At 66.3% G+C, this 55,453-nt stretch carries 55 protein-coding genes and 4 pseudogenes (2 of these 59 running past the window's edge); 30 read left to right on the forward strand and 29 right to left on the reverse strand.

Features of this window, described 5'->3' with window-relative positions; all coding sequences use genetic code 11:
• Positions 1–658, forward strand: partial view of a sulfite exporter TauE/SafE family protein gene (locus C486_RS13280; protein WP_008456973.1) — the 3' portion only. 191 nt of this gene lie to the left of the window's left edge; 658 of the gene's 849 nt are visible here — the last part of the coding sequence; its start codon lies off the left edge, out of view; the stop codon is at positions 656–658.
• Position 659: 1 nt separating this feature from the next.
• Complete coding sequence (locus tag C486_RS13285; RefSeq protein WP_008456975.1) at positions 660–3,104, forward strand: heavy metal translocating P-type ATPase; 2,445 nt, start codon at positions 660–662, stop codon at positions 3,102–3,104.
• Between the two features lie 21 nt (positions 3,105–3,125).
• On the opposite strand, the gene C486_RS13290 is transcribed toward C486_RS13285, so the two are convergent.
• Positions 3,126–3,359 carry a CDGSH iron-sulfur domain-containing protein gene (locus tag C486_RS13290; protein WP_008456977.1) on the reverse strand — a complete coding sequence of 78 codons (234 nt, stop codon included), beginning with the start codon at positions 3,357–3,359 and terminating at the stop codon, positions 3,126–3,128.
• A 197-nt stretch (positions 3,360–3,556) separates the two neighbouring features.
• Here C486_RS13290 and C486_RS13295 point away from each other — a divergent pair, with 197 nt between their 5' ends.
• Both C486_RS13295 and C486_RS13300 read left to right on the forward strand, forming a co-directional pair.
• Complete coding sequence (locus C486_RS13295) at positions 3,557–3,847, forward strand: DUF7521 family protein (RefSeq protein ID WP_008456979.1); 291 nt, start codon at positions 3,557–3,559, stop codon at positions 3,845–3,847.
• A 412-nt stretch (positions 3,848–4,259) separates the two neighbouring features.
• Positions 4,260–5,444, forward strand: a complete 1,185-nt coding sequence (locus C486_RS13300; protein ID WP_008456981.1) for an NAD(P)/FAD-dependent oxidoreductase — start codon at positions 4,260–4,262, stop codon at positions 5,442–5,444.
• Position 5,445: 1 nt separating this feature from the next.
• Here the strand turns inward: C486_RS13300 and C486_RS13305 are convergent, their stop codons facing one another.
• Both C486_RS13305 and C486_RS21745 read right to left on the reverse strand, forming a co-directional pair.
• Complete coding sequence (locus C486_RS13305; RefSeq protein ID WP_008456983.1) at positions 5,446–5,919, reverse strand: Hsp20/alpha crystallin family protein; 474 nt, start codon at positions 5,917–5,919, stop codon at positions 5,446–5,448.
• A 206-nt stretch (positions 5,920–6,125) separates the two neighbouring features.
• Positions 6,126–6,284: a DUF7559 family protein gene (locus C486_RS21745; RefSeq protein ID WP_006187223.1), complete on the reverse strand. Its 159-nt coding sequence runs from the start codon at positions 6,282–6,284 to the stop codon at positions 6,126–6,128.
• Positions 6,285–6,456: 172 nt separating this feature from the next.
• Between C486_RS21745 and C486_RS13310 the strand changes: the two genes are divergently transcribed.
• Both C486_RS13310 and C486_RS13315 read left to right on the forward strand, forming a co-directional pair.
• Entirely contained in the window at positions 6,457–8,184 is a 1,728-nt protein-coding gene (locus C486_RS13310; protein ID WP_008456985.1) for a radical SAM protein, read from the forward strand.
• A 100-nt stretch (positions 8,185–8,284) separates the two neighbouring features.
• A complete protein-coding gene (locus C486_RS13315; protein WP_008456986.1) occupies positions 8,285–8,698 on the forward strand; it encodes a TRAM domain-containing protein in 414 nt (137 codons plus the stop codon).
• Between the two features lie 253 nt (positions 8,699–8,951).
• Here C486_RS13315 and C486_RS13320 read toward each other — a convergent pair whose 3' ends face one another.
• From C486_RS13320 to C486_RS13330, 3 genes are all read right to left on the reverse strand, one after another.
• Positions 8,952–9,626 carry a YkgJ family cysteine cluster protein gene (locus C486_RS13320; RefSeq protein ID WP_008456987.1) on the reverse strand — a complete coding sequence of 225 codons (675 nt, stop codon included), beginning with the start codon at positions 9,624–9,626 and terminating at the stop codon, positions 8,952–8,954.
• 30 nt (positions 9,627–9,656) lie between these two features.
• Entirely contained in the window at positions 9,657–10,499 is an 843-nt protein-coding gene (locus C486_RS13325; protein WP_008456988.1) for an MBL fold metallo-hydrolase, read from the reverse strand.
• A 96-nt stretch (positions 10,500–10,595) separates the two neighbouring features.
• Positions 10,596–10,877: a MarR family transcriptional regulator gene (locus C486_RS13330; RefSeq protein WP_008456989.1), complete on the reverse strand. Its 282-nt coding sequence runs from the start codon at positions 10,875–10,877 to the stop codon at positions 10,596–10,598.
• Positions 10,878–11,100: 223 nt separating this feature from the next.
• Between C486_RS13330 and C486_RS13335 the strand changes: the two genes are divergently transcribed.
• Positions 11,101–11,808: a class I SAM-dependent methyltransferase gene (locus C486_RS13335; protein WP_008456990.1), complete on the forward strand. Its 708-nt coding sequence runs from the start codon at positions 11,101–11,103 to the stop codon at positions 11,806–11,808.
• Positions 11,809–11,861: 53 nt separating this feature from the next.
• Positions 11,862–12,761: a glycosyltransferase family 2 protein gene (locus C486_RS13340; protein ID WP_008456991.1), complete on the forward strand. Its 900-nt coding sequence runs from the start codon at positions 11,862–11,864 to the stop codon at positions 12,759–12,761.
• A gap of 195 nt (positions 12,762–12,956) precedes the next feature.
• Here C486_RS13340 and C486_RS13350 read toward each other — a convergent pair whose 3' ends face one another.
• Entirely contained in the window at positions 12,957–13,940 is a 984-nt protein-coding gene (locus C486_RS13350) for an LLM class flavin-dependent oxidoreductase (RefSeq protein ID WP_008456993.1), read from the reverse strand.
• 159 nt (positions 13,941–14,099) lie between these two features.
• Positions 14,100–15,707 (reverse strand): amidohydrolase, encoded by a 1,608-nt coding sequence (locus tag C486_RS13355; protein ID WP_008456994.1) that lies wholly within the window; start codon positions 15,705–15,707, stop codon positions 14,100–14,102.
• 172 nt (positions 15,708–15,879) lie between these two features.
• On the opposite strand from C486_RS13355, the gene C486_RS13360 reads away from it, so the two are divergent.
• Both C486_RS13360 and hmgA read left to right on the forward strand, forming a co-directional pair.
• Positions 15,880–16,269, forward strand: coding sequence for a hypothetical protein (locus tag C486_RS13360; protein ID WP_008456995.1), 390 nt, complete (start codon positions 15,880–15,882; stop codon positions 16,267–16,269).
• Between the two features lie 82 nt (positions 16,270–16,351).
• On the forward strand, positions 16,352–17,578 hold the full coding sequence (gene hmgA, locus C486_RS13365; protein ID WP_008456996.1) for a hydroxymethylglutaryl-CoA reductase (NADPH): 1,227 nt from the start codon (positions 16,352–16,354) through the stop codon (positions 17,576–17,578).
• Between the two features lie 123 nt (positions 17,579–17,701).
• On the opposite strand, the gene C486_RS13370 is transcribed toward hmgA, so the two are convergent.
• The gene (locus C486_RS13370) at positions 17,702–18,067 is read right to left on the reverse strand and encodes a hypothetical protein (protein WP_008456997.1); all 366 of its coding nucleotides are present in this window, start codon (positions 18,065–18,067) and stop codon (positions 17,702–17,704) included.
• A gap of 52 nt (positions 18,068–18,119) precedes the next feature.
• A complete protein-coding gene (locus tag C486_RS13375; RefSeq protein WP_008456998.1) occupies positions 18,120–18,644 on the reverse strand; it encodes a DUF5817 domain-containing protein in 525 nt (174 codons plus the stop codon).
• Positions 18,645–19,146: 502 nt separating this feature from the next.
• Between C486_RS13375 and C486_RS13385 the strand changes: the two genes are divergently transcribed.
• Positions 19,147–20,523, forward strand: a complete 1,377-nt coding sequence (locus C486_RS13385; RefSeq protein ID WP_008457000.1) for an NRAMP family divalent metal transporter — start codon at positions 19,147–19,149, stop codon at positions 20,521–20,523.
• 37 nt (positions 20,524–20,560) lie between these two features.
• On the opposite strand, the gene C486_RS21750 is transcribed toward C486_RS13385, so the two are convergent.
• The 3 genes from C486_RS21750 to icd form a co-directional block, all read right to left on the reverse strand.
• A complete protein-coding gene (locus tag C486_RS21750) occupies positions 20,561–20,719 on the reverse strand; it encodes a hypothetical protein (protein WP_008457001.1) in 159 nt (52 codons plus the stop codon).
• 134 nt (positions 20,720–20,853) lie between these two features.
• A complete protein-coding gene (locus tag C486_RS13390; RefSeq protein WP_008457002.1) occupies positions 20,854–21,291 on the reverse strand; it encodes a GNAT family N-acetyltransferase in 438 nt (145 codons plus the stop codon).
• A 239-nt stretch (positions 21,292–21,530) separates the two neighbouring features.
• Positions 21,531–22,793, reverse strand: coding sequence for an isocitrate dehydrogenase (NADP(+)) (icd, locus tag C486_RS13395; RefSeq protein ID WP_008457004.1), 1,263 nt, complete (start codon positions 22,791–22,793; stop codon positions 21,531–21,533).
• A 590-nt stretch (positions 22,794–23,383) separates the two neighbouring features.
• On the opposite strand from icd, the gene C486_RS22590 reads away from it, so the two are divergent.
• Together C486_RS22590 and map are read left to right on the forward strand one after the other, a co-directional pair.
• Positions 23,384–23,509 (forward strand): hypothetical protein, encoded by a 126-nt coding sequence (locus tag C486_RS22590; protein ID WP_275039791.1) that lies wholly within the window; start codon positions 23,384–23,386, stop codon positions 23,507–23,509.
• Positions 23,510–23,583: 74 nt separating this feature from the next.
• Positions 23,584–24,483, forward strand: coding sequence for a type II methionyl aminopeptidase (gene map, locus C486_RS13400; RefSeq protein ID WP_008457008.1), 900 nt, complete (start codon positions 23,584–23,586; stop codon positions 24,481–24,483).
• 337 nt (positions 24,484–24,820) lie between these two features.
• Here the strand turns inward: map and C486_RS13405 are convergent, their stop codons facing one another.
• Entirely contained in the window at positions 24,821–25,021 is a 201-nt protein-coding gene (locus C486_RS13405) for a DUF7835 family putative zinc beta-ribbon protein (RefSeq protein WP_008457010.1), read from the reverse strand.
• A gap of 254 nt (positions 25,022–25,275) precedes the next feature.
• Between C486_RS13405 and C486_RS13410 the strand changes: the two genes are divergently transcribed.
• Together C486_RS13410 and C486_RS22340 are read left to right on the forward strand one after the other, a co-directional pair.
• On the forward strand, positions 25,276–25,815 hold the full coding sequence (locus C486_RS13410; RefSeq protein WP_008457012.1) for an HIT family protein: 540 nt from the start codon (positions 25,276–25,278) through the stop codon (positions 25,813–25,815).
• A 141-nt stretch (positions 25,816–25,956) separates the two neighbouring features.
• A pseudogene (locus C486_RS22340) lies at positions 25,957–26,373 on the forward strand (cupin domain-containing protein); the annotation flags it as partial.
• A gap of 27 nt (positions 26,374–26,400) precedes the next feature.
• On the opposite strand, the gene C486_RS20270 reads toward C486_RS22340, so the two are convergent.
• The 5 genes from C486_RS20270 to pyk all read right to left on the reverse strand — a co-directional run bounded on the left by C486_RS20270 (position 26,401) and on the right by pyk (position 30,895).
• A complete protein-coding gene (locus tag C486_RS20270) occupies positions 26,401–26,637 on the reverse strand; it encodes a glutaredoxin family protein (RefSeq protein ID WP_083866033.1) in 237 nt (78 codons plus the stop codon).
• Between the two features lie 156 nt (positions 26,638–26,793).
• Positions 26,794–27,159, reverse strand: a complete 366-nt coding sequence (locus tag C486_RS13420; protein ID WP_008457015.1) for a winged helix-turn-helix domain-containing protein — start codon at positions 27,157–27,159, stop codon at positions 26,794–26,796.
• A 93-nt stretch (positions 27,160–27,252) separates the two neighbouring features.
• Positions 27,253–28,506 carry a tRNA (N(6)-L-threonylcarbamoyladenosine(37)-C(2))-methylthiotransferase gene (locus C486_RS13425; protein ID WP_008457017.1) on the reverse strand — a complete coding sequence of 418 codons (1,254 nt, stop codon included), beginning with the start codon at positions 28,504–28,506 and terminating at the stop codon, positions 27,253–27,255.
• Positions 28,507–28,706: 200 nt separating this feature from the next.
• Entirely contained in the window at positions 28,707–29,069 is a 363-nt protein-coding gene (locus C486_RS13430) for a DUF7312 domain-containing protein (protein ID WP_008457019.1), read from the reverse strand.
• A 68-nt stretch (positions 29,070–29,137) separates the two neighbouring features.
• Positions 29,138–30,895, reverse strand: a complete 1,758-nt coding sequence (gene pyk, locus C486_RS13435; RefSeq protein ID WP_008457021.1) for a pyruvate kinase — start codon at positions 30,893–30,895, stop codon at positions 29,138–29,140.
• Between the two features lie 132 nt (positions 30,896–31,027).
• Between pyk and C486_RS13440 the strand changes: the two genes are divergently transcribed.
• Positions 31,028–31,315 (forward strand): GYD domain-containing protein, encoded by a 288-nt coding sequence (locus tag C486_RS13440; protein WP_008457023.1) that lies wholly within the window; start codon positions 31,028–31,030, stop codon positions 31,313–31,315.
• Positions 31,316–31,387: 72 nt separating this feature from the next.
• Here the strand turns inward: C486_RS13440 and C486_RS13445 are convergent, their stop codons facing one another.
• The 3 genes and pseudogenes from C486_RS13445 to C486_RS22345 all read right to left on the reverse strand — a co-directional run.
• Positions 31,388–32,152 carry a potassium channel family protein gene (locus tag C486_RS13445; RefSeq protein WP_008457025.1) on the reverse strand — a complete coding sequence of 255 codons (765 nt, stop codon included), beginning with the start codon at positions 32,150–32,152 and terminating at the stop codon, positions 31,388–31,390.
• A gap of 119 nt (positions 32,153–32,271) precedes the next feature.
• Positions 32,272–34,377 (reverse strand): methionine--tRNA ligase, encoded by a 2,106-nt coding sequence (metG, locus tag C486_RS13450; protein ID WP_008457027.1) that lies wholly within the window; start codon positions 34,375–34,377, stop codon positions 32,272–32,274.
• A 124-nt stretch (positions 34,378–34,501) separates the two neighbouring features.
• A pseudogene (locus C486_RS22345) lies at positions 34,502–34,624 on the reverse strand (IS1595 family transposase); the annotation flags it as partial.
• 312 nt (positions 34,625–34,936) lie between these two features.
• On the opposite strand from C486_RS22345, the gene C486_RS13455 reads away from it, so the two are divergent.
• The 4 genes and pseudogenes from C486_RS13455 to C486_RS21055 all read left to right on the forward strand — a co-directional run.
• Positions 34,937–35,956, forward strand: a complete 1,020-nt coding sequence (locus C486_RS13455) for an eCIS core domain-containing protein (protein ID WP_008457028.1) — start codon at positions 34,937–34,939, stop codon at positions 35,954–35,956.
• A gap of 1,107 nt (positions 35,957–37,063) precedes the next feature.
• The gene (locus tag C486_RS13465; RefSeq protein WP_241432508.1) at positions 37,064–37,558 is read left to right on the forward strand and encodes a hypothetical protein; all 495 of its coding nucleotides are present in this window, start codon (positions 37,064–37,066) and stop codon (positions 37,556–37,558) included.
• A pseudogene (locus tag C486_RS13470) lies at positions 37,555–38,441 on the forward strand (hypothetical protein). Before C486_RS13465 ends, C486_RS13470 begins: the two are co-directional and overlap by 4 nt.
• 31 nt (positions 38,442–38,472) lie before the next feature.
• Positions 38,473–38,652, forward strand: a pseudogene (locus tag C486_RS21055) (eCIS core domain-containing protein); the annotation flags it as partial.
• A 62-nt stretch (positions 38,653–38,714) separates the two neighbouring features.
• On the opposite strand, the gene mfnA reads toward C486_RS21055, so the two are convergent.
• Positions 38,715–39,800 (reverse strand): tyrosine decarboxylase MfnA, encoded by a 1,086-nt coding sequence (gene mfnA / locus C486_RS13475; protein ID WP_008457034.1) that lies wholly within the window; start codon positions 39,798–39,800, stop codon positions 38,715–38,717.
• A 210-nt stretch (positions 39,801–40,010) separates the two neighbouring features.
• On the opposite strand from mfnA, the gene C486_RS13480 reads away from it, so the two are divergent.
• The 3 genes from C486_RS13480 to C486_RS13490 all read left to right on the forward strand — a co-directional run bounded on the left by C486_RS13480 (position 40,011) and on the right by C486_RS13490 (position 43,691).
• Positions 40,011–41,303, forward strand: coding sequence for a glycosyltransferase (locus C486_RS13480; protein WP_008457036.1), 1,293 nt, complete (start codon positions 40,011–40,013; stop codon positions 41,301–41,303).
• Positions 41,304–41,389: 86 nt separating this feature from the next.
• Positions 41,390–42,649: a Glu-tRNA(Gln) amidotransferase subunit GatD gene (gatD, locus tag C486_RS13485; protein WP_008457038.1), complete on the forward strand. Its 1,260-nt coding sequence runs from the start codon at positions 41,390–41,392 to the stop codon at positions 42,647–42,649.
• A 94-nt stretch (positions 42,650–42,743) separates the two neighbouring features.
• On the forward strand, positions 42,744–43,691 hold the full coding sequence (locus C486_RS13490; protein WP_008457040.1) for a GNAT family N-acetyltransferase: 948 nt from the start codon (positions 42,744–42,746) through the stop codon (positions 43,689–43,691).
• A 51-nt stretch (positions 43,692–43,742) separates the two neighbouring features.
• On the opposite strand, the gene C486_RS13495 is transcribed toward C486_RS13490, so the two are convergent.
• From C486_RS13495 to C486_RS13505, 3 genes are read right to left on the reverse strand one after another with little or no spacing between them, the layout of a single operon-like run.
• The gene (locus C486_RS13495; protein WP_008457041.1) at positions 43,743–44,024 is read right to left on the reverse strand and encodes a ubiquitin-like small modifier protein 1; all 282 of its coding nucleotides are present in this window, start codon (positions 44,022–44,024) and stop codon (positions 43,743–43,745) included.
• A gap of 31 nt (positions 44,025–44,055) precedes the next feature.
• The gene (locus C486_RS13500) at positions 44,056–45,306 is read right to left on the reverse strand and encodes a TrkA C-terminal domain-containing protein (RefSeq protein WP_008457043.1); all 1,251 of its coding nucleotides are present in this window, start codon (positions 45,304–45,306) and stop codon (positions 44,056–44,058) included.
• 49 nt (positions 45,307–45,355) lie between these two features.
• On the reverse strand, positions 45,356–46,630 hold the full coding sequence (locus C486_RS13505; RefSeq protein ID WP_008457045.1) for a hypothetical protein: 1,275 nt from the start codon (positions 46,628–46,630) through the stop codon (positions 45,356–45,358).
• A gap of 257 nt (positions 46,631–46,887) precedes the next feature.
• On the opposite strand from C486_RS13505, the gene C486_RS13510 reads away from it, so the two are divergent.
• Entirely contained in the window at positions 46,888–47,307 is a 420-nt protein-coding gene (locus C486_RS13510) for a universal stress protein (protein WP_008457046.1), read from the forward strand.
• Between the two features lie 84 nt (positions 47,308–47,391).
• Positions 47,392–48,576, forward strand: coding sequence for an NAD-binding protein (locus tag C486_RS13515; protein ID WP_049910564.1), 1,185 nt, complete (start codon positions 47,392–47,394; stop codon positions 48,574–48,576).
• 3 nt (positions 48,577–48,579) lie between these two features.
• Here the strand turns inward: C486_RS13515 and C486_RS13520 are convergent, their stop codons facing one another.
• The 3 genes from C486_RS13520 to deoC form a co-directional block, all read right to left on the reverse strand.
• Positions 48,580–50,007 (reverse strand): HPP family protein, encoded by a 1,428-nt coding sequence (locus C486_RS13520; RefSeq protein ID WP_008457048.1) that lies wholly within the window; start codon positions 50,005–50,007, stop codon positions 48,580–48,582.
• A 117-nt stretch (positions 50,008–50,124) separates the two neighbouring features.
• On the reverse strand, positions 50,125–50,364 hold the full coding sequence (locus C486_RS13525) for a hypothetical protein (RefSeq protein ID WP_008457049.1): 240 nt from the start codon (positions 50,362–50,364) through the stop codon (positions 50,125–50,127).
• Between the two features lie 131 nt (positions 50,365–50,495).
• Entirely contained in the window at positions 50,496–51,131 is a 636-nt protein-coding gene (deoC, locus tag C486_RS13530) for a deoxyribose-phosphate aldolase (protein ID WP_008457050.1), read from the reverse strand.
• Between the two features lie 229 nt (positions 51,132–51,360).
• Between deoC and C486_RS13535 the strand changes: the two genes are divergently transcribed.
• The 5 genes from C486_RS13535 to C486_RS13555 form a co-directional block, all read left to right on the forward strand.
• Positions 51,361–52,356, forward strand: a complete 996-nt coding sequence (locus C486_RS13535) for a ribose 1,5-bisphosphate isomerase (RefSeq protein ID WP_008457052.1) — start codon at positions 51,361–51,363, stop codon at positions 52,354–52,356.
• 117 nt (positions 52,357–52,473) lie between these two features.
• Complete coding sequence (locus tag C486_RS13540) at positions 52,474–53,295, forward strand: DUF63 family protein (RefSeq protein ID WP_008457054.1); 822 nt, start codon at positions 52,474–52,476, stop codon at positions 53,293–53,295.
• Between the two features lie 73 nt (positions 53,296–53,368).
• Positions 53,369–54,253 carry a carbohydrate kinase family protein gene (locus tag C486_RS13545; protein ID WP_008457056.1) on the forward strand — a complete coding sequence of 295 codons (885 nt, stop codon included), beginning with the start codon at positions 53,369–53,371 and terminating at the stop codon, positions 54,251–54,253.
• 140 nt (positions 54,254–54,393) lie between these two features.
• A complete protein-coding gene (locus C486_RS13550; protein WP_008457058.1) occupies positions 54,394–54,696 on the forward strand; it encodes a HalOD1 output domain-containing protein in 303 nt (100 codons plus the stop codon).
• A gap of 122 nt (positions 54,697–54,818) precedes the next feature.
• A protein-coding gene (locus C486_RS13555) for a nucleoside phosphorylase (protein WP_008457059.1) crosses the window boundary here: on the forward strand, positions 54,819–55,453 show its 5' portion. Its footprint extends 94 nt past the window's final position; the window shows 635 of its 729 coding nt (coding positions 1–635); its start codon is at positions 54,819–54,821; its stop codon lies beyond the right edge, outside the window.

A 55,453-nucleotide genomic window follows, 5' to 3' on the forward strand; every position in this document is an offset into this window, starting at 1 on the left:
GTCCGCGAGCGACGCGCGTCGCGACGACACGTTGACCGCTTTCGAGGTGCGCCAGCACGCGTTGTTCAACCTCGGTCGAACGGCGAGCTACGCGGCCATCGGCGGCCTGTTCGGACTTCTGGGGGCGGTGACGATCGCCTCGAGCGAGGCCGTCGCAGCCATCGGCAATTCCGTCAGGGGCGCAACCGGTATTCTCGTCGGCATCGCGATCGTCGGGAGCGGCCTGTACTACCTTCGGGGGAAAACGGCCGTTCCCGGTCACGATCTGCCCGTCCTCGGCGCGCTGTTCCGACGGCTGTCGGGACTGCTCTCGAGCCGGATCGATCGGCTCGCCACGTCGCCGGGGATCGTTGGACTCGGGGCGGTCCACGGACTGATGCCATGTCCGATCATCTATCCGGCCTACCTCTATGCGTTCGCACTGGGATCGCCGGCACGCGGGGCACTCTCGCTGGCCGCGCTCGGACTGGGAACGATCCCGACGCTGTTCCTCTATGGCACCCTGTTGACCACGATCGAGGCGGATACGCGCGTTCGGCTGCACCGCGGGCTGGGCGCGGCGTTCGTTCTCCTCGGCTACATCCCGCTCTCGCACGGGCTCATGCTGTACGGCATCCACCTCCCACATCCGCCACTCCCGTTTGCACAACCGTTCTAACATGGGGTACGAATCACGACCGTCGACGGACCCGTCCGCACCGGAAGCCGGCCCCTCGAGCGCGCGTTCGACGCGGCCGGCCAGTGACACTGCGACCTGTGACCTCTGTGGCCTTCCGACTCCCGCGGACCCGCATACCGAACCGGACGGCGACGGTACGTTCTGTTGTCAGGGGTGTCTCGAGGTCTCCCGAACGCTCGACCGGGTCGACGACGTGCCCGACGAGTCGGCCGTCAAATCGCGTCTGAACGAGTCGGAAGACGAGGACGGACTCGACGATCTCGACGGCGAAGACGCCTTCCTCGCCGTCGACGGGATGCACTGTTCGACCTGCGAGGCCTTCCTCGAGACGACCGCGGAGCAACAGGCGGGCGTTCTCGGGGCGACGGCCAGTTACGCGACGGATACGATCCGGCTCGTCTACGATCCCGATCGGGTTTCGGCCGACGAACTGCCAGCGCTCGTCTCCGGCCACGGTTACACCGCGTCCGATCGCGGGGCCGCGGGCGAGGAGACGGGCTCCGACGACGGCCTCGCCCCGCTCTTGTTGGGTGGGTTCTTCGGGATGATGGTCATGGTGTGGTACGTCCTCTTCCTCTATCCCACCTACTTCGGCTATGAACCAGTCGCCGACTTCGGCGGCTACGCCGGCTCCTTCCTGGCGTCGAACATCTGGGTGTTCACCTCGTTCATCCTCTTTTATACCGGCTATCCCATCCTTCGCGGGGCGTACGTCAGTCTCCGCGCGGGCCGACCGAACATGGACCTGCTGGTCGCGACGGCCGCGGTGGGGTCGTACACCTTTAGCACGGTCGCGATGCTGCTCGGGCGCCACCTCTACTTCGATGTCACCGTCACGATCGTCCTCGTCGTCACCGCGGGTACCCGTTACGAGCAGGCGGTCAAGCGCCGCGCGACCGGTCTCCTCTCCGAACTGACCGAACGACAGGTCGACGACGCTCGCCTCGAGAGCGGCGAGACGGTGCCGCTCGAGGCGGTCGAGCCCGGTGACCGGCTTCTCGTCCGACCGGGCGAGCGCGTGCCCTTGGACGGCGAAATCGCCTCGGGAACCGCCGCGATCGATGAGTCGCTGGTGACCGGCGAGTCCCTGCCCGTCGAGAAAGCGCCGGGCGATTTCGTCCGCGGCGGGACGGTGGTCACGGACGCGCCGATCGTCCTCACGGTCGGCGACGAGGCCGAGAGCACGCTCGATCGGCTCGTTTCCCTGCTCTGGTCGATCCAGAGCGCCCGACCGGGCGTCCAGCGGCTCGCCGACAAACTCGCGACGGTCTTCGTCCCGCTGGTAATCGTCCTCGCCGTCGGCGCGGCGGTCGTCTCGCTCGCAATCGGCTGGAGCCCGTCGGACGCGTTGTTGCTCGGCCTCACCGTTGTGATCGTCTCCTGTCCGTGCGCGCTCGGGCTCGCGACACCGCTCGCAATCGCCGCGGGCGTTCAAGCCGCCGCGCAGCGCGGCGTCGTCGTCGCCACGGAGACGATCTTCGAGGACGCCCCGGCCGTCGATGTCGTCGTCCTCGATAAGACGGGCACGCTCACGACCGGCACAATGACCGTCGAACGCGTCCACACTGCCGACGCGATCGCGCCGGAGGACTTGCTCCGACGCGCCGGGACGCTCGAGGCGCTTTCCGAACACCCGATCGCCGCCGCCGTCGCCGACGCCGCACCGGGGTCCGCGACCGACGACGCCACTACCGGGGACGCGGTCGGGGCATTCGAGCGGGCGGACCGCGGCGTCACCGGGCGCGTCGAGGGCGCGCACATCACGGTCGGCCATCCCGACTTCCTCCGCGAACGCGGGTTGGACATCCCCGACGCGCTCGAGTCACGCGTCGCCGACGCTCGCGAAGTCGGCCATGTTCCCGTCGCCGTCGGTTGGGATGGGCGGGTCCAGGGTGTGATCGCCGTCGGCGACTCGCAGCGCGCGGAACTGGACGACGCCCTCGATGCCGTCGCCGCGGGTCGCGAGGTCGTCGTCCTCACTGGCGACGAGGGGCCGGCGGCGGAGAGGCTCCGCGAATTGGACGGCGTCGACGAGGTCTTCGCCGGCGTCCCGCCGGAGGCGAAGGCCGAAACCGTCGATCGGCTCCGGGGACGCGGGACGGTCGCGATGGTCGGCGACGGGAGCAACGACGCGCCCGCGCTGGCTGCCGCCGACGTGGGGATCGCGATGGGCGGCGGGACGAAACTCGCGACCGACGCGGCCGACGCGGTGATCGTCGACGACGACCTCGAGGCCGTGGCCGAGACGTTCACCGTCGCGACGCGGACGCATCGACGGATCCGACAGAACCTCGGCTGGGCGTTCGCCTACAACGCGGTCGCGATTCCGCTTGCGGTCACCGGGCTGCTGAACCCGCTGTTTGCCGCCGTCGCGATGGCAGCGAGCAGCGCGCTCGTCGTCTGTAACTCGGCGCGATCGATCTAGACCGGACCGACGACGGAACGCTTACGCGTCGTCGTCGGCCGGGACGACCCGTTCGACCGCCCGGCGCTCCCCGTCCTCGTAGACGTAGGTCGTGCCGTCGTCCTCGTCGCGCGTCCGTCGATGGCTGCCGTCGCAGAACGGAAACGACGCCGAAAGCCCACACTGGCAGACCGCGATATCGCCCTTTTCGTCGTCGAGATCCGACGGATCGAGTTTCCGTGGTCCCGTCTCCTCGAGTTCGACGAGTCGTGTCATCGTCCGCTGTTCCGCCCGCCGACGCCAAAAGTGACCCGACGGTCTCGAGCACGGGGCCGTCGTGACTGCCTCCCTGGCGAGTGGCCGGTTTGGCCGTCCGCACTGCGACCCTGTCACGGGACCCGCTGCCGTGACCCATGCCTTTCGGGAACGACAAGGTTCTTAGTATCGGTCTCGGATATCGAAACGAGAACAGTATGTCCTCCGCCGCGGCAATGCCGATTGCGATCGCGCTCGCGGTCGTCAAGACGCTCGTCCTCCTCGTCGGCGGCGTTATCACCTTCTTCGCGTACAAAGCGTACCGACGAACCCGCCAGCCGGCGCTTGGCTATCTCTCGCTTGGCTTTGGCCTCGTCACGCTCGGGCTGGTCCTCGCCGGAATGCTGTACGAAATCCTCCGCGTCCCGCTGATGACCGGCATCTTGCTCGAGAGTCTACTCGTACTGGCCGGCTTCCTCGTTATCGCCCGCTCGCTTTACGTCACCTGAACTGCGTTCGATCCATCGAACGGACGGCTGCCGCCCCTCCCGGCCCACTTACTGTCAACTCGGAGCGAAGCGTTCGGTCCGAACAGCGAACCCATCAAATATTTTCAGAAATACTTCTATGTGTGATGCCGTGAAACAACCGCGGTACGGCAGGAGAGACGGCACTGAACCATGGAGCTCGACCTGCTGTCGTACCCCTCCCCTTTCCTCCCGTCCGCGACGACTCGTCCCATCGGGGTTCCGGCCCGTCCGACCCGATCGACAGCGGCGACGCACTCCCGTGCCGATCACCCAGAGGTAAGTGAGTCCCGACTCGAGTAGGGGGTATGCAAGCCGATTCCGACTGCGCACTGGCAGCTGACGGTCCCGGCTCGAGTCGCCCGTTCCGATCCACGTGCCCGAGTGATCCGTCATGAGCGGGGCCGACGATCCCGAACTGGCCGTCGGCACGGACGCGTTCGCGGACCGAGGCGCGGGTCTCGAGGTAGCCGTCGTCGGCGCGGGGGCCGTCGGCGCGACTGCGGCCTACGATCTCGCGAGCGAGGGGGCGGACGTGACCCTCTACGACCGCGGGTCCGTCGCGAGCGACGCGACCGGGCGAGCGGCGGGGATCTGCTACGACGCCTTCGCGGACGGGCTCGACGCCGACATCGCGAACGACGCGCTCGAACGGTTCCGCGCCTTCTCGGGCGACGATACCTTCCCGTTCGTCGAGTGTCCCTACGTCTGGCTCGCCCGCGAGGGCGACGCAGACAGGGCCGATGCGATCCGTGAGCAGGTGCGTCGCATGCAGGCCAACGATGTCGTCGCCTTCGAAATGGACGGTGACGCGCTCGGGGAGCGCTTTTCGGCCCTGCGAACGGACGACATCGCAGTCGCGGGGGTTGCCGGCGGGGCGGGCTACACTGACCCGGCCCGGTATACGGCCTGCCTCGCGGCCGCGGCCACCGGTGCCGGCGCGACCCTCGAGACCGACACGCCGGTCGAGGTGCGGGCCGATCCTCCCCGCGTCGTCCGTCCGGACGGCGCGGTCCACGAGGCCGACGCTGTCCTGGTGGCCGCCGGGGCCCGAACGAAAGACCTGCTCGCGGACGCGGGACTCCCCATCGCGATGAAACCCTACCGCGTGCAGGCGCTCATCGCCGACGGTGACCTCGCGGAGCCGATGTGTTACGACGCGACCGGCGACTTCTACCTGCGGCCCCACCCCGACGGCTTCCTCGCCGGTGACGGCACCGAGGAACGCGAGGCCGATCCCGACGCGTACGATCGCGATGCCGACCCGACGTTCGCGGCCGATCTCAGCGACCGGCTCACGCACCGCGTTCCGACCGTTGCAGACAGCGACCTCGAGCGGGCGTGGGCCGGGCTCTGTACGGCGACGCCGGATCGTGATCCGCTGGTCGGAGCGCTCAAGGACGGGCTCTACGTCGCGACCGGGTTCCAGGGCCACGGGTTCATGCGCGCGCCGGCGATCGGCGAGCGGATCGCGGACGAAATACTCGGTGGGTCGGGGATCGACGCCTTCGACCCGACCCGGTTCGACGGCGACGAGACGTTCGACGTCGTCGAGGGAATGACGCTCGATCGGGATTGAGTCAGTCGTCGATAGCGACCGGTTCCGTTTCGGTCTCCGAATCCCGTTTGCGGTCCGTTTCGGCCTCCGACTCGCCGCTCTCCGCGGTATCTCCGACCGACGGTCCCTTCGGCAGTTCGACGCTCACCGTTCCCGTTTCGCTGAGCCGCGCCGTGCCGGCATCCGGGTCGACGACGGCGTCGGGCGGGAGTTCCGCTTCACCGGTCAGCGACATTCCGCGACCGGGGAAGCGTCTCTCGTATCCCTCGTGGAACTGCCGGAACCGGTCGATGCGAATCTTGACAGTTCCGTCGAGGTAGCGGACCTGTACGTCGTCCGGTTCGGCTCCGGGTGCGTCGAAGACGACGCGATACGAGGTATCGTTCTCGAGGATGTCGACGGGAAGCGATCGGTGGTTCTGGACGCGGCCGTTCGCGCGACCGACCTGTCGGTAGAGCGTGTTTCTGACGGAGTTGCCGAGTTCGGTGAGGCTCACGGCGGCTCACCTCGGGCGGTATGGACGGCGCTGACGGCGGCCGCGGGGACCGAGAGAGAGGGCTGGGAGTTCATGGCAGACATGGCCGTGCGGACGGCTACGACAGCCGCGTTCATATCTCTTTCGTCAGGAACAAAAGAAAGGTCTGACGGGGGTATCCGGACTCGAGTCGCTCCCGTCGGGATAGGGTGCCGGACGGACACCGCTCAGAGTTCGACCCGCTCGAGACAGTCGGTCCCGCCACAGACCGGACACGACAGGTCCGAGACGTCGAAGTCGTCGGGGACATCGTAGGTGTAGTGGTTCTCGAAGATATCGAGAAAACAGTCCGAGGCGGTACAGACGATCTCTTCCGTCGGCGGCATATCGGCCCTTGCCGGGCCGAACTAATCAACATTGGCTTCACCCCCGGTGACTGCGGGCTTCGCGCCCGTTTCCGGAGGCTCGCGACTGCGCTGTGCCTGGCGCGATCGACCGTTCGAGGCGGACCGACGGCGTGTAGTCACCGTTTTATCACTCGAGGCGCTATCGGGAGCCATGACTGACCCCGAGACGCTGTCGGTGACGATCGTCGACGGCTACGTCGACGAGCCCGCACACTTCGGGGTGCCGCCGTACATCTCGACGTACCCCCGGTACGCGGCCGGCGCGCTCGTCGATGCGGGCGTTCCGCGCGATCAGATCACGTACCACACGATCGATAGGCTTCGCGACCAGCCCGACTACTGGCGGGACGTCGACGAGGCCGATCTCATGATCTACCTGGGCGGGATGACCGTTCCCGGGAAGTACGTCGGCGGCACGCCGGCTGAACCCGATGAGGTTCGCAAACTGGCCTGGACCGCCACCGGGACGAGCCTGATGGGCGGGCCGGTCAAGTTCGGCGTCGGCGAGGAAAACGCCGGCGCGACCGAGACCGAGCGCCAGGACCTGGACTTCGACTTCGTCGCCAAAGGCGATGTCGAGGCTGCCGTCTATGACCTCGTCGACAGCGGTCTCGAGGGATTCAACAACCGAATGCGCGACCTCGACGAAGTGTCGCGGTGGGCCCAGGAGGGTGCGTTCATCGTCGAGCAGCATCCGAACCATCCGACACATCTCATCTGCGAACTCGAGACCTCGCGGGGCTGTGCGTATCGCTGTTCGTTCTGTACGGAACCGCTGTACGGTAACCCCGAGTTCCGGCCGCCGCCGACGGTCGTCGGCGAGGTCGACGCCCTCTCGGACTACGGCGTCACACACTTCCGGATCGGCCGACAGGCCGATATCCTCGCCTACGGCGGCGACGGCGAGGCGCCCAACCCCGACGCCTTGCGCCAACTCTACAGCGGCATCCGCGAGGTCGCGCCCGACCTCGAGACGCTCCACCTGGACAACATGAACCCCATCACGATCGTGAACTGGCCCGAGCGGAGCCGGGAGGGGATTCGGATCATCGCCGAACACAACACGCCCGGCGACACGGCCGCGTTCGGCCTCGAGTCGGCCGATCCCGTCGTCCAGGAGGAGAACAACCTGAACGTCACCGCCGAGGAGTGTTTCGAGTCGGTCAGGATAGTCAACGAAGCGGCCGGGTGGCGGCCCGGCGAGGACCCCGCAGCCGCGCCCACTTTTGGCGACGGCGCGCCGCGCCGACTCCCCAAACTCCTTCCCGGGATCAACCTCCTGCACGGGCTCAAGGGCGAGCGCGAGGAGACCTACGAGCGCAACCGCGAGTTCCTCCAGCGGGTGTACGACGAGGGCTACATGCTCCGCCGGATCAACATCCGGCAGGTGATGGCCTTCGACGGGACCGACATGAGCGATACAGGAGCCGAGATCGCAAACGACCACAAACAGCTGTTCAAACGCTACAAAAAGCGGGTCCGCGAGGAGATCGACAACCCCATGCTCGAGCGGGTCGCCCCACCCGGGACCGTCCTGCCGGATGTCCACCTCGAATATCAGCAGGACGGCACGACCTTCGGCCGCCAGCTCGGGACCTATCCGCTGCTTGTCGGGGTGCCGGGCGAACGCGAACTGGGCCGGACGATCGATGTCGCGGTCGTCGACCACGGCTACCGGTCGGTTACCGGCGTCCCCTACCCGCTCGATCTCAACGCGGCCTCGATGAACGAACTCACCGCCATCCCCGGCATCGGCGACAGCACCGCCGGCGACATCGTCGTCAACCGTCCCTACGAGTCGATCGCCGATGCCGACCTCGGGACGGCGTTCGATCTCTCCCAGTTCGTTACGACCCGCTCGCTCGAGTCCGCGGACTGAGCCGCACAGTCCCGTCGAACCGCGTCGCCTGCCAACCGACGACACGGTGTCGGTAGTTCTATTATGGAGGCGGATCTGAGGTGAACTCGAGGGTCTGCCTGTGGAAATATCTGAAAAGCTGCTGTGTCTGTTCAGTACGGACGTTTCGGAAGAGGAGGATCGTTACGTCATCGAGGTACCACGTCAGGAGGTCGAAACCGGCGACATCGACCCGGGCGAGGTCTATCGCGTCGCGCTCATCTCGCGCGAAGACGAGGGGACAAGCGACGACGATGGCTCCGCGACGACTGCGCCACAGAGTGCACCGTCCGAGCCACAGCCGCCGGTCGACTCCGGCGAAACGCGCTACGTCGAGATCGAAGACATCGGCAAGCAGGGCGACGGGATCGCCCGCGTCGAGCGCGGCTACGTCATCATCGTTCCCGGGGCCGACGTCGGCGAGCGCGTCAAAATCGAAGTCAGCGAGGTCAAATCGAATTTCGCTGTCGGCGATATCATCGAAGACACGTTCTAGCGCGGCCTTTTTGCGTCCGGGTCGGCGACGCCGACCTCGCGCAACCTCTCGCCGAGAAGGGGTGGGTACGAGCACTGCTTCCGCTCGGCGATATCGGTTACTCCTACCCGTCCGAGCGTCGCTTCCGAACTGCTATAGTAGCAACTGAAAGTCATTGCACACCTGATCGCACGACAGCGTTACGATCAGTGTGTAAATCGTTTCAGTTGCTACTATAGTTGGACAGCGTGGTCGCTGTCGTCAGGGTCAGCACTCACTCAGGTTCCTCGAGCGGCGTCCCATCGACCCGCTTTGCTCCTTCGGAATCGTGGACGACGATCTCGCCAGGGCCAGGGTCGGCGGGCGCGTACTCGTCTCTGACGGCGATGGCCTCCTCGAGTTCCCGCACGGCTCGTTCCTTCAGCGCTCGAGCCAGTGCTTCGGCGTCGTCCCGGGAGATATCACGGCCGAGTCCCTCGCACTCGTGGGCGCGGACGACGCCCGCCTCGTCAACGGCCTCGCCCATCGGCTGGCTGGTGCCCGCGAGCGCGACGCTGAAGGGGTAGGTTTGACAGATCAGCGGGCGATCGTCGTGGGCGGTACAGGCTCCCGTCCCCGACTCGTCCTCTTCGTAGAAGGTACAGTCGCCGCAGCCGTCGGTCTGGAGCGCCCACTCGAAGGTCTCGCCCTCGAGCCCGTCCGCACCCGTCGAGAGCCCGTATGGCATGGGCCGCGCGACGTCACGCCAGTCGTAGTCGTCGTCCGTGTCGCGGTCCTCGAGCGCGCGTACTTCGTCGGGAAAGACGGTCGCCGTGTGCTCGTCCTCGGCGTCGGCCGTGCAGCAGGCTCCACAGCGAGTACACTCGAAGCCGATCGATTCGATCGCGTCCGCGAGGTCGGCAACGGACAATTGGCGGGCGGTTTCGAGTTCGGCGTCGAGCGATTGCACGCTCGGGAGGAGGGGGGCGATGCGGAAAAGTCAGTCGCCCTCGGGCGGGGTCGCCCGGTCGCCGTCCCACGCGAGCCGGCCTTCGACGGCGAGTTTCTCGAGGTGGGTGCGGACTGTCGCCCGCGCGAGGTCGCGCACGCCGGAGAGATCCTTTTCGTACGCGCCGTCGAGGATTTCGCCGATCGTCTCGGTCCCGTCGGTGACGGCCTCGAGCACCCGTCGTTCGCGGTCGGCCCGGTGGGAGAGCAGTCGTTCAAGGGTCGCTCGAGGGGCGTCGATTTCGGGACCGTGGCCCGGATAGAGTGCGGGCGGGTCCCTCGCCCAGAGTCGACGCAGCGTCGTCACGTACGCGCGCATGTCCCCCTCGGGTGCGCCGACGACGACGCTCCCCTCGCGGACGGCACAGTCACCACATAGGATCGGACCGGTGCGGCCGGCCGCGATGGCGACGTGATCCGGCGCGTGGCCTGGGGCGTCGAGGAGTCGCACGTGCTCGTCGCCGAGCGGGATCGTCGTCCCCGGCGCGAACGTCCGATCGGGGTCCCGACCCGTCGCGTCTCGAAACCGATCGACGCGGCCGTCACGCGCCCAGACGGTCGCGCCGGTTTCGGCCGCGTAGGCGTCGACGGCACCGACGTGATCGGGATGGGTGTGGGTGACGAGGACGTGATCGACGGATCGCTTCCGGACCGCGCGGTCGAGGGCATCGGTGCGGGCTGCCGGATCGACGAGGATGGCCGATTCGGGGTCGGAGTCGCGACGGCCGCGGTCGTCGTTCGGCGACGAGTCCACCGTCTCCCGAATCAGGTAGGCGTTGGTCTCGCCGGTCGGCGCGCGCGTCGCAACCGGGACGGGCCACCGAGTGACATCCATGTTCGTCCAGTGCGGTCGAGCGGAAAAAGGCGTATCGACGGACGACCGGTGGACGGTTCCACCTCCCCCACGTGGTAGCAACCCGCGCCGAGCGAATCAGTGGTTGAGGAAGTAGACCTGCTTGCGGGCGTCTCGGAAACTGTATCTAGAGCCGATGAGGTCGACATCCTCGAGTCGGTTGAGCGCGTAGCGAACGGTGCGGTCGGGAAGCAGCGATTCCTCGGCGAGTTGGCCCTGTGAGAGCGGCGACTCGGTCTCGAGGACTTTCGCGACGAGTTTGGCACTCGGTGGGAGATCACGGAGGCGGTCGCGGTATTCGTCCTCGGAAAGGGGTTCCTCGGCGGCAGCGCCACGGTTCTCGGCTGTACTCGTGCTCATACCTACGTCAGCGGAATCGCCATTGGTAAAGCTTCCCTATATGTGGATACGAACAATGCAGTTTGTATAAGGCATATGGATACGATATTAATATGCTTATATCCACGCGCGTTTTCGGTGTCGATCGCTCCGTGAATGCGACGACGGCGGGCGACAAACCGGCCACCCTCGTCGGCGGACTCCAGTATCGTTTTATCCCATCGCAACAGTAGATTCGCCCAGTGTGAAAGGACAGGAGTGGTACCAAGCCGACGACATCGCCGAGGAATACGACGACAAGCGGTTCTCCCAGGGCGGCCAACTGATCGACCGCCGGGAGAAGAAGGCCGTCCTCGAGGCGATCATGCCGGTGGAGGACCGGAAGGTCCTCGAAATCGCCTGTGGTACCGGGCGATTTACCGTCATGCTGGCCCATCAGGGGGCCGACGTCGTCGGACTCGATATCTCGGCAGCGATGTTACAGCAGGGACGCCGGAAGGCCAAAAACGCCGACCTCGCGGGGACGATCGAGTTCCTCCGCGGTGACGCCGGGCGGCTGCCGTTTCCGGACGACCACTTCGATACCGTGGTCGCGATGCGGTTCTTCCATCTCGCGGACGATCCCAAGGCGTTTTTGGAGGAAATGCGACGTGTCTCCCGCGATCAAATCGTCTTCGATACGTTCAATCGGTTTTCGACGCGCAGCGTCTACAACTGGGCGCTCCCGATGGGATCGCGGCTCTACTCGACGAGCGAGGTCGCGGTCCTCCTCGCGAAGACCGATCTCACCCTCGTCGATGTCGAGGACGACTTCCTCCTGCCGTACGGCCTGTACCGGTCGATCCCCAACGGTCTCGCATCGCCGCTTCGCGCACTCGATAAGGCGGTCGGCGAACTCCCGGTTACCGACCACTTCGCGTCGGTGTCGTACTGGAACGCGCGCGTTCGCTGATCGAACCGAGTGAAATCCCATCTATTTACTATCAGGGGCCCCTATCGGGCGGTATGGAGCTCTCGGTAGTCGTCTCGACGCTCAACGACCGGGAGCGATTGCTGTCGTGTCTCGATGCGCTCGCGGCGCGGACGCCGTCGTCGACGGAGGTCATCGTCGTCAACGGCCCCTCCTCGGACGGGACGACCGGCGTGGTCCGAGAGCGCGACGACGTCGATGTCCTCGTCGAAATCTCCGAACGGAACCCCAGCGTCTCCCGCAACGCCGGCTTCGAACTCGCGACGGGGGATGTCGTCGCCTTCCTCGACGGTGAGTTCGCCATCGACCACAGTTGGTATTCCGCCATCGACGAGTCGCTGGCCGACGAAACGGCCATCGTCACCGGCCCAGTCACCGGCGGCCCCGTCGAGGCCGATCTGCAGTCACCGCGGCGGGTCGCAGGGCGGTCCGTCACCCTCTTTCACGGCGACAACGTGGCGTTCGAGCGCTCCGTTCTCGAGTCCTTGGACGGGTTCGACGAGTATCTCGAGGACGGGAGCGAGCGCGATTGCGCCCACCGCGTGGCCGGCCTCGACCACGACGTGTCGTGGTCGGCGACGATGGCCGTCCGGTGTGAGATCGGGACCGACGGCGGCCGGGCCGGCCCCGACTGGGGGGCGACCTACCGGTCGCTATCCTACCGACTCGCGAAGAATTACGGGCCGCGACCGACCGTCCTCGCTCGAGCCGTCGGGAGCGCACTGCGTGACGGTGGCAGCGGCGTTCGTCGGCTGCTCTCCGGCGAGGCGACGCCGACGGGCTGGCTCTCGGACGGCACTGACGTCGTGACGAATATTACGCGGGGGCTCTGTGACGGCGTTCGTGCCCGGTATCGCGATCGCTCGAGTCGGCGCAACCCGAACGGGATCTCGAAGCGCCACGACCGAGCGGTCCGAATCTACGACCGACGCTGATCCTCTGCGGTTCGAGTTCGGAGCCGACCAGCCGCGTCGCTTGGCATCTCTCCGTTCAGGCTCCCTCCCAGGAGTTCGTCTCGGCACCGACGAACTCGATAGTCGTAGGCCTGCCCGTGGTCGGCGGCCGTCGTCGTGGCGACTCGACTGCGGTGCTGACGCGACCGCTGCTCGCCCGGACCGCCGACGCCACCGTTACAACCGGTCCGGCGCGAGCGCATCGATCGTCGTTTCCGCGACCGCGTTCGAGGCCGGTTCCGGAACCACGACGATCGGGTGATCGATGCCGGCCTCGGCGACGAGCGTCCGGAGCCGATCGCGGGCCTCGGCGGGCGTTCCGGCGACGCCGAGATCGGCGAGCATCTCGTCGGTGACGGCGCTTGCGGCCGCGTTCTTCTCGCCGTCGCGCCACGTCTCGGCGATCCGGTCCGCCTCGTCCGGGAACTCGGTCGCGACCGCTCTGCGATACCCCTCGCCGCTCCCGACGTAGTACGCGACGTGTCGTCGCAGCGTGTCGCGGGCCTCGGTCGGGTCCGCGCTGACCGCCGCGGGCACGTAGGGCGCGATCGTGATGTCGTTCGGATCGCGGTCGCGTTCCCGCGCGGCCGTCGCGACCTCCTCGAAAGCGTCCTCGAGCCGCGAAAACGGGATATTGTGCGGAATCCAGCCGTCACAGAGCCGGCCGACGACGCGGCGATTCGCCGGCCCGAGACCGGCGTGGTAGATCGGCACCGAGGCCTCGATCGACGGGAACGCCGACGCCGCGAGCAGTTCGCCGTCGTAGTCGACCGGCTCGCCGGTTCCCGCGGTGAACTCGCGCACCAGTTCGATCGTCTCGTGAGCGCGTCGCACCGGCCGGTCGAACGCCATCCCGTGGAGGTCCTCGACCGCCGCGGCCGTGCTCGTGCCGAGGCCGAGCGTGAACCGCCCGTCGGACGCGTCCTCGAGCGAGGCCGCCGTCATCGCGAGGACGGCCGGCGACCGGGAGTAGACGTTCAGGATCGCGGTCCCGATGTCGATCGCCTCGGTCCGACAAGCCATTTCGGTGGCCTGGACGACGCCGCTGGCACCCCAGAGTTCGCCGACCCAGACCGCGTCGTACCCCTTCGCTTCGGCGCGAACGGCGACATCCGCGAGATCCACGTCGCCGAAGGCCGTGACCATGAGTCCAACGTCCATGCGCCTCCCGTCGTGCTCCAGTGACAAAAACCGACGCCCCGGTCCGGTCATTGAACTCGGCCGACTGCCGGCTGCGCACGCCCCTTCGCCCCGTCACTCGCGTTCGGCGTCCGTCTCGAGGGCGGTCCGAATCGCCGGCGGTGATGGCTGCGCCCGCGCTCACGCCTCGCGACCGTCGAAGACGACCTCGCCATCGACAAGCGTCATCGCGACGTCGATCTCGTCGATCCGGTCCGAGCGCTCCCACGGCGACGCCTCGAGCACGACCAGATCGGCGTGCTTGCCGGTCTCGATCGTCCCGAGTCGGTCGTCGTCGAAGCCGGCGACGGCTGCACCCCGCGTGTACGCTCGCAGCGCCTCGGTGACTGAGAGCTGCTGTCGGTCCGTCGGCGCGTTCACTGCGTGGTGGACTCCCAACAGCGGGTCCAACGGCATGCAGTCCGAGCCGAACGCGAGGGGGACGCCCGCATCGAGCACCCGACGGAACCGGTTCGTCCGCTCGCGCCGTTCCGTGCCGAGACACCGGTCGTAGAGCCCGCCCTCGGCTGCCCAGCGGTGGAAGTTCGGCTGCATCGAGGCGACGATCCCCGTCTCGGCCATGCGCTCAAGGTGGTTGTCGGTCGCCAGCTCCGCGTGCTCGATCCGGTGGCGCGAGCCGCCGGGATCGGCGGTCGACTCGAGGATCGACAGCGTCTCCTCGATCGCTTCGTCGCCGATGGCGTGGACACAGACCTGATACCCCTCGCCGTCGGCACGGTCGACGAGGGCGGACAGCGCCTCGGGGTCGACGACCCACTGCCCGCGATCGCCGTCGGCTGCGGGCGCGTCGTCTCCGCGACCGGGGTCGTGGGTATCGTCCCGGTCTCCGTCTTCGTCCGCGTACGGCTCCCGAAGCCGCGCCGTTCGACTCCCGAAACTCCCGTCCGAGAAGGACTTGATCGCCCCGGCCCGGACCCGTTCGCCGCCGTCGTTCGTCCCGACGCCGACATCGATGAGTTCCTCGAGGTGGTCGCTCCAGTAGTCGATCCGAACGCGCAGGGGAAGGGCACCGTCGGCGGCCATCTCGCGGTAGGTCCGCGGGGCGACCGAGCCCCGAACCTTGTCGTGGACGCCGGTGACGCCGCGTTCGACCGCGTACTCCGTCGCGGCCGCGAGCACTGTCCGCATCTCCTCGCCGTCGGCCGTGAGCCGCGTTCTGACCGCCTCGGCGGCGTCCTCGACAGCGACACCGGTCGGCTCGTCGCCCTCGGTTCGGAGGTCGGCGTCGGGCAGGTCGTCGGCGAGGCGCTCGAGCGCGACCGCGTTCAGCGAGGCGGTGTGCAGATCGACCCGCATCGCGACGACCGGCCGATCCTCGCTGACGCGGTCGAGGTCCGCCCGCGTCAGCGGAGTCGACCGCGCGTCGGGCCACTCGCTTTCGTCGTAGCCGAATCCGAGGACCCACTCGCGGTCCGGGTCCCGCTCGGCCTGCTCGCGGAGCAGTCGAACACACTCGTCGGGGCTGTCGGCGTCCGAGAGGTCGGCGTGGACGAGGTGTTGTCCCAGTTGCTCCATGTGGGTGTGTGCGTCGATGAATCCCGGGAGGACGACCCGCCCACCGCAGTCGATCACGTCGGTTTCGACGCCAGCGAGGAACGTGAGCTCGGACGTGCTCCCGACCCGGACGATCTCGCCGTCACGGATCGCGACTGCGTCGGCGACGGTATCGGGCTCGGTGAGAGTGTGAATCTCCGCGTCGACCAGCAGGCGATCAGCGGCCGCAGTCATGCGAGAGTGCCCACGGGCGAGTGACAAAACAGTTCCGTCACCGGTTCCGTCGCACGGATCACGCACCGTCGGAGGCAGTAGGGATCGCCAAACATTCACTCGAGCGCGTACGGCGGGCTTACGGCCCTCGCTCGAGCGCAAGGTTGACTTGGCCGTCCGTTGACCGGGCCGTATGATCGATCGCGAAGGCCGCGTCATCTTCGGTTCGCTTCTCCTGGTCGTCCTGTCGCTCGCCGGGTCGATCGCCGTGGAGCGCCAGTTCGGAGTCGGGATCTGGGACCGACCATTCCTCGCGTTCCTCCTGTTCGCCGGCGTCACCGTGGCGGTGCCGCAGTTGTACCTTGCAGCCACTGACGACAACGAGGGTCGGTTCCGGAGCAGGGTCCGGTTCGCTGCGGTCGCGACGGCGACGCTCGCGATCGTGTTCGCCGCCGATGCGGACGGGGGCCGCCATCTGGTGATCGCCCTGCTCGGAACCGGCTCGATCGTCGCGCTCGTCTGTTACGAGGTGGTGGCGGACTATCGCACGCCGAGCGACGACTCCGTGACGGGAGTTCCGTAACCGCGGCGATGCCGTCGCCGTGACCGTGCGCTTTCCGTGGCAATCAGCAACTGTTAGGACCCACCACCCTCTTGGCCCATCCATGACCGACCCCGAGGACCTCGCCGAGCGGGTACGCGAGGGCGACCTTCGCATTCACGAACTCGAGGAGCACGCCGACTACGACACCGCAGCCCACGCGCGCCGGTTGCTCGTCGAACGCGAGACGGGAACCGAACTCGAGGCGATCGGCGACTACGCGTTCCCCGCCGAGGAGGCGGACCCGAACATCGAGAACATGATCGGCGCGGCGCAGGTGCCGATGGGTGTCGTTGGGCCGGTCCCCGTGTCCGGCGGCGCGGCCGACGGCGAGCACTACCTGCCGCTCGCGACGACCGAGGGCGCGCTGCTGGCGTCGGTCAACCGCGGCCTCGGCGTGATCCGGTCGGCCGGCGGTGCGGACGCGCGCGTGACGAAACACGGGATGACTCGAGCGCCGGTCTTTCGGGTGGCGGGCGTCACCGAGGCCGCCGAGACGGTCGAGTGGGTCGAAAACAATTTCGAGGCACTCCGGACGGCCGCCGAATCGACGACCAGCCACGGCGAACTGCTCGATATCGAGCCCTACGTGGTCGGCGACTCCGTCTACCTGCGCTTCGCCTACGACACCAAGGACGCGATGGGCATGAACATGGCCACGATCGCCACCGGCGAGGCCTGCGAACGCGTCGAGAGTGAGACACCCGCCTCCCTGGTCGCGCTCTCTGGGAACCTCTGTTCGGACAAGAAACCGGCCGCCATCAACGCCGTCGAGGGACGGGGTCGCTCCGTGACTGCCGATGCCCTGATCCCCGGCGACCTCGTCGAGGATCGCCTCCACACGACCGCCGACGCCATCGCCGAGGCCAACACGCGAAAGAACCTGATCGGCAGCGCCAAAGCGGGCAGCCTGGGATTCAACGCGCACGCCGCCAACGTCGTCGGCGCGGCCTTCCTCGCGACCGGCCAGGACGAGGCCCAGGTCGTCGAAGCGGCGAACACGATCACGACCATGGACGCCCGCGAGCGCGAGGACGGCACCACCGACCTCTACGCCAGCGTCTCGCTGGCCTCGCTCGAGGTCGGAACCGTCGGCGGCGGCACGAAACTCCCAACCCAGGCCGAGGCGCTCGAGGTTCTCGGCCTCCGGGGCGGCGGCGATCCGCCGGGCTCGAACGCCGACGCGCTCGCCGAGATCATCGCCGTCGGCGCGCTCGCCGGCGAACTCTCCCTGCTCGGCGCGCTCTCTTCGCGACACCTCGCGAGCGCACACGAGGATCTGGGCCGGTAACCGCGGCAATTCCGTGTCGGAGACGGCACATTGCGTTCGGGTGCTCTTAGTAGCCCCCATCCAGTCCGCCGCATCCGCACGACGTCTCGTCGGTGAGAACCAGTCCGACGGAACCGAAGCCGGTTAGCGCTCCGCTGTCGACTCTCCGGACCCGTTGTCGCGGCGTCGCCTCGTTCTGATCGCGATGTACCCGCCCGACAGGACCAGCAGTCCCAATCCGAGCGCGACGTGGGCCGCCGTCGATCCGAGCAAGACGAGGAGCCACCCGACGGCACCGCCCCCGTGTCCGAGCGTGAGATCGTACTGCCCGACGCTCGCGTGGATCGCCGCGAGAGCGGCGAACGTAGCCGCGAGAACCCACGTCGCCCCGACGACGGCGTCGATGCCGACGACCGTCTCGCTGACGACCCGGCCGTAGACGAGCACCCCGATCGCGACCACCAGTCCCGCGCCGACGACGGGTGCCTGGAGGTCGACGGTTTCTGCCATACCCGACGGACCCGCCGTGACCGGATAGCCGTGGCGATCCGCCGCCGGTGACCTACAACAGCCGGTATCGTCCGCGACTCTCGCTGACGACCCCGCGCCGCGTCAGCTTCTCGAGCACCTCCCTTGCGTCTTCGGCCGAGACGCCGCGTTCGCGGGCGTACTCGGCGACCTCGTCTCCCGTCGGCTCCTCGAGCGCTTCGAGGGCTCCCTCGACGATCTCCCGTTTGCTCCCGCTGCGACTCGGCCCACGCGGGTCGTGGTCGCCGGCTGCGTCGACCTCATCGACGTCCACGCCGGCTGCCGCGAGATACTCGTCGTCGTCGACGACGCCGTCGGCGACTTCCGCCTCGAGGGCGGCGAAGGAGTCCAGTTCGGCGAAGGCCTCCCCCTCGCCCTGGCGGGTGGCGAGCATCGAGGCGCGAACGTCGCGGGCGTGGGCGGCGTCGTCGGTCTCGACGAACTTCTTGCGCTTTTCGTAGGCTCGGCGCGAGCCACAGCGGGGACACTGGGTCGTCTCGGAGCGTCCCTCGATGATCCAGAGGTTCGAACACTCGCTACAGCCGACGACGGCGTACATGTCTCGCCGTGCGCGTTCGACCCTGTTTAATCGCTCGGAGTGGCGGCAAGTGACAACGTTTCTGTATGCGCCCTCCAGGGGGTGTCCCCTGAGCGACGACGCGGACGGCGATCGATACTGGACCGCGGTCGCGGCCCGCGCGATCGCCCGGCACGGCTCGGTACCGAACGGACTGGTGATCGCCGACGTGCTTCGGCGGCAGCCGACACCGGCCGATCTCATGTCCCTCGCCGATGCGGCGGCACTGCTCTCGTACAGTCCGCCGCCGGACGAGTCGCGGCACCGATCCTCCTCCAACCGCGGCCTCAGTCACACGCTCGAGACGATCACCGATCGGCACGGAACAATGTGTGCTATCGTCGTGTCGCCGCTATGGAACGGGCTTCACTCGAGGAAGCCCCTTATTCCGAGTCCGGTCGCGGGGCACTTAGCGGGTCCGTGAGCAGTCCTTACCACTCACAAATACCATGGGATTATACGTTCGACTTCGAAAGAGGGACCGATGGCAACCGAGTCACGGCCGTCGGACTCGTGGGGTATCGGACGGATCGGATCGTTTCTCGAGCGACTGGGGCCGACGTGGCTCGCCGGCGCGATCGCGGCGGGGCCGGCGACCATGGCCAGTCTGCTGGTCGCGGGCGCGAGCTTCGGCTACGCCTTACTGTGGGTGGTCGTCCTCTCGGCCGTCCTCGGTACCGTCGGGCAGTATCTCTCGATGCGGCTGGGGCTGCTCACCGAAGCGGGAATCGTCACGGTCGTCGAACGCCACCTCGGCTCGCGGTGGGCCTGGGTGCTCGTGATCGATGTCGTATTGGCTGCGGGGTTAGCACAGTTCGTGATTATGAAGACGCTCGCGAGCGTGACTGCGACAATCGTCGCTCGTGCGGGCGTCGGTATCGCTGCCTTGACCGACCCGCGACTCTGGGGCGTCGTCTGGGCGCTGGTGCTGGCCGCGGGGCTCGCGGGGGGCGGCTATCGCGTCGCGGAGGTCGGCGCGAAGGTCCTCGTCTCGGTCGTCGTCGTCGCGTTCGTCGCCTCAGCGTTCGTCGTCCCGATCGACCCGGCTGCGGCGGCGAGCGGGCTGCGACCCACGATTCCGGCCGGCGTCGACGGGGCGCTCGTCGCCGCGGGCATCCTCGGCGGCGCGGTCCACATCACGCTGTTGACGATGCAAAGCTACACGATGCGCGCCCGCGGCTGGACGCGCAGCGAGACCGACATCGCGACGTTCGACGTCATCAGTTCGATGCTCATCGCCTTCGGCGTCTTCAGCCTCGGCGTCTTCCTCGTCGCGGCGAGTGTCCTCCCGTCGGCCGGCGTCGATCCAGCGACGATCGACGGCATCGGAGCCGCACAGACGCTCGGTCCGATCGCGGGCGAGTACGCCACGTGGCTGTTTTTCGCCGGACTGTTGGGCGCGGCGGTTTCGACGCTCGGGGGCAACACGATCGTGCCACCGTACCTGCTCGCCGACAAGTTCGGCTGGAACCGGTCCGTCGGCGATCCTCGCTCCCGGGCCACGATCGTCGTCGTCGCGCTCGCCTCGGCGATCGGCCCGTTTCTCGGCGGGACGTTCTTCCAACTCCTCGTCCTTACGCTCGCGTTCGGACTCGTCGGGACGCCCTTCGCTATCGCGGTGCTCCTCGTCCTGTTGAACGACCCCACCGTCGTCCCCGAGACGAACTCGGTGCCGGCCAACGTCGGCGGCCTCGCGCTCTTCGCCGTCGCCACCGTCCTCGCCGTCGAGTTCGTCCTCGCGGAACTCGAGACGGTCACCGAGCCGCTTTCGGCGTTCGTCGTCGCCTTCGCGGCGGCGATGGCACTGGCGATCCTCGGCGTCGCCGGGCGCTACGGCCGCGATCGGATCGCCGCTCGCTGAACCGGGTCGCACGTCGGTCGCGTTCGCGACCCCGAGATCAGCCCAGAACGGCGGTAGTCACCGCGAAGAAGACGAGCACGCCGCCGGCAGTAACGGCGGCCGAGACCGTCAGCGGGAGGAGAACCCGCGCGGCCGTCCGCACCGTCTCCGTCGCCGATCCGACCGCGGTTGCGGGACCCTGACCGTCTCGTTCCATACCAGCCACGCCCACATCTTGGCCCTTGAAATTCAGTCAGACGGCTGACAGACGCCGCTGCGATTGCAGCCGCGTCCGTCTCCGTGTGGTACTCGAGCGGCCGGCCCGAACCCGTTTTTCGGACAATCGTGCCCTCAGTCGATCGCCTTCCGCATCTCGACGTGTGGGATCCCGGCTTCCGCGAACGCCTCGCCGTGGCGCTCGTACCCAAGGCTCCGATAGAAGCCGGCAGCCTGGGTCTGCGAGTGGAGTTTCAGCGCCGTGAATCCTGCATCGATGGCCCGCCGCTCGAGCGCGTCCATCAGCGCGCGGCCGACGCCGTCCTCCCGGTGGGACGCGAGGACAGCGACGCGTTCGACTTTTCCCACGCCCGCCTCGGACTCGCGCAGTCGTGCCGCGCCGATCGGTTCCGTCCCGTCGTACGCGACGAAGTGGACGGCGGTCTCGTCGTGATCGTCGTACTCCAGTTCTTCGTCGACGCCCTGCTCCTCGACGAACACCGTCCGTCGGACCGCAAAGGCGTCGTCGCGCTCGCGATCGGTCTCGGCGGCTCGAACCTCGAGATCGTCCATCGAACGGGCGTACGGCCGCTGATAACGAGTGCGTTACGACACGCGCCGCTCGAAGCGTGACTCGCCGTTTGCCGGACACGTCGGAAAGAGAATCGGGAGAGTAGAACGCTTTCGAGACCCCCCCTCGGGAGGTTCTCGAGTGCGTCAGAACGCGTCACGTTCTGACTGTCCGAACCGTCGGCGGACGCCGGCGGTTCGATGTGTGTGTGCGGCGTCGCCGCAAGCGGACGAGACCCTCTCTACGAGAGCTTCTCGATGTTCTTGACGACTTCGTCGGCGTACTCGCTGGTGGCGAGCTTCTCGGCGTCTTCGAGGTTCCGCTCGAGATCGTAGGTGACCTTGCCGGCGGAGATGGTCTCCTCGACGGCGTCGCGGACGAGGTCGGCGGCGTCGTCCCAGCCGATGTAGTCGAGCATCATGCGGCCCGAGAGGATCATCGCGGTCGGGTTGACCTTGTCCTGACCCTCGTACTTGGGCGCGGAGCCGTGGACGGGTTCGGCCAGCAGGAGGCCGTCGCCGAAGTTCGAACCGGGGGCGATGCCGAGGCCGCCGATCTGTGCGCCGGCGGCGTCGGACATGTAGTCCCCGTTGAGGTTCATCGTCGCGATGACGTCGTAGTTGTCAGTACGGGTCAGGAGCTGTTGGAGCATGTTGTCGGCGATGCGGTCGTTGACGACGACCGCGTCCTCGGGCGCTTCGCCGTCGCGCTCCTCCCAGAGGGTGTCCTCGGTGATGACTTCGTCGCCGTACTCCTCTTCGGCGACCTCGTAGCCCCAGTCGCGGAACTGGCCCTCGGTGAACTTCATGATGTTGCCCTTGTGGACCAGCGTGACCGAGTCCCGGTCGTGCTCCAAGGCGTAGTCGATGGCGCGGCGGACGAGTCGCTTCGTCCCGAACTCCGTGATCGGCTTGACGCCGATGCCGACGGGGCCGTCGTGGATGGTGCTGTCGAAGCCCATGTCCTCCTCGACGAACTCCTTGACTTCCGCGACTTCGTCGGTGCCTTCTTCCCACTCGATGCCGGCGTAGACGTCTTCCGTGTTCTCACGGAAGGTAACCATGTCCATCTGTTCCGGCTCGGAGACGGGCGACGGGACGCCGTCGAGGTAGTAGGTCGGGCGGACGTTCGCGTAGAGGTCGAGTTTCTTCCGCAGGGCGACGTTCAGCGAGCGGAAGCCGGCACCGACAGGTGTCGTCAGCGGACCCTTGATCGCGACGCGGTGGTCCTTGATCGCCTCGACGGTCTCGTCGGGCAGGTTCTCGTCATATTTCTCGCGAGCGGACTCGCCGGCGTAGAGACGCATCCAGTTGATGTCGCGACCGGTCGCCTCCGCGGCGGCCTCCAAGACCTTCTGTGCGGCGGGACCGACGTCGCTCCCGACACCGTCCCCGTAGATAATCGGAATGATCGGGTTGTCAGGAACCTCGAGTTCGTCCTCGGTTCCCTCTTTCAGCGTGATCCGTTCCCCGTCCTCGGGGACCTCGATCTTGTCGTAGCTCATTTCGTCTGTACGGTTCTTCGACGGCGGTAAAAGGTCTCCCATTTCCATCGCGGGCCGGCAAAAGTTGAACGATTCCCTGCCCTTCTTGAGTGGTTCACCGACCCGAAAACGCCCGTGTTGGCGGAAACGTCTTGCCGGGGTATGGCGGCCCTCGATACCCCCATCAAATGACGGGCATACGCACACGAAACCGGGACGGCCGTCCGCGCCTGTCGTTCGCACTCCCGCTCGACGACGCGGTTGGCGGACCGGTCTCCACGTGGCCGCCACCACGAACCGACGTCCGCCCGTCGGGTGCGTCGTTCGTACCCTCGGTCTCGCGGTGGTGTCACGGGACTCGAGTCGATACCGGCCACGTTCGACGTGGCTCGATGGCGTCTCTCACGCCACTCGGCTCCAGGCACGCGGTGGGGATAACCCGTCGCGACCGTTTCACGGACTTCGGCGGCATTACGGGTCGTTTCCTTCCCGAACGGTTGGATCAGGGAACCGTTCAGTCGCCGCGTGAGGGATGCCACCGTCGCCTGAGACCGATTGTTCGACGATCGTCGTGAGGAACATTTATTATTGACGTATCCGTGGACCGAACCATGCTTCGAGCGCCGCAGTACGCCTCGAGTCGGTGTCCGCGTTGTGACGTGACGCTGTCGAACGTGCAAGGGGTCGTCGCCTGCCCGGCGTGTAACTGGGTCGATGGGGAGCCGACGATCCGCTGAGACGGCTGCGAGTCGTCCCCAGCGTTCGTCGGAGAGACGGAACCTCTTTTTGTCGACCCATCCAACCCCGAGATATGGCCGAATCCGAGGTGGACCTCGAGTCCGAGCAGTACGAAAAGCACCGCGAAGCGGGGGCGATCCTCGCGCAGGTACGTGAAGAGACCGCCGAGCGCGTCGAGGTCGGTGCGAGCCACCTCGAGGTCGCCGAGTGGGCGGAAGACCGAATCCGGGAACTCGGCGGGCAGCCCGCGTTCCCCGTCAACATTTCCGTCGACGAGGAAGCAGCCCACGCGACGCCGTCGATCGACGACGAGACGACCTTCGGCGAGGAGATGATCAACCTCGATATCGGCGTCCACGTCGACGGCTGGCTGGCCGACACCGCCGTCACCGTCGACCTCTCGGGGAACCCCGAGCTCGCGGAGGCCTCCGAGCAGGCCCTCGAGGCCGCGCTCGACATCATCGAGCCCGGTATCGAGACCAGCGAGATCGGGGCCGAGATCGAGGACGTCATCGACGGCTACGGCTACAACCCCGTCGTCAACCTCACCGGCCACGGGCTGGGTCACTGGGAACAACACACCTCGCCGAACATCCCGAACCGCGCCGTCTCGCAGGGGACCACGCTGGAAGTCGGCGACGTCGTCGCGATCGAGCCGTTCGCGACCGACGGCGGCGGCAAGGTCACTGAGGGTGCGAGCGAGGAGATCTTCTCGCTCGAGCGCGAGGGCACGATCCGAAACCGGCAGGCCCGCCAGGCCCTCGAGCAGATCACCGACGAGTTCCGGACGCTGCCGTTCGCGACGCGATGGCTCGAGACGGACCGCCCCGAAATGGCGCTGCGCCGACTCAAGCGCAACGATATCGTCCACAGCTATCCGGTGCTCAAGGAGGACGACGGCTCCCTCGTCAGCCAGAAAGAGCACACGCTCATCATCACCGATGACGGCTGCGAAGTGACGACCGAGCGGTGACCGACTTCCTGAGGTAACGACAGCGACTCACACTCGCCGCGGCCGTCGGTAGGTTACAGGCCATCCGTGTCGGCATCGTCCGTCGGTGGCCACCGCTATCGTCGTCTTCGACCGTAACGAGGCCAGGAGAGAGTCAGAAATGACGCGACGCCCACCCGCGATCCCGTCGGTTATTGCCGTTTCGGAGCGCTGTAGAGAGCGGTCGTGAATGTGGTACTCCTATTCATGGGCTTCCACACTCAGTCACACCACGGGAGCCCGCAATCGACGAGCGACCGATCCGGCGGGCTCCGACCTGGAACAGGCCCGAATAGCGTCCTCGTCTGCCCACCACTCGTTACGCGTTGTTCATCCGCTGGCTCGAGCGGTTCCCACACCGCTGGCACTCGCTCACGCGGTACGGCTCGCGTGAGAACTGTGCGTTTTCTTGCTTGAGGCTTTCAGTTCTGATCTGGACGGACACCTCGTGGAGCGTTTCTAAGCCACACTCCTCGCAGTGTTCGGTCATCCCGTTGACGGAGTCATCAGTCGTTGCCATTACCGGATTACTTGCGGTAGCCCTATCTTAAACCCACGCTTCATTTTGAGCCGTGAGCCATCAAAACCGCATGAGGGCGGCGACTTCATTTCGAGATCGTCTGAGAGCGTTCGATACCGTTTAGATCCGGTTTTCGTGGCTTTATAGGGAAATTATGAGTCACTATTGCATGGATTTACCGACGAATTACTGGTTCGTTCCGGACCGAGTCGGCGGACTGAAACGCTTTAGGGGCACCTCGAGTGGTATCGAACATGGAACAGGTGTTCGCACCGTGGCGAATCGAGTGGGTCAGACGCGACGAACCAAACCCCGATATCGAGGAGTGTGTCTTCTGTGAACTCCCCGATCTGGGCGACGATCGGGAGAACTTGCTCGTCGCCCGAAGCGAACACGCGTTCGTCATGCTGAACAACTATCCGTACAACCCGGGACACCTGATGGTGATCCCGCACAGCCATACCGGCGAATACGCGGCTCTCGCGGAGGATGTCCTGCTCGATCATGCCTGCTTGAAACAGCGGACGTTCGACGCACTCGAGGCTGCCCTCGACCCGGACGGTTTCAACGCCGGCTTGAACCTCGGTCATGGGGCCGGTGGCTCGATCGACGACCACCTCCACACACACGTCGTGCCGCGGTGGGAGGGCGACACCAATTTCATGCCCGTGCTCAGCGACACGACGGTGATCGTCGAGGCGCTCGAGGCGACCTACGAACACGTCCACGATGCGTTCGCCGCACAGGAGGGGACGACGGTCCCCAGTGAGGGCGGTGCCGTCGTCGTCGAGTAACGGCACCGCCCGCGCGAGGGCGATCCCTGGCCCCGACAGTGGGGGACTCGCTCGAGCGCCGCTGGACGGATGGATCGGTCCCGTATCGCCACAGCCACACTGCGGGCCGGTCGACGGGATACTTGTGTTGATACTCACCATGTGTTGGATTGGCATGGATACGGGATAGTTCACACCGAGGCCGTCCCGATCACTGACCTCTCCGATGTCGACAGGGTGTCGCCGGCCCTCCGTTTCCGCGCGCTCGACGACTTCTTCGATACCGACGCGGTCACTCTCAACCGTTGGGACTTCGAGCCCGGCGAGGAGATCCACTACCACGCGCATGCCACACAGGAGCAGTCGTACTACGTCCTCGAGGGCGAGTTCTCGCTGAAACTCGGCCGCTCTGGGGAGGAAGCGTCCATCGCCGCCGGCTCGGGACGTTCTGGATCGCCAAGCCGGCAGTCGGCCACGGCCACCGCAACGTCGGCGACGGGGAGGGTCGTGCTCGCCGTCGGCGCGCCCGCGGTCGACGATCTCGGGCTCGATCCGCACGAACTCGAGGATGACGGCGACGACCGGCCACCGCGAGCCGGCGCGCCGTCAGGCGTAGTTCGAGTCGAGATAGTCGAGTATCCGCGTGGATTCGGCCATCGTCACGCCCCGATCGTCGTCGACGATGATCGGCACCTGTCGCTGACCGGATACTCGTTTGACCTCGTTTCGTTTCGAGTGCAGTCCCTCGACCCAGACGCTTTCGTAGTCGACGTCGAGTTCCTCGAGTCGATCCACGACGTGTTCACAGTACGGACAGCCCTCGAGACGGTAGAGCGTTACCATACCTCGCGGTACGGGTCGGGTCGTCAAAAGAATACGTTCCGATAATCCAGTACGCCTTCCTCGCGGACGACTGGCTCTCGACGCTTCCCGTCGCGGCCATCGAGGCCGCCGTCGCGGACCTGTAACGGGAGGCCTCGAGCCCGGGGAGCCCCGCGGTCAGGGCTCACAGTACAGCAGTCGCCCGTTGCACGTACACTCGATCCGGAGCGGCTCGTCGTAGGTCACCGAGACGTGATCCATGGCCCGGACGTAATGTCCGGGGGTTCCCGTCCGTGACCGCTCGTTGAGTTGTGAGAGCAGTCCAGCCTCGTGCAACTCCTCGACTTTCCTGTACGCCGTCGACTGGGGGAGATCGAGGGCCTCGGAGATGTCGCTCACCGTCGCCGGCTCTTCGGCGTATAGAAACACCGCTCGCGCGTCGTCGTCGCTGAGCAGGTCCATGATTCGGTGGGGGTCACACCCGAGTTCGCCGTCCCGGTCGATCCGCGGGCACCGACTCGGTTGATCGACTGTGTCGCCCATACGTCATAATTCGACCTCACCCTACTTTGCTATCGACCCCTGTTCCCGAGAACTGGGAGCCGCCGCGACCGGTCGAGTCACGAGACCGCGTCGCTATATCGGCTTTCCGAACGCGTACATCGTCTCGTGGGCCGTCACCTCGAGGTCGACGAAGTCGCCGGGCGCGATGCCGTAGTCGCTCGCGTTCTGGACGATGAGCTGTCGGTACGCGGAGTCGCGACACTTGACGGAGTCTGCGGTCCCCTCCTCGACGACGAGAACGTCCTCCCGGACCTCGCCGACCATGTCCGCGTAGGCATCTGCGACGAGGTCGCGTTTGACCGCGCTCATCTCCTTCGAGCGCTCCTTTTTCACCGTGCCGCCCAGCCCTTTCAGCTCGGCGGCGTCGGTTCCCGGTCGCTTCGAGAAACGAGTGACGTTGATCTTCTCCGGACGAGTCTCGCGGAGCAGTGCCATCGACTGCTCGTGGTCTCGCTCGGTCTCGGTCGGGAAGCCGACGATGAAGTCCGTCGACAGCGTCCAGTAGTCCAGGTAGTCGTCGAAGGTCTCGACGACCTCGACGTACTCCGCGACCTGATGCTGGCGGCGCATGTCGCCGAGCACGTCGTCGCTGCCCGACTGGACGGGCGCGTGCAGGAAGTCGTAGAGTTCGTCGTACTCGGCGAAGACGGCGGCCAACTCCTCGCGGATGCCGTGGACCCCCTTCGGGTTTGCCATCCCGACGCGGACCCGGAAGTCGCCATCGATCTCACAGATCTCCTCGAGCAGCCGGTGGAGTTTGCGGTTGCCCTCGTCCCAGCCGTAGACGCCGGTGTCCTGTCCGGTGATGCGGATCTCCTTCGCGCCGGCGTGGATCAGCGCGCGGGCCTTCTCGACGTTTTCCTCGATCGAGGGAGAGTCGATCTTGCCAGTGGCCTGCTTGGTGATACAGTACGAACAGTCTGACATACAGCCCCGCGCGATCGGGAGAATGCCGACGACGCCGTCGAGGATGGGTTCGGCGTCTGGCGTCGTCGTCGGACACTCGCCGTTGGTGACGGCTTCGGGAACCTCGTCCCAGTGGAGCACTTGGCCGTCGACGTCGGCTCGGTCGAACGCCTCACCTTGGGCGAGCGCCATACAGCCCGTGATGAAGAGATCGGCCGTCTCGTCGGCCAACTCCTCGGCCCGCCGAAGCATGTTGCGCTCGGTCTTCTCGACGACCGTGCAGGTGTTGAGGATGGCGACGTCGGCCTCCTCGGCCCCGTCGACCCGGTAGTGGCCCGCATCGCGGAGCCGGCGCTCGATCTCGCGGCTCTCCCCGCGATTCGACGTACAGCCGTAGGTTTCGATGTGATACCGGGCCATTCGCTTGAACCGTTCTCGGGGCTGGGAACGCAAAAACGCGACGGATCGGGGCCGTCGGCGAGCAGCCGGCGTGACAGCCCGCTCGTCCGCGTCGCCGTCGTCGGCCACTGCCTCGAGCGCCTCCGCGCCGACGGCGAGGACCCGGCGACCGGTCGGCGGCGGTCGCCCCGTCACAGCGTTCGTGATACCGATGGGTGTTGTCACATGGGGACTCCGAGCAGTCGCGCGAGGACGAGCACCGTAGCGATCGCCCCCAGCACCACGAACAGCGCGTTCTCGAGGTCCGGATCACCGGGCTCGATCGGCGTCGACCCGGCTTCGGGTGCGTGCTCGGCCGCGTCGGCCCCGCCGTCCGCCGTCCCCGGGCCGGAGAGGTCGATCGGGATGCGGTCGCGGCCGCCGTCCGACTCGTCGTCGACCGGCGGGCGGTCGGGCACACCCCACTCGTCGCTCGAGTCGCCGCCGGTAGACCCGTCTCCCGGTCCAGCGCTCGGCTCCGGCCCCGAGTGACCGTTCCGTCGGTCGTTTGTCGCGTCGCCGTTCCCGGGGGACTCGTCTGGCATACGCGGCCGTACTCGGCCCGGCGTCAAAAACCCGTGGTCCCATCGCGGCCCGCCATCCCGCGGACGGCTCAGAGCCGCTCGGTTCGGTCCCCGATCTCGCCGCCGTAGACGATGCCGCGCTCGGCGTCGATGGTGACGATCTCGCCGTCCTCGAGGTCCGCGATTTCCGCGTCGCTGATCATCGGCAACTCGAGTTCGCGCGCCACGAGCGCCGGGTAGCCGGTCATCCCTCGTTCGGCGTTGATGATGCCGCCGAGCCGGCTCGTGTCACCGGTGAACTCCGCGTCGAAATCGGCGGGGAGCGCGAGGATCGCGCCGTCGGGAACGCCCGAGAGGTCGCCGTCCGTCACGCGGACGACGGGGCCGGTCGACCGCCCCTCGACGACGACCTGGCCAGTCGTCAGGGTGTCCGCGGCGACGTGGACCTTCAGCATGTTCGTCGTGTTCGCCCCCTCGAGATCGGTCATCATGCCACAGAGGACGACGACGGTATCGCCGCTCTGGGCGACGCCGGCGTCCAGGGCCGCCTGCACGGCCTTCTCGACGACGGCGTCGGCACCCTGATCCGAGACGGGCGCGTACAGCGGCGTCACACCCCAGGTCAAGGCGAGCTGGCGGCGTACCGTCTGGCTGGGCGTCGAGGCGACGACCGGCACGCCCGGGCGGTACTTCGCCGTTTTCAGCGCCGTGTATCCGGACTCCGTCGCGGCGACGACCGCATCCGCGTCGATGTCCCGCGCCAGGAACCGCGCGGAGCGCGCCAGGGCGTCCGTCCGCGCGTCGCCCGACGCCGGCACCCGCTGCTCGAGCAACTCGGCGTACTCGTTCGAGCCTTCGACCTCGCGGACGATGCTATCCATCGCGTCGACGACCTCGATGGGGTGGTCGCCGACCGCGGTCTCGGCCGACAGCATGACCCCGTCGGTGCCGTCGAGGACCGCGTTAGCCACGTCGGACGCCTCCGCGCGCGTCGGCCGCCGGGCGTGGACCATCGAATCGAGCATCTCCGTCGCCGTGATGACCGGCCGTCCGGCCTCGCGACACTTCCGGATGATGCGCTTTTGGATCATCGGCACGTCTTCCATCGGACACTCGACGCCGAGGTCCCCGCGCGCGACCATCACGCCGTAGGCCGCGTCGATGATCTCGTCCAAGTTCTCGACCGCGCCGGCGCGCTCGATCTTCGCGATGATCGGGATGTCCGCGCCCTCCTCCTCCAATACTTCGCCGACCTCGTAGACGTCCTCGGCGTCCCGGACGAAACTCGCCGCGACGAAGTCGACTCCCTTCTCGGCCGCCAACTCGAGGTCCGCGCGGTCTTTCTCGGTGACGACGTCGAGGTCGAGTTCGACGCCGGGGACGTTGACGCCCTTGCGCCCGCTCAGTTCGCCGCCGGTGTCGACCCGCGCTCGAACCCCGTCGCCGTCGTGCTCGAGAACGGTCGTTTCGATCAGTCCGTCGTCGAGCAGGATGCGGTCCCCGGGTTCGACCGCGTCGATCGAGACCGAGAGTCCGACCGTCTCCGGCGTCGCCACCTCGCCCTCGACGAACCGGATCTCGGACCCGGTGTCCAGCGCCACCGTCTCTCCCTCCGGCAGCGGCGCGGTTCGGATCTCCGGCCCTTTCGTGTCGAGCATGATCGCGACGGGCTCCGTCCGCTCCTCGTCGACCGCTCGCACGCGATCGATCAGGTCGGCCCGGTCCTCGCGGCTGCCGTGGCTCGCGTTCAGCCGCGCGACTGACATGCCGGCCGCGGCGAGCTCTCGGATCGTCTCCCGATCACTCGACGCCGGCCCCAGCGTACAGACGATTTTCGCGTTTCTCATACCGGGAGCTAGCCCCAGCAGTGCCTAAAAGATGGTCACTTACTCGTGTCCGAGTACCTGTCTCGAGCCCCGCCGCCGATCCCGTCAGCTGCCACGTCAACCGTTTTCCGCGGCTCGCTCGTTCGACCCGCCATGCCCACTTACGCGACGCTCGTCGACCTCGCCGATCGGGACATCCAGAACGCACAGGACCTCGCGACCATCTGGGGCGATGTCCGGACGGAGTTCGAAGAACAGGGCGCGGACCTCCGGGACTCGTACGCCGCCCTCGGCGAACACGACTTCATCATCCTGTTCGAAACAGACGACACCGAGGCGGCCTTCAAGTCGGCGCTGACGCTCCACCGCCACGGTCTCGAGGGACAGACGATGCGGATCGTCGATACGGCCGACTTCTCGACCGTCGTCGACGAGATCTGAGCCATCGACTCCCGACCAGTACGCCACGGGTAACAGTCGCGGCGAGGCCGGCGAATAGTCCCGACCGACCGTCTAGTCCGGCGACTGCTCGAGCAGCCGGGTCACGCGCTCGCCGCTAACGACTTCGGGGATGATGACTTCGTCAGCGCCGGCCTCCTTCGCGACCGATTCGTACATCTCATCGCCGACACGGACGAGGGTTTCGGGTGTGTCGGTCGCCGCTCCGCTGACGACCGTGATCTGGATGTTGACGTTCGAGTCGTCGATCGCCGCGACGAGTTTCGTCGCACGATCGACACCTGCGGCCCGCAGCGTCTGGCTCTGTCTGGCGTCGCCCTCGACGAACAGATGCCCGTCCTCGCGGGCGCGTTTCGCGTTGTCCTCGTCGATCTCGATGACGACGACCGTACGACCCGCCTCGGCGAGTCGATTGGCGATCGTCCGCCCGAACATGCCGTAGCCACAGACGATAACGTGGTCCTCGCTGGTATCGATTCGTCGTTGCATCGTTGCTCGTGAGACCTCCGTTGGAATCCGTCCGCCGAACGTCTCGGTGACGACCGTCTCGCCGATCCACAGCCCCGAGAGGACGAGTCCGACCGTCACCACGATGGCGTAGACCTTCGTCGCCCGCTCGGGGCCGGCGTGGTCCTGAAAGTGCAACTCGATACTCGTCAGATCGAGCAGCCAGAACGCCGCCTCGAGGAGGCCGACACCGCCGAGGACCGAGAGCCCGACGACGCCGGCGACGACGACCGTGGCGAAACAGCCGATCGGAACCAGTGCGTGTCGCAGGATCGGGAGCCTTGCGAACTGGGAAACGATCCCTCGCTGCACACTCGTTTCTCGGTAGCAACTCGCATATATCTGTGCGTTAGCACAGCCGGTAGTCACGCCGCTCGACTGGTAACCGGCCTCCGAACGACGTCGGCGAGATATCGGCGATCAGGCCGCGGCTACTGGATCTTTTCGCCGAGTGCGGCGTCGCCGTGGGTCGTCAGCAGATCCGCATCGTCGCCCGCTGCGAGGATCATCCCGTTCGACTCCACGCCGAACAGCTCCGCAGGTTCCATGTTCGCAAGCAGCACACATCGCGTCCCCGGCAACTCGTCGAGGTCGTGGAGTTGCTTGATCCCCGCCACGACCTGACGGGTTTCGAAGCCGATATCCACCTCGAGGCGCGCAAGGTCGTCGGCACCCTCGATACCCTCGGCCGCTTCGATCCGCCCAACGCGGATGTCTAGGTCTTGGAAGTCCCCGAATCCGATCCGGTCCTCGAGCAGGGGCTCGAGATCTTCGGTGGCTGTCATGGCCGCGGCTTCGTCCCCGGTGGTGTCGTCGCTTTCGGTTTCCGTCCCCTCGTCGTCGGCCGCGGCGGTTGCGACGCGTTCCTCGAGTTTCGCCGTGAGTTCCGCGACGCGGTCGTCCTCGATCTTCTCGAAGAGTTCGCCCGGTTCGTCGAAGCTCCGCGGCGGGGCCTCGAGCGCGTCCTCGAGATGGGCGTCCGCGATCTCGCCGTCCTCGCCGATCTGTGCCCACAGTGCCTGGGCCTTGTCGGGGGTGATCGGCTCGAGCAGGACGGCGACGGCCTTGGCGATCTGGACGCAGTCGCGGATGACCTGTGCGGCTCGGTCGGGGTCGTCGTCGGTGAGCTTCCAGGGCTCGTTGCGCTGGATATACTCGTTGCCGAACTGGGCGAGCCGTGTCGCGGCCTGCCCCACTCCGCGCATGGAGTAATCGTTGACGCCCTCGCGTACCTCGTCGATGGCCGCCTCGATGCGCTCACGGACCTCCTCCGAGACGGTCGTCTCCGGCGTCCCCTCGTAGTTGCGGTAGGCAAAGAGCAGCGAACGGTACCAGAAGTTCCCCACCGTCCCGACGAGTTCGCCGTTAACCGTCTCCTGGAAGGCGTCCCAGGAGAAGTCGACGTCCTGCTGGAGTCCGCCGGTCGTCGTCAGGTAGTAGCGCAGCAGGTCCGGGTGGAATCCTTCGTCCAGGTACTCCTTCGCCCAGATCGCGCGGTTGCGGCTGGTCGAGAGCCCCTTCCCGTTGATCGTGATGAAGCCGGTCGCGGCGACCCCGCGGGGTTTGTTGTAGCCCGCCCCCTCGAGCATCGCCGGCCAGAAGATCGTGTGGTGTTGGATGATATCGCGGCCGATGATATGGACGATCTCGCCGTCGCCCTTCCAGACCTGTTCCCAGTCGAACGCGTCGGTTCCGTCGCGCTCGGCGTACTGCTTCGAACTCGCGATGTACTCGATCGGCGCGTCGACCCAGACGTAGAGGACGAGATCGTCGCCCGCGCTGTCGTCATCCCCGTGGGGATAGTCGATCCCCCAGTCCATGTCCCGCGTGATACACCAGTCCTGCAGGCCGTCCTCGATCCACTGGCGGGGCTGGTTGCGCGCGTTCGAGGTGCCCTCGAGCCCGTCCAAAAAGTCGGTGAGGAAATCGGCAAACGCCGAGACCTCGAAGAACTTGTGGGTGCGCTCGCGGTACTCGGCGGGATTGCCCGTGATCGTACTCGTCGGGTCCTCGACCTCGCCGGGCTCCAGGTGGCGCTGACAGCCCTCGTCGCACTCGTCGCCGCGGGCCTTCTCGCCGCAGTAGGGACAGGTTCCCTCGACGTAGCGGTCGGGCAGATACTGGTCGGCATCGGGATCGTAGGCGACCTGAATCTCCTTTTCGTAGATGTACCCTTCGTCGTCCAGTGTCCGGACGATCTCCTGGGTCAGTTCGGTGTTGGTCTCGTCGTGGGTGTGCCCATAGTTGTCGAAGTCGACGTTGAACTTCGGGAACGTCTCCTCGTACTGGTCGTGCCACTCCAGCGCGAAGTCTTCGGGATCGACGCCCTGCTGTTCGGCATTCACGGCGACCGGGGTACCGTGCATGTCCGACCCGCAGACGTAGATCGAGTCCTGCCCCAGCGTTTGGAGCGTCCGGTTGAACGCATCGGCACCGATGTACCCCCGCAGGTGACCAATGTGCAGGTCGCCGTTGGCGTAGGGCAACCCGCAGGTCACGACGGCGGGGTTCTCCGTCGGAAAGTCCTCGTGGCTCATGATGGTCACGTTGCGCTCGCGGGCGTAAAACCCGCCGGTTTCGATCGCTGCATGTGCTCCTCGGATCGCGTCTCGAGTGCTGGTTGTCGAACGATCCGAAGACGCGAATGCGGGCCTGATCTGAGAAGCTGCCGTCCCGACTCACGGATTCGACACGGCAGCGTGGGAAAGAGACGCCGTCACGCCAGCGACTCTGTCCGAGCAGAGTCGCGGACTGACGCTCCGAGACGACCGTCTTGATCGACACATCGTTCGTCGGGGGAGCGCGTTCGCGTCACCGTTGCCCGCTGTGATGTCCAGCTACTGCTGCGCACTGCCCACTCCTCCTCGAGCCAAGAGCGGACATTATTTTCATATGCCCAACGAAACAACTATTGCGACGAAGTCAGAAGATCAGCTATCAACAATGGGGTTTCGGTCATCGAGACGCTCTCGAACGGAAACTTCGTCTAACACGACGACCTCAATTAACTCGTCGAGTGTGCGAGAGTCCAAGTCACACTCTGCCGACGACATCGTGACCGCAAATCGGTCCTCGGAAGCGTCACGGGACACTGGCATGGACGCGCAGGAACGGGAAAATGCCCTCTCGGTTCGCCGGAGCACCGTCGCCGCTCATCGGGATGGGCCAGCCGGTGACACGGACACGCCTGAAAGCGTCCGGGATGTCATTTCTTCGCCGGGCCAGTCGCTGGATACGTCGATTCAGCGCGCGATGGAAGAACGGATGGGGGACCCGCTCGGGGACGTGCGGGTTCACACCGGGCCACAGGCGGCCAAGGCGTGTGAGGCAATCAACGCCCGTGCGTTTACCGTGGGGAATCACATCGCGTTCAATCACGGTGAGTACGATCCCGCCAGTCCGGACGGCCAGCACGTGCTCGCTCACGAACTCGCGCACGTCCGCCAGCAGACTGGTGGGGCGGTGTCGATGCTCCCCCAAGAGAATCTGGAGTTAGAGATCGATCCTGAGCCACAGTTAGAGCGCGACGCCGAGGAAACCGCACAGCGCGTGATGGAGGGTGGTGAGTTGGGCATTCAGCGAATGAAAGAGACGGAGGTGCACGTACAGCGGCTGGGGTTAGGTGTGTTCACTGGCTCGGGGACGAGCGAAGGGCCGATCGAGCAACTCCGGAGTCACGTCGAAGATGCCACAGCGGCGGGCGAGGAAAAAGTCGACGACTTGACGACCAAAACATACCGACTGACCAGAGACCAATTGCTGGACATGGTGGAGTCTGTCGAAACGCCGAAAGGACTAGCTGAATACCTCGAGCACCACGATATCGACGTTGCCAGTCGCATTCAGGACTCGGCGAGCAGTTCAGTCAAAGGTGCGACAAAAGGGTGGACAGTGGGATCAATGGCTGGCTCCCTTGCCGGCCCCGTCGGTGCCGTCGCCGGTGGTATCCTTGGTGTGCCGCTGGGAGCGTTCCTCACGACCAAATTCGGTGAGCAAACGGCCGGCAAAGTCCAGAACGTGATACGGAACGTACTCGGACTCAAAACCGACCAAGAGTTCGACCTTGAAACCAATACTGGTTCGGAGACCGTTGCTGGCCAAAGTAGGAGAACATAAATATGGATGCACAAATCACAGGGGAAACAGACAAACTATTAGGCCTGAGCATCATTGATAACAATGATGTTGAACATGTCCTCGATGTTCGAAAGTATGATGGTAAGATAACAGGTCACAAGCAAGATGGTTATCCAGATAAAGCAGCCAAGCGAACCCATAGCGAGGGAGAACATGTTGGTCACGCTCGCAAATACGCACAATACTACGTAGATCAAGAGACGGAGCACGACACGCTACCGTGGGATATCGACGCGGAGCGATTCGAGACGGTACGGCAGGCGCTGCAGGACCTTTCGATCGAGGACATCGAGACTTACTTCGGCGAGTTACTTGACCAGAGCTTGAGCCATTACGCGGACGACCCGGACGTCGACATCGGACATACCATACGTCCACAGTCGCTGCCTGCGGAGATGATCGGCAGTGACGATGCCGTGATGTACAAACAAGAGATCTACCTCGACGAGGACGACCGGATCGAGGCGACATCGGGTATCGGGATTATGTACTACGTNGTGACGATGCCGTGATGTACAAACAAGAGATCTACCTCGACGAGGACGACCGGATCGAGGCGACATCGGGTATCGGGATTATGTACTACGTTGCCAGGGGTGACCGAACGACAGTCTGGCACGGTGACGCGCCGGATCGAGAGCCGGATGCCAGGGTGGAGGTTTTTCCCGCGCCGCTGGTCGATCCCGCACCGTTTCGGGATTATCTCGNCGGTGACGCGCCGGATCGAGAGCCGGATGCCAGGGTGGAGGTTTTTCCCGCGCCGCTGGTCGATCCCGCACCGTTTCGGGATTATCTCGTGTACAACCTCCGGTGTCAGATTCGCGATTGCTATCTCATGATGGGCATAGAACCACCCGAAGCATACAAAGTGCTCGGGCACGGCCAGTACCGTTTCACCGGCAAATACGATAGCTTTGACCTGTATCCGCCGTACTACAATTTCGGTGCAGAGATACCCGGGTACAGTCACGAGTTCCGACCAGACCTGCCGATCACCTGGGACGAACTCGGGAGCATCGTCAGCTCAGAACGTGACCAGTCGCTGTTCGACCAAATCAAAGGGTCACTGTTCAGCAGGTGATCGCGATGAATTCCCGGGCTGCAGAGGTAGAGTCAGAAATAGGTGACTCCCCCAGTGCTGTCCAGATTCATACTGGCTCGCAGGCGATCAAGGCGTGCGAGGAACTGACGACCAAACCATACCGACTGACCAGAGACCAATTGCTGGACATGGTGGAGTCTGTCGAAACGCCGAAAGGACTAGCTGAATACCTCGAGCACCACGATATCGACGTTGCCAGTCGCATTCAGGACTCGGCGAGCAGTTCAGTCAAAGGTGCAACAAAAGGGTGGACAGTGGGATCGATGGCTGGCTCCCTTGCCGGCCCCGTCGGTACTGCCGTCGGCGGCCTTGTCGGTGTGCCGCTGGGGGCGTTCCTCACGACCAAATTCGGCGAGCAAACGGCAGGCAAAATTCAGAACGTGATACGGAACGTACTCGGACTCAAAACCGACCAAGAGTTCGATTCCGAGGACCTGACCAGCGAGGGTGACGATCCGCTGGAGGCTGAAAAGCAATGAAGGCGTCAATTTCCGCGGAGGATAGAGAATACGTGGGATTGGATGTAGTCGACAACAATGGGGAAACCCATGACCTAACACTGGAAAAAGAAGGTGGCGAGATCAAGTATCACGAACAGGACGCTTATCCAGACCATCCAGACGAGCGTACTCACAGCGAAGGAGAACACGTCAGTCACGCTCGCAAATACGCCCAGTACTACGTGGATCAAGAGACGGAGCATGACACGCTACCGTGGGACATCGATGCGGAGCGATTCGAGACGGTCCGACAGGCGTTGCAGGACCTTTCGATCGAGGACATCGAGACACACTTCGGTGAGTTACTCGAGCAGAGCCTGAGCCACTACGCGGACGACCCGGACGTCGACATCGGCAATACCACACGCCCGCAGTCGCTTCCAGCGGAGATGATCGGCGGTGACGATGCCGTGATGTACAAACAAGAGATCTACCTCGACGAGGACGACCGGATCGAGGCGACATCGGGTATCGGGATTATGTACTACNCGGTGACGCGCCGGATCGAGAGCCGGATGCCAGGGTGGAGGTTTTTCCCGCGCCGCTGGTCGATCCCGCACCGTTTCGGGATTATCTCGCGTACAACCTCCGGTGTCAGATTCGCGATTGCTATCTCATGATGGGCACAGAGCCACCCGAAGCGTACAAAGTGCTCGGGCACGGCCAATACCGCTTCACTGGCAAATACGATAGCTTTGATCTGTATCCGCCGTATTACGACTTCAGTGCAGAGATACCCGGGTACAGTCACGAGTTCCGACCCGATCTGCCGATCACCTGGGACGAACTCGGGAGCATCGTCAGCTCAGAACACGATCAGTCGCTGTTCGACCAAATCAAAGGGACACTGTTCAGTAGGTGAGCGCGATGGGCTCTCGGTCTGCATCGCGGAGGTAGAATCGGAAACGGGCGACTCCTCCAGTGCTGTCCAGATTCATACTGGGCCACAGATGACCAAGCCGTGTGAGACCATCACCGACCGTGCGTTTACGGTGGGGAATCACGTCGCGTTGAACCACGGTGAGTACGATCCCTCCAGTCCGGACGGCCAGCACGTGCTCGCTCGCGAACTCGGCCCGCCTTGATGCGGAGCCGGCCGTCCACCGAAGCCCGGGTCAGACGGTCTCCTTTCGCTTTAATCGTCGCTCGCGACAGGGACGCTCGCGCGCACCTCGAGCCGGTCCAAATCCCCGACGAAGGAGGCCAGCATCTCGCGGGTGACGTGGGGCATGCAGACGATCCGCAATTCGTCGGTCGCGGTCCGGGAGATCCGCCAGCCCTCCGCCCGCAAGGCGTCGAAGGTCGATCGCGGCACGTCGGCCGCCACCAGCGGCAGGGTTGGATCGGCGACCTCGTAGCCGCGTTTCTCGAGCGCGTCGGCGAGCCACTCGGCGTTGTTCTGCGAGCGGACGTACTGCCGGCGGTACCCCTCCGGCCACAACTCCTCCATCGCGGCGACGGCGCTGGCGACGCCCGCGCCCGATCGGGTGCCGGTCAGCGTCGCCTGGGACGTCGACTCGAGGTAGGGGGTATCGACGGCGAGTTCGTCGAGCAAGGCCGCATCGCGGACGAGCAGTCCGCCGGCGGGGACCGCGGCCTGCCCCATCTTGTGTGGATCGATCGCCATCGTATCGACTGCGGCGTGGTCGAAGTGCCAGTCGTAGTCGGTAAACGGGAGGACGAAGCCACCCCACGCGGCGTCGACGTGACACATCGCACCGACCGACCGCGCGATCTCTCCGAGTTCCGGAATCGGGTCGACCCGGCCGTACTCGGTGGTTCCCGCGACGCCGATCACCAACGCGGTGTCCTCGTCGACCGACGCGCGGACGGCCTCGAGATCGGCCCGCTGCCGGTCGTCGGTCGGGACGATCCGCAACTCGACGCCGAGCAGGTCGGCGGCCTTCCGGAAACTGAAGTGGCCGGACTCCGGCATGACGACGTTCGGCGTCCGGCCGTCGGCCCGTTCGCGGGCGATCCGGACGGCCTGAATGTTGGCCTCGGTGCCGCCGCTCGTAATATAGCCCGTCGGGTCGTCCAGCCCCGCGATTTCGCCTAACAGGGCGATCGCATCGTCCTCGAGCGCCGCGACGGTCGGATAGGTGCCGGGGTCGCCGGGGTTCGTCGCGAGAAACCGTTCGGCCGCGTCGCGCGCCGCCGGGTGGGGGTCCGTACACATCGAGGAGAGGACCCGGTCGAACGCTTGCGGCTCGATTTGCATATCACGTATGTAATCGGTCGTGGGTTTATTTGTTGTGTTTGGCGATGTTTTTCGCGGCCGGGCGTCGTCTCGCGTCGTCCAGCCGGTGTCCCGGACCGGTGCAATCGCGTCGAACGAACCCGTGTCGACCGCAGCCGGTTCGATCGGCGAGGCGAGACAGGAATCGTTTCATGACAATGTTAATAAAACGTCGACTTGAAACCCCCAGCAATGATTTCGATAGTCCCTCGAGCCGTCGAACACGGGGCCACCGCCGTCGGTGTGCTCACCTTGTTAGTGTTCGGATTCGCGCAGGGACGGGAAATCCAGCAGTACTCGCTCGATCTGCTCGTCGTTTCCGTACAGGTCGTCTTTCTCGATGCGCTGTCGTCGATGGCCGTGTTCACGTGCTTCGTGGCGGTCACCGGCCTGTTGCTGGTCCGCGAAGTATGGTCGTCGCGCGACGCCATCGAGCCGGTGACCGACGGGCCGCGGCTGACCGCCGTCGTCCCGGTGTACCGCGATCACGACGTGCTGGAGACGAGCGTCGAGAGCTTACGTGAGAGCGCGTACGACCCCCTCGAGATCGTCATTGTCGCCGAACCCAACGACGCGCCGACCCTCGATCGGGCCCGCGAACTCGCAAGCGCCTACGACCGCGTCGAGTGTCTGGTCAACGGGTCTCCGGGGTCGAAAGCGGGCGCGATCAACTACGCCGTTCGTGAGACCGATGCCGAGTATATCGCGGTCTTCGACGCCGACGAGTCGGTCACTCCCGCGTTCCTGCCGCGGGCGATGGGTGCGTTGCGCGGGGACGTAGACGTCTTCCAGGGCCGTCGGATTCCGCGGCCGAACGGCGTCATCGAGACGATCGCCTACTGCGAGCGGGTCGTCTTCCACGCGAGCTACAAGCTGGTCGAACTCTCCGGCTTCGCGAACTGCCGGAGTTCCTCAACGGTGCTAACCCGCGAGGCGTTCGACCGGGTGGGCGGCTACGACGACATGCTCACCGAGGACCTCGACTTCGCTCATAACTGCTACCGCGAGGGGCTGACCGTCAGACAGGCCCGCCAGTGTACGAACACGATGGAGGCACCACACACCCTGCGCGACCTCTGGGGACAGCGGAAACGCTGGCGCGTCGGGCAGATCGAGGTGCTCCATGCAACCGCCCTCGAGCTACTGAGCGGGGACCTCGATCGCCGCGGACTCGTCTCGATCGGCCGCATGTGCTCGAGCATGTTCGGATGCCTGTTTACGCTCGCGCTCACCTCGAAACTGCTCTTGTTGCTCGTCTTGGGCGTCGAATCGGCGTTTCTTGCCCTGGCAACGATCCTCGTCGCGACCATCGTCGGCGTCGCGTGGCGCGACGCCAGCGATGGCCGGATCGACGGCCTCCACTGGAGCGTGCTCCTTGCACCGCTGCTCTACCCCGCCTTCGGCGTCCTGACGCTCAAATCGCTGCTCGAGTACGGGCTCAGCTGGGACGGAACCTGGTACCACGTCGACAAAACGGGGTCGTAGCCGCGGGACCGACGGGGTCGCGAACTGACCGACCGCCGTCCGATGGAAAGCGTGCCTTCAAGTCCGCCGCTGCGCTACGGCCACGCATGAACCCAGGCGACCGCGTCCGCGTGGATCGCGCGGACCGCACGTACGAAGGCGTGTTGCTCCCCTCGAGCACGGACGACCAGCTCGTTGTGAAACTCGAGGGCGGGTACAACGTCGGCGTCGACCGGGACGGGGCCGACGTGGAGGTCCTCGCGGAGGACGTCTATCGGATCGACGGCACGGACGCCGCTGGCGGCGGCGAGGCCGACGCGAGTTCCGAAATCGAATTCGACGAGGACCTGCCGACGATTTCGCTGATCTCGACCGGCGGGACGATCGCGTCGACGGTCGACTACCGGACCGGCGCGGTGACGGCGCAGTTCGACGCTGAGGACGTGCTGCGGGCCGTCCCGGATCTGGCGGGCCGGGCGAACTACCGCGGTCGCGTCGTCGCGAACATCCTCTCGGAGAACATGGAACCGCCGATCTGGCAGGAGCTCGCCGACGCGGTCCACGAGGAGATCGAGGCCGGTGCCGACGGCGTCGTCGTCATGCACGGTACCGATACGATGCAGTATTCCGCGTCGGTGCTGTCGTTCATGCTCGAGACGCCGGTCCCGATCGTCTTCACCGGGTCCCAACGCTCTGCCGACCGGCCGTCTTCGGACAACGTCATGAACGCCGTCTCGGCCGTCGAGGCCGCCAAGAGCGACTGTGCGGAGGTGCTGGTCTGTATGCACGCCACCGAATCCGACGACGTCTGTGCCCTCCACCGGGGGACGCGCGTGCGAAAGAACCACACGTCTCGACGGGACGCCTTCGAGACCGTCGGCGCGGAGCCGCTGGGCGAGGTCGAGTACGAGACCGAGACGGTCAGGTTCCGGCGCGACTACCGACGGCGCGGCGACACCGCCCTCGAGCTTAGTCCCGACCTCGAGAGCGACGTGGAACTCCTCAAGTTCACGCCCGGGATGGACCCCGCGTTCCTCGATGTCGTCGACGGAAGCGAAGGGCTGGTCATCGAGGGGACCGGGCTCGGACACGTCCACACGGATCTCGTGTCGCGCATCGAGGAACTGATCGAGGACGGGACGACGGTCGTCATGACGAGTCAATGTCTCGAGGGCCGTGTCTGTGACCGCGTCTACGATACGGGGCGGGACCTGCTCGAGGCCGGCGTCGTCGAAGCCGGTGATACGCTGCCCGGGACGGCGAAAGTGAAGTTGATGTGGGCGCTTGCAAACAGCGAGAACGTCGCGGAGGCGATGGGGACCGCTCTGGCCGGCGAAATTCAGGAGCGGTCGGTCCCCTGGGAATAGGTCGCGTCCGTCCGGGTCCCGACCCTGGGATTGTTTCGCAGGCTGCGAAATTCTTTCCCGTCTGTCTACATCATATAGCATTGTCAACCGAATAATGACAACCAATGCAAATTTCGCGTCTCCGATCGAGATTCGCCGCGCGACTCCCGAGGACTACGAGGCCGTCGCCGAGTTCACGAGTGACATCTGGCCCGACCGGGGCGGCGACTACATCCCGCGGATCTACCACGACTGGCTCGAGGACGACCCCGGTCAGGGGAAGAAAACCTTCCTCGCGGAAGTCGACGGCGAGGCCGCGGGGATCGTCCAGGCGGTCATGCTCTCGCCCGACGAGGCCTGGTTCCAGGGAATGCGCGTCGCCGGCGAGTATCGCCGGCAAGGCGTGAGCCGCCGGCTGAACGAGGCGTCCTTCGAGTGGGCCCGCGAGCAGGGAGCGACCGTTGGCCGCGTCATGATCTTCTCGTGGAACGCGGCCTCGCTGGGCGCGGCGCGGACGGGCGGCTTCGAACCGAGCACCGAGTTCCGCTTTGCGAGTCCGGACCCCGATCGCAACGCGGAACTGCCCCACGGGTACGCCGTCTCCACCGATCCCGCGGCTGCATGGCGCTACTGGACCCACAGTGATGCCCGCTCGCATCTGTGTGGGCTGGGGCTGGCACCCGAGGAAACCTGGGCGATGCGGGAACTCACGCGGCCCGACTTCGAGCGTGTGGCCGACGAGACGGCCGTCTTCGCGGTCGAGAGCAGTGACGGACTGGCGGGCACGGCCGCTCGGATTCGGACCGTCGAACGGACGGCCGACGACGTGGTGAGTGACGGGCGAACGAAGACGCGAGCCGAATACGCCTTCAGCGCCTGGGATGACCTCGAGGCAGCGCGAGCGCTCTTCGCCGCGATCGCGCGAGATGCGGCCGACATCGATGCCGACGGGACGCGCGTATTACTCCCCGAAACGGCGCGGTTCGTCACCGATGCCGCCGCGACGGGGGCCGAACTCGCAGACGAGCCGGATATCGTGTTGTCGATCGACTTGGCGTCCTAGGGACGACGACTCGAGCCGGGATGGCCACTCCTGTCTCGAGCGTCAACCTGATCAGCCGCCGCTGACGGGTGGAAACAGCGCGAGCTCGTCGTCCGCTTCGAGTACCGTCTCCATTCCTTCCTCTTCGACCAGGACGTTCGTCCCGTTGCGAAGCACGTTGATCTGCGATCGCAACTCGCCGTCCTCGAGCACGCGGCCCTTGAGTTCGGGTGCCGCTTCGAGCAGCGCCTCGAGAGCATCCCCGACGGTGTCGCCGGCCGCGGCGTCGACGGTCACGTGTTTGTCGCCCGCACGTTCGGCGAGGTCGGCGAACAGTTTCCACTCCGTGGGCATACGTGGCGCTATCGGTGCCGACGGCAAGTAGCTACCGCTCCCGTGCCGGGTTACGGTCCCGCTCGGACGGTGAGTCGGAATCGCGGTCGAGGTCCGTGCGTTGCTCCGTCGTCTCGACCAGCGTCCGTTCCGTCACCCGGCGAAGTGCCTCCGGCCGGCCGAGCACGTAGGCCACATCGCCGGCGGCCAGTCGCAGGTCGCCGGCCGGCAGCGGCAACTGCTCGTCGCCGTCGCCCGCGGCGGTCTCGCGCTCGAGCGCGAGCACCAACACCGGCAGCGACTCGATCGGGACGTCCACGAGTGGATCGTCGGACTCGAGGGAGACGGTCGTGACCGTCTCGTCGGCCGCCCGGAGTAGTGAAACGAGGTCCCGCTCGGCGTCCGGACTGCCCGGCAGCGTCACGAGCCGATACCCCCGCTCGGGGTCGAGGTCGCGGGCGTCGTCGGCGTCGAGGGCGAGCGTCGCAGTGTCGTCGACGGTCGCACGCAGTTCGCCGCCGGCGATCCGCCTGGCAGTCCCATCCTCGTCGTCGCGCGTCCAGATCCGAACCGCGTCCCCCGGACTGGCGTCGGCCGCGGGGTCGCCAGCCAGCGCGACGGCGACGGTCCCCGGTGCGAGCGTCGGCCCGATCCCCGCCGGCCGGCTCCCGACCGCCAGGTAGTCCACCGTTCCGTCGGCGGTGAGATCGACATCGACGTGACCGATCCCGAAGTCGCGCTCGAGGCGGGCGATCAGCCGGTCGCGCAACTCCGCGACGGTGAGCCGGCGGGGGAAGAGCAGCGTTTGGCCCGCGAGGTCGGTTTTCACCGACTCGTCGACGGGATCGTAACCGTCTATATCGGCGATCTCAGCCGGCAGCTCGACCGTGACGACGCGGCCGGCCGAGCGAACGAGTTGTGTGACTTCGGTGATCGTCCGCGGGGTCGCGACCACGAACACGTCCAACGCGAGGTAGTCGCCGAGCCGTCGCCCCACGTCGGCCGCGATCGCGCTGGCGACGAACGCGGCGACGGTGTAGACGGCGGTGGTCGGCTCTGTCAGGCCGGTGTTCCCGATGATGGCCTGCGATAGCGCGCTCTGGGTGTTCAACCAGATCGCGACGAGGGCGACACCGACGAGGACCGCGATGCCCTCCGGGATCTCGTCGGCGCTGTACCACCGGTAGAGAAACGCCACGCCCGCTCCGGCTCCAGCCGCAAGCAGGGCGAACGCGAGGATCCGTCCGAGCGCTTCCAGAAGCGTCTCGGTCGGGACCAACTGAGCGACGACGAGGGCTAGCACGACCGCTCACCGCCGTCGGTGTCGCGGCTGACCGCACGGTGGTGCCGGCTCATCGCGCGATCGCCTCCACGAACGCCTCGGTTGCGTCGTCCGGCCCCGCGACGAACGCCTCGTCGCCGGCCTCGAGCCGGCGTTCGATACCGGGGCCGAACACCCAGCCGTGGCGGCGACCGCTCGTCTCGCTGCCCTGCCGTCGCACGGCGAGGATCGTCACGTCCGCCGACGAGGCCGCCGTCTCGAGGCTGGCGGTCTCATCGTCCGCCTCGGTCGCACCGACGGTGAATCGGCGGATAGCGTACCCCTCGCGTTTGACCAGCGCGAGCGCCTCGAACTCGCGGCTCGTGCCCCGAGACTGTACGACGAGGCGTGGCAACTCGCTCTCGAGAACGGGTTTCACGTCCCGTCGAGCGACGGCGAGGGTCACGCGGCCCGGGCCGCCGGCGGTCGCTGCGTTCGGTTTCGCGTCGGTGCTTGCGGGTTCGATGGCGTTTCCGCCGTCGGTCGCCACCTCGTCCGGCGTCTCGGGGGCGGCGGCCGCCGCGCGGTCGCCGTCGATATCGGTCCGGGCGCTCAGGACCGTCCCGGTAATCGAGCGCCCGTCGGCGCGGACGATCACCTCGTCGCCGTGAGCGATGCCCGTCGGGACGAGGGTCGCGATCGAGACGGCGCGTTGGCCCGCCGGCACGCGTCGCGAGAGGCTGCCGGACGGCGGTGCCGCGGTGATCGTCGCCCGCGCCCGTTCGTCGATCGCAACGTCGATATCCGCGAGGTCGTGGTCCGTTCGGAGCCGCTCCTCGAGTCGCGCCTCGAGTTCCGAGAGGGGAAGGTCGGCCGGCAGTCGCCACGATCCGGTCTTCAGTGTTCCGCGGAGGGCGGGCGAGAGCGGCGGGTAGCCTTCCATGTCGCGGATCTCGCCGGTCGGACGGACCGTGACCTGGCCGACCGAGCCGACGAGTTCGACGACGTCGGCCGAGAGGGTCCGCTGTCGCAGCCGGGTAAACGAGAGCCGGCGCGGGAGTTCGGCCCCGAGTTTGTCGCCCTGGTTGTGGGCGTAGAGCGCGAGCATGAGGACGATCAGGACGGCAATGAACAGCCGCGGTGATTGTGCGATCGTCGGTTCGACGAGCCCGAGCAGCCCACCCTGGACGCTGGCGATCGACAGCGCGAGGACAACGACACCGAACCCGGGCAGCGTGACGCCAGTGAAATACCGCACGAGAAAGCCCAGTGACCCGGCGACGAACGCGGGGATGATCCCGGTCAGGAGCCCGAGATAGAGCCCGAGCAGGACTTCGATCAGCAGGTCGACCGGAAGCGATTGCATTGTGGGACCGTGGGTCGCCCTCGTTAAAGCAGCACCGACGCGGGCGTCGTGACGGCGGTCCCGACGGCGATCACCGTGCCAGCGGCGCTCATCGGCATCGCCCTGCTCTATCACACGCTCGTTCCAGGGGCCGATGAATTCGGCCGCGGAGTCGACCGCCGATGCGGTGCGATCGAATACCCGAAGTGGGTCGTCCCAGCATCCTCTTTCGACGCGCTCGGAGTGGGGTTTATCACTCCGCCGATGGTAGCGGACCTATGCTCTCTCGCGTTCTCGTCCCGATGGACGACTCGCCGCTCTCCGAGCGCGCACTCGCCTATGCCCTCGAGAACCATCCCGACGCATCGGTGACCGTCATGGCCGTCGTCGGCGAACCGTCGATGATGATGGGGGACGCGGTCGGTCTCGCCGTCGCGGACGACCTCGAGACGGCCGCGACGGACCGCGCCGAGCCGATTTTCGATCGTGCTCGCGACATCGCCGCCGACCACGACGCCGAGATCGATACCCTCGTCGATGTCGGCCGTCCCGCACGAGCGATCGTCACGCGGGCCGACGAGTACGACGCGGTCGTGATCGGCAGCCACGGCGGTGACGTGGCCGATCGGTTGTTCGTCGGCAACGTCGCCGAAACGGTGTTCGAGCGCTCGCCCGTTCCGGTGACTGTCGTCCGCTGACCGGGTTCGGTCGTGAACGTGATGGTCGTTCCAAGCGACGCCCAGACGGAGACGTTTAACTAACGCCGTCTCACAGCGGTGTGTATGGTCTCCCGGTTGCCTCGAGCGCGCCTCCCCGAGAACTGGCGGCGAGTGGTCACGACGCGGATCACCGTCGTGCTCGTGTTGCTCGTCGCCTTGCTTTCGGTCGCCACTGCGGTCATCAACATCGGGACCGAGACCGTGTATGGGCCGCTCGCGAGGTACGTCCCCGATGCCGTCCAGAACGCCGCCGGGTTCACCGGCGCACTCACCGGGTTCCTGATGGTCGGCAGTTCGCTTGCACTCCGACGCGGGCTCAAAGCGGGGTGGTGGGCGACGTTCCTGCTCTTGCCGCTGACCGCAGCGCAGGGTCTGCTCCAGACGAGCCAGTACTCGGTCCCGTTGGTCGTCCTCTCGCTGGTCGCGATCCCGATCCTCCTGCTCACTCGCAATCGGTTCGAAAAACCGCTCTCGCTGACCACGACCCAGATCGCCGCCGGAGCGGCGCTCGTCGGCGTGCAACTGTACGGGACCATCGGCGGCTACGCCCTCCGCGAGCACTTCGACGGCATCAACACCATCCTCGACGCGTTCTACTTCACGCTGATCACCTCGAGTACGGTCGGCTACGGCGACGTGACACCCAACCCCGAATCGGTTCAGGGGTTGTTGTTCACGATGACCGTGCTCGTACTGGGCGTCGCCAGTTTCGGTATCGCCATCGGTGCACTCGTCGGTCCGCTGATTCAGGACCGCATCTCGAAAACACTCGGAAAGATGAGCGAATCACAACTCCAACTCCTCGAGGAGCATCTCCTCGTGCTCGGCTACGGCGAACTGACGGAACCGATTGTCGACGAACTCGCCGACAGCGGTCGGCGGTTCGTCGTCGTGACCAACGACCGCGAGGCCGCGACGCGACTCGGTGAACGGGATATCGCGGTCGTCACCGGCGATCCCAGCGACGAGGACCCGCTCCATCGCGCGAAGATCGACCGGGCAAGCGCGATCCTCGTCGCCACGAACCACGACGCCGAGGACGCGCTCGCCATCCTCACTGCCCGCCAGCTCGCGCCGGACAGGCGGATCGTCGCCGGCGCGACCGACCGCGAGAACGTCAAGAAGCTCGAGCGAGCCGGCGCTGACACGGTAATCAGCCCCTCGATGCTCGGCGGCCACCTGCTCGTGCGATCGGCGCTCGGCAGCGACGAAAGCGATCTGATCGATCGCATCCTCGAGCGCGAGTAAGCGTCACCGACGACGGCCGCGGTGGACGATCGCCACGTCGGTCTCGAGATCGCTGAGTTTTCGAAACGTCGGCGGGGAGACGAACCGCGAGGCGGTCGAGCGGTCGGTACTCGAGCCGACGAAGCAGACGTCGTACCGGGGGGCGGCCCGGCTGAGGTAGGTCTCCACCGCTGCGGTGACGACGTGGGTCTCGAAGCGCCCCGAGAACGCGTCGACGAGGTCGGCGAGCGTGCTTTCGGCCGTCCGCCGCCGCGATTCGCTGTCGATACAGGTACAGACGCTGACCGGCCGGCCGGGCTCAGTCACCCGAATCGCGAAGTCGAGCATCGCACGAGCGGTGTCGCCGGCACCCCGGACCGCCACGAGGCCGTCCCGCCAGCGGCGTCGTGGGACGCCGGTCGACCGGAACGCGATCACGTCGATCTCGCTGTCGAACAGGCCCGTGATGAACGACGACAGACCGCCGCTCTCGCGTTCGGCGTACGGCGTGACGATGAGATCGCAGTTTTGCTTCCGCGCGGTCTGGAGCACGAGTCCGGCCGAGCGGCCGCCGTCACCGGCGACGACCACCTCGCAGGGAACGTCGTACGCCATCTCGAGATCCGCGGCGAGCGACTCGAGGCGGCGTGCGGCCTTGGTGGTGGCACGTTCGGTACGGTCCGTCTCGGCCGACCGATCGCTCTCGGCGGCGGCCTCGGACTGTTGCTCGATGGCCGTCTCGTCGATCACATCGAAGAGTACGACCTTTCCAGCGTCGTGGGCTCCGGCGATCGACGCGGCAAAGCGGGCGACCGTCTCCTCGCCGTCGCCCAGCGGAACGAGAACGTGATCGTCCCCGCTGGTCGTCTGGTAGAGGTAGCGCGCGCGTTGCTCGTAAAAGCGGTTCCGCCAGAGGACGAACGCGCTCGCGACGAACGCACTCGAGACGACGATACCCAGGACGTAGGCTACCTGTGCGTTCCCGCTGACGAGGACCAGCAGTGCGGTCGAAAACGCGGTCGGCACCTCGAGATCGAGCGCCCAGGTACACACCCCAGTGAAGAAGACGCTGAGGGCGGCCCCGGAGGCGGTCGCTCCGCCGCTGCCCAGCCCGATCGCGGCCGCGATTGCGAGTGCGAGCCACCCACAACACGCCCCGACGATCATCCCGCCGACGAACGCCCACGGTGTGGCGTGTTTCCCTTCCGGATCGGCAAAGAGCGTGTATGTCCCGGAGGCCAACGGCGGGAACAGCAGAAACGAGACTGCCGCAGTCATATTCGCCAGCCACGTCACCGCGGCGATCAACAGCGGGACGAAGACGAGCACCGAGAGCTGCAGGAGGTTTCCCGTGTGCTCGAGCCACCGGACGAACGCGTCGAGTTCGCGTCGCTCCAGTCGACGGAGTCGCCTCGCGAGCGCGCGGAGTCGAACCCGCACCTGCTCGAGCATAGGGAGTCGTTGCTCGCGGCGCGAGGAAAACCGTTCGGCTTGGCTCGAGAGCGCGTCGACCGAGCGACACTCGGACCCGAAGACTGTGCGATTCGAGACCGGCCGCTGATCGACAGTTCATCCCCCGTCGGGAGCGCCGTTCCGAAAGTAGAGCTGGGAGAGAACGCCGCCACAGAACGCGGTCAGGCTGCCGATCACGAGTGCCGCATTGATCACTCGGGAAAGCAAATGCATGGGACCGACGCTTATCGTGAGTACCACGTACGCGTTAAGCGCGAGGTACGTGGTCGGCAGGAAGACGACGACACAGAGTAGTCCAGCGATAGCCGGGCGTTTGAGACTGGTGTCCGGATCCATCATTCGCTGAACCGTTTTTCGCTCCGTAACTAAAAACAACCGACACGAAGACACCATGTGTGAGTCAGCCACCCTGTCGATACCCGCTGCCCGAACCGGTGGGGGGTTTTCATCCGGCCGTCCGCGTCCGGTTACTCCGGTGTGCCCTCGAGGATGTCGACCCCGCTCGAGGCCCCGATCCGTTCGGCACCCGCCTCGAGCATCGCGATGGCGTCCTCGTAGCTGCCGATCCCGCCGCTGGCCTTGACGGGGAGGTAGTCGCTCATGAGTTCGACGTCGTCGACCGTGGCTCCACCGTCCGCAAACCCGGTCGCGGTCTTGACCATCGCGGCGTCGGCTGCCGCCGCGGCCTCGCAGGCGCGCCGTTTCTCCGCGTCGGTCAGGAGCGCGGTCTCGATAATCACCTTGACCGGAATCGGGACGGCGGCGACCACCTCCCCGAGTTCGTTCCTGACCGCGTCGTCAGCGCCCGCTTTCAGTCGACCGACGTTGATCACGACGTCAAGTTCGTCCGCGCCGTCCTGCCAGGCGGCGACCCCCTCCGTTCGTTTCGCGTCGGGAGCGTGTTGCCCATGTGGGAACCCGATCACCGTCGCGAGAGTCACGTCAGGGGCGTACTCGGCTGCCAGTTCGACCGCGTACGGCGGCACGCAGGCGTTCATGCCGTACTCGGTGGCTTCGTCCAGGACGCTCCGGACATCGGCAGGGGTCGTCTCGGGACCGAGGACGGTGTGGTCGATCAGGGGTGCGAGGTCGCTGCGATCCATACCCGAGCGGACTCGCCGGACGGGCAAAAAGCCGCCCGATCGTCTTCGACTGGCATCGTTCGTGACCGCCCTCGAGTCGCGCTGTGGCTGCTCTCCGCTCGTCGAGAGACGGCATCGAACCGCGGTCGCGTCCGACCGGTGCCGTGAGCGACGCCGACGCGTCCGCTGACGGCACCACACGGGGACGACCGACAGCATCCTTTTCAGCGCCGGCGTGTAATTCCCCGACATGGCCGATGCCGAATCCGGGGTCGTCCCGGCCGTCGAAGCCACTGCCGACGATATCGCCACCATGGAGATTCGGGGTGCGGCGACGATCGCCGACGCGGCCGCCGCGGCGCTGGCGACCCAAGCCGACCGCTCCGGGGCCGAGAGCCCGGCGGCGTTCCGACGCCAGCTGCGAGCTGCTGCCCGAACGCTCTACGAGACACGGCCCACCGCGGTCAGCCTCCCGAACGCCCTTCGGTACGTGCTCCGGGGGATGGACGGCGAGACCGTCGCCGATCTCCGGGCGTCGACGATCGCCCGCGCCGAGGCCTTCCGTCGGGACCTCGAGCGCGCCCAGGAGACGCTCGGCGAGATCGGCGCGAACCGACTCCGAGACGGCGATGTCGTGATGACTCACTGCCACTCGACGGACGCACTCGCGTGTATCGATGTCGCCCTCGAGTCGGGGAAAGCGATCGAGGCGATCGTCAAGGAAACCAGGCCGCGAAAACAGGGTCACATCACGGCCCGACAGCTCCGGGAGTGGGGCGTTCCGGTGACCGTGATCGTGGACAACGCGGCCCGCCGGTACCTCGACAGGGCGGATCACGTGTTAGTCGGGGCCGACAGCATCGCGGCCGACGGCAGCGTGATCAACAAGGTCGGAACGAGCGGGCTCGCGGTCAACGCCCGCGAACGGGGCGTCCCGGTCATGGTCGCGGCCCAGACGATCAAACTCCACCCGGACACGATGACGGGCCACACCGTCGAGATCGAACTGCGCGACGAGCGCGAAGTGCTCTCCGACGAGGAGCGAGCGACGATCGTCGGCGGTGGGGACGACGAACCCGTCGCCGACGACGACGGCCTGACCGTTGACAATCCCGCCTTCGACGTGACGCCGGCGCGGTACGTCGACGCGATCGTCACCGAGCGCGGCCAGTTCCCGCCGGAGAGCATCGTGACACTCATGCGAGAACTTTTCGGCGAGACCACCGACGAACCGTGGACGGCCTGAAGCGGCCGTCACTCGACGACCGACGCTGTATTCGCCGCCGATCGGATTAGAATTTTTCATCGGGATGACCCTTCGATAATCGGAAAGTGTTAGTTCCTGGTGTGAGCCATTGGCTCTATGGTATTACCCGAGGGGTTCGTCGTCCCACCGTGGTACCTGCTGGTACCGGTCATCGTCATCCTCGGCAGCATCGTCGCACTGCTGTGGGCGCTCGAGCCGCCAGTGACCGACCGGACGGTTATCGCCTTCGCGCCGTGGATGATGTTCGGTGCGACGCTTCACGTCCTCTACAAACTGGCCGCGTTCCCGCCGAGCATCGAGCCGCTGTTTACCGCGCCGATGGTCTATGCGGTGACGGCGATCGTCGCGGGGGCCGTCTGGATCGTCGCCGTCTTCCTCCACGTCGGCGGCCTCCAGCGGACGATCCCCCGGTTCGTCGGCATCGCCGGCACGGCGTTTTTCACCGTCTTCGCGACCGGCGCGCTCCTTCTCAGTCTCGAGACCGGGACCATCGCGCCCTTTTGGCCGGTTATCGGCGTCGTCGCCGCCGGCATCGTCACCGCGGTCGTCTGGCTTATGGTGAGTCTCTGGGTCACCGACATCGCGGCGACCACGGGCGCGACGGGCGTGCTCGTCGTCTTCGGCCACGCGTTGGACGGAGTCACGACCGCGATCGGATACGACGTCCTCACGGCCGGCGAGGACGTCCCGCTTTCCCTGTTGATCCTCGAGGCCGGCGAGGCGCTGCCAACTGCCACGTATATCGGTGCCGGATGGCTGTTCGTCCTCGTCAAGGTCGTCCTCGCGGTGGTCATCCTCGGACTCTTCCGCGAGTACGTCGAGGACCGGCCCCAGCAGGCCCGGACCGTCCTCGCGTTGGTCGCTGCGGTCGGGCTCGGGCCGGCCGTTCACAACACGCTGTTGTTCGCGGTCGGCTGAGCGCCGTCTCCCATCGGGCGTCCGTCGTCACCTAGGTTTTTGCCGCGTGCGGTCGTCGTCCCACTGTCATCGAATGGATTCGGTTACGGTACTCGCCGCCGGACACGTCAACTGGGATGTGACCCTCCGGGTCGACAGGTTCCCCGAACCCGACGGCGAGGCGTCGATCCGCTCGCAACGCCAGTCCGGCGGCGGCAGCGCCGCCAACGTCGCCGCCGCACTCGCCGGCCTCGATGTCGAGACCGGACTGATCGGGAGCGTCGGCGACGACGATCACGGCTTGCTTGCCCGCCGTGAACTCGAGGCCGCGGGCGTCTCGCTGTCCGGCGTGCGCGTGGTCGAGGGGGCCGAAACGGCGGTCAAGTACCTCCTCGTCGACGAGACGGGGGAGGTCGCGATACTCGGCAACGACGGGGTCAACGAGGCAGTCACGCCCGACGACATCGAGCCTGACCGAGTTCGGTCGGCCGATCACGTACACCTCACGGGGCAACGGCCGGACACCGCCGCTGCGATCGCCCGGATCGCGAGCGACGCGGGGCGTTCCGTCAGTTTCGATCCCGGCCGCCGGCTCGGGGACCGGGAGTACGGCGAGGCGCTCGCGCTCGCGGATGTCGTCTTCGTGACCGATCGGGAAGCTATGGTGCTGTTCGGGGATGACTGGACCGACGCGGCCGACGAGCGCATCATCGTCGTCACCTGCGGAGCCGACGGGGCCGAAGCGTACACACCGGACCGTACCGTCGTTCACGCGGGGTTCGATGTCGATCCCGTCGATACCGCCGGCGCGGGCGACGCTTTCGCCGCCGGCTTTCTCGCGACGTGGCTCGAGGACCGAAACATCGACCGCGCGCTCGCGTACGGGAACGCCTGTGGGGCGCTGACTGCGGGCTGCGACGGCGCGCGGAGCGCGCCGACGGCTGCGGCCGTCGAGGACGTTCTCACGGAGCGGTCGTAACCGATGGATTCTTATGCGCCGTGTGAACGGGACCCAGTACCGCAGTCACGCGATTCTCACCGGGTGTCGTCTGACGGTAGTTATATGCGTGGGGACGTTGGCCACCTGAGTGAACAGTCACGATCCCGTGACTGAGAGACATGACGGAAGGAAGGGTAAACGACTCGAACGGATGCGGCCTCAGACGGCCGGTCCGGTACGAGCGACGAGCGGACGAACCGCCGAGTATCGCCGCTGCGATGGCACTGGCCCGGTATTACGGTGACGACGTCACCGGGACCAGTACGCAGCTCTACGAGTACATCGATCCGGACGCACTCGACAGCCTCTTCGCCGAGACGAACCGCGGCGACACCCGGGCGACGGGGCTGGTCGAGTTCGAGATCGACGACGCAGTCGTTACGATCCGTCCGGAGCGCGTCGATGTTCGTCCGGCCGGGTGAGATCACGGGCCGAGCCGCCGTCGAGCGGGGGACGGGGGTGACGTTGAGGATCGCCGGTCGCACCGAGCGCTGCGTGGCCTTTCCTCGAACCTTTTTTGCCACCGCCCACGGAAGCCGACGGTATGGCGACGCAGCCACACTTGTTGGTCGACGACGGCGACCTGACAGACATCGCGCTCATCCCGGGCGATCCCGGGCGGGTCGATCGCATCGCCGACCACTGCGACGAATCCGAGACGATCGCACAGAACCGCGAGTACAAGGTCGTCACCGCAACCTACGAGGGCCGGGAGCTGACCATCTGTTCGACGGGGATCGGCTGTCCCTCCGCCGCGATCGCCATCGAAGAGTTGGCAAACGTCGGCGTCGACACGTTCATCCGCGTCGGCACGACCGGCGCGCTCCAGTCGGGTATCGAGATCGGTGACATGATCGTCGCGACGGGCGCGGCGAAAAACGAGGGCACCTCGAAACGGTACGAGGCCGCCGAGTACCCCTCGGTTCCGGACTACGACGTGCTGTCGGCGTTGGCCGACGCCGCCGAGGCGAACGACGAGGACGTCCACGTCGGCCCGATCGCCTCCGACGACGCCTACTACGCCGAGACCGACGCGGCCGTCGACGACTGGGAGGCCGCCGGCATGCTCGCCGTCGAGATGGAGGCCGCCGCCGTCTTCTCGCTGGCCCGCCGCAAGGGCCTGCGCGCCGGTGCGATCTGTACCGTCGACGGGAACCTCGTCGAAGGGACCCAGAAGGG

Origin of the sequence: Natrinema gari JCM 14663 (assembly GCF_000337175.1) — an archaeon.
GTDB classification, from domain to species: domain Archaea; phylum Halobacteriota; class Halobacteria; order Halobacteriales; family Natrialbaceae; genus Natrinema; species Natrinema gari.

Excerpts from the sequence above, each read along its gene's own strand:
- C486_RS13420 (WP_008457015.1), bottom strand. The coding sequence starts at position 27,159 with ATGGGCGACACAGTCGATCAACCGAGTCGGTGCCCGCGGATCGACCGG.
- C486_RS13410 (WP_008457012.1), top strand. The coding sequence starts at position 25,276 with ATGGAACAGGTGTTCGCACCGTGGCGAATCGAGTGGGTCAGACGCGAC.
- C486_RS13495 (WP_008457041.1), bottom strand. The coding sequence starts at position 44,024 with ATGCCCACGGAGTGGAAACTGTTCGCCGACCTCGCCGAACGTGCGGGC.
- C486_RS13350 (WP_008456993.1), bottom strand. The coding sequence starts at position 13,940 with ATGGACGTTGGACTCATGGTCACGGCCTTCGGCGACGTGGATCTCGCG.
- pyk (WP_008457021.1), bottom strand. The coding sequence starts at position 30,895 with ATGAGAAACGCGAAAATCGTCTGTACGCTGGGGCCGGCGTCGAGTGAT.
- C486_RS13525 (WP_008457049.1), bottom strand. The coding sequence starts at position 50,364 with ATGGATCCGGACACCAGTCTCAAACGCCCGGCTATCGCTGGACTACTC.
- C486_RS13330 (WP_008456989.1), bottom strand. The coding sequence starts at position 10,877 with ATGAGCACGAGTACAGCCGAGAACCGTGGCGCTGCCGCCGAGGAACCC.
- C486_RS13440 (WP_008457023.1), top strand. The coding sequence starts at position 31,028 with ATGCCCACTTACGCGACGCTCGTCGACCTCGCCGATCGGGACATCCAG.
- C486_RS21745 (WP_006187223.1), bottom strand. The coding sequence starts at position 6,284 with ATGCCGCCGACGGAAGAGATCGTCTGTACCGCCTCGGACTGTTTTCTC.
- C486_RS13480 (WP_008457036.1), top strand. The coding sequence starts at position 40,011 with ATGATTTCGATAGTCCCTCGAGCCGTCGAACACGGGGCCACCGCCGTC.
- C486_RS13425 (WP_008457017.1), bottom strand. The coding sequence starts at position 28,506 with ATGGCCCGGTATCACATCGAAACCTACGGCTGTACGTCGAATCGCGGG.
- hmgA (WP_008456996.1), top strand. The coding sequence starts at position 16,352 with ATGACCGACCCCGAGGACCTCGCCGAGCGGGTACGCGAGGGCGACCTT.
- map (WP_008457008.1), top strand. The coding sequence starts at position 23,584 with ATGGCCGAATCCGAGGTGGACCTCGAGTCCGAGCAGTACGAAAAGCAC.
- C486_RS13515 (WP_049910564.1), top strand. The coding sequence starts at position 47,392 with ATGGTCTCCCGGTTGCCTCGAGCGCGCCTCCCCGAGAACTGGCGGCGA.
- C486_RS13295 (WP_008456979.1), top strand. The coding sequence starts at position 3,557 with ATGTCCTCCGCCGCGGCAATGCCGATTGCGATCGCGCTCGCGGTCGTC.
- mfnA (WP_008457034.1), bottom strand. The coding sequence starts at position 39,800 with ATGCAAATCGAGCCGCAAGCGTTCGACCGGGTCCTCTCCTCGATGTGT.
- C486_RS13360 (WP_008456995.1), top strand. The coding sequence starts at position 15,880 with ATGATCGATCGCGAAGGCCGCGTCATCTTCGGTTCGCTTCTCCTGGTC.
- C486_RS13300 (WP_008456981.1), top strand. The coding sequence starts at position 4,260 with ATGAGCGGGGCCGACGATCCCGAACTGGCCGTCGGCACGGACGCGTTC.
- C486_RS13375 (WP_008456998.1), bottom strand. The coding sequence starts at position 18,644 with ATGTACGCCGTCGTCGGCTGTAGCGAGTGTTCGAACCTCTGGATCATC.
- C486_RS13505 (WP_008457045.1), bottom strand. The coding sequence starts at position 46,630 with ATGCAATCGCTTCCGGTCGACCTGCTGATCGAAGTCCTGCTCGGGCTC.
- metG (WP_008457027.1), bottom strand. The coding sequence starts at position 34,377 with ATGAGCCACGAGGACTTTCCGACGGAGAACCCCGCCGTCGTGACCTGC.
- C486_RS13405 (WP_008457010.1), bottom strand. The coding sequence starts at position 25,021 with ATGGCAACGACTGATGACTCCGTCAACGGGATGACCGAACACTGCGAG.
- C486_RS20270 (WP_083866033.1), bottom strand. The coding sequence starts at position 26,637 with ATGGTAACGCTCTACCGTCTCGAGGGCTGTCCGTACTGTGAACACGTC.
- C486_RS13465 (WP_241432508.1), top strand. The coding sequence starts at position 37,064 with ATGAATTCCCGGGCTGCAGAGGTAGAGTCAGAAATAGGTGACTCCCCC.
- C486_RS13545 (WP_008457056.1), top strand. The coding sequence starts at position 53,369 with ATGGATTCGGTTACGGTACTCGCCGCCGGACACGTCAACTGGGATGTG.
- C486_RS13390 (WP_008457002.1), bottom strand. The coding sequence starts at position 21,291 with ATGGACGATCTCGAGGTTCGAGCCGCCGAGACCGATCGCGAGCGCGAC.
- C486_RS13455 (WP_008457028.1), top strand. The coding sequence starts at position 34,937 with ATGGACGCGCAGGAACGGGAAAATGCCCTCTCGGTTCGCCGGAGCACC.
- C486_RS13540 (WP_008457054.1), top strand. The coding sequence starts at position 52,474 with ATGGTATTACCCGAGGGGTTCGTCGTCCCACCGTGGTACCTGCTGGTA.
- C486_RS13385 (WP_008457000.1), top strand. The coding sequence starts at position 19,147 with ATGGCAACCGAGTCACGGCCGTCGGACTCGTGGGGTATCGGACGGATC.
- C486_RS13535 (WP_008457052.1), top strand. The coding sequence starts at position 51,361 with ATGGCCGATGCCGAATCCGGGGTCGTCCCGGCCGTCGAAGCCACTGCC.
- C486_RS21750 (WP_008457001.1), bottom strand. The coding sequence starts at position 20,719 with ATGGAACGAGACGGTCAGGGTCCCGCAACCGCGGTCGGATCGGCGACG.
- C486_RS13510 (WP_008457046.1), top strand. The coding sequence starts at position 46,888 with ATGCTCTCTCGCGTTCTCGTCCCGATGGACGACTCGCCGCTCTCCGAG.
- C486_RS13355 (WP_008456994.1), bottom strand. The coding sequence starts at position 15,707 with ATGACTGCGGCCGCTGATCGCCTGCTGGTCGACGCGGAGATTCACACT.
- C486_RS22590 (WP_275039791.1), top strand. The coding sequence starts at position 23,384 with ATGCTTCGAGCGCCGCAGTACGCCTCGAGTCGGTGTCCGCGTTGTGAC.
- C486_RS13550 (WP_008457058.1), top strand. The coding sequence starts at position 54,394 with ATGACGGAAGGAAGGGTAAACGACTCGAACGGATGCGGCCTCAGACGG.
- gatD (WP_008457038.1), top strand. The coding sequence starts at position 41,390 with ATGAACCCAGGCGACCGCGTCCGCGTGGATCGCGCGGACCGCACGTAC.
- C486_RS13370 (WP_008456997.1), bottom strand. The coding sequence starts at position 18,067 with ATGGCAGAAACCGTCGACCTCCAGGCACCCGTCGTCGGCGCGGGACTG.
- icd (WP_008457004.1), bottom strand. The coding sequence starts at position 22,793 with ATGAGCTACGACAAGATCGAGGTCCCCGAGGACGGGGAACGGATCACG.
- C486_RS13285 (WP_008456975.1), top strand. The coding sequence starts at position 660 with ATGGGGTACGAATCACGACCGTCGACGGACCCGTCCGCACCGGAAGCC.
- C486_RS13340 (WP_008456991.1), top strand. The coding sequence starts at position 11,862 with ATGGAGCTCTCGGTAGTCGTCTCGACGCTCAACGACCGGGAGCGATTG.
- deoC (WP_008457050.1), bottom strand. The coding sequence starts at position 51,131 with ATGGATCGCAGCGACCTCGCACCCCTGATCGACCACACCGTCCTCGGT.
- C486_RS13325 (WP_008456988.1), bottom strand. The coding sequence starts at position 10,499 with ATGGATGTCACTCGGTGGCCCGTCCCGGTTGCGACGCGCGCGCCGACC.
- C486_RS13290 (WP_008456977.1), bottom strand. The coding sequence starts at position 3,359 with ATGACACGACTCGTCGAACTCGAGGAGACGGGACCACGGAAACTCGAT.
- C486_RS13310 (WP_008456985.1), top strand. The coding sequence starts at position 6,457 with ATGACTGACCCCGAGACGCTGTCGGTGACGATCGTCGACGGCTACGTC.
- C486_RS13490 (WP_008457040.1), top strand. The coding sequence starts at position 42,744 with ATGACAACCAATGCAAATTTCGCGTCTCCGATCGAGATTCGCCGCGCG.
- C486_RS13520 (WP_008457048.1), bottom strand. The coding sequence starts at position 50,007 with ATGCTCGAGCAGGTGCGGGTTCGACTCCGCGCGCTCGCGAGGCGACTC.
- C486_RS13430 (WP_008457019.1), bottom strand. The coding sequence starts at position 29,069 with ATGCCAGACGAGTCCCCCGGGAACGGCGACGCGACAAACGACCGACGG.